A 57,671-nucleotide genomic window follows, 5' to 3' on the forward strand; every position below is an offset into this window, starting at 1 on the left:
TAGTCGGCGTGGCCGGGGCAGTCGACATGCGCATAGTGGCGCGCGTCGGTCTCGTATTCCACGTGCGCGGTCGAGATAGTGATGCCGCGGGCTTTCTCTTCCGGCGCGCCGTCAATCTGGTCATACGCCTTGAAGTCACCGAAATACTTGGTGATTGCTGCGGTCAGCGTCGTCTTGCCGTGGTCAACGTGCCCAATCGTGCCGATGTTGACGTGCGGTTTTGTACGCTCAAACTTTTCCTTTGCCATGATGGCCTCCTTAATTTGCGGGTGCCGGGCTGAAGCCCGGCCTACGGGTGTGCGGTAGGCCGGGCTTCAGCCCGGCCCACTGCTTTATGCGTATTTCGCCTGGATCTCGTCCGAGATGTTCTGCGGAACCGGATCGTAGTGGTCGAACTGCATGGTGAACTGGGCGCGGCCCGACGACATCGAACGCAGGGTGTTGATGTAGCCGAACATGTTCGCCAGCGGCACAAACGCATCGATCGCGATCGCGTTGCCGCGCGGTTCCTGACCCGATACCTGGCCCCGACGCGAGGTCAGGTCACCGATGATACCGCCGGTGTATTCTTCCGGGGTGATCACTTCGACCTTCATGATCGGTTCCAGCAGCTTCGCGCCAGCTTTGCGCATGCCCTCACGCATACACATACGGGCCGCGATTTCGAACGCCAGAACGCTCGAGTCAACGTCGTGGAACTTACCGTCCAGCAGGGCAACCTTGAAGTCGATCACCGGGAAGCCAGCCAGAGGGCCGCTGTCCATGACCGAGTTGATGCCTTTTTCAACACCGGGGATGTATTCCTTCGGAACGGCACCACCAACGATGCGGCTTTCGAACGAGTAACCTTCGCCTGCCTCGGTGGGCTGGATCTCCAGCTTGACTTCGGCGAACTGACCCGAACCACCCGACTGTTTCTTGTGGGTGTAGGTGTGTTCGACCGGCATCGAGATGGTTTCACGATAAGCCACCTGAGGCGCGCCGATGTTGGCCTCGACCTTGAACTCGCGCTTGAGACGGTCCACCAGGATGTCCAGGTGAAGTTCGCCCATGCCCTTCATGATGGTCTGACCCGATTCCAGGTCGGTTTCCACGCGGAAGGACGGGTCTTCGGCGGCCAGACGGGCCAGACCCTGAGACATCTTTTCCTGGTCGCCCTTGGTTTTGGGCTCGACCGCGATCTCGATCACCGGATCGGGGAAGGTCATGGTTTCCAGAACCACCGGATCCTTGGCATCGCAGAGGGTGTCACCGGTGGTGGTGTCTTTCAGACCCGCCAGCGCGATGATGTCGCCTGCAAACGCTTCTTCGATCTCTTCCCGGTTGTTGGAGTGCATCATCATCATACGACCGATGCGCTCTTTCTTGCCTTTGGTCGAGTTCAGGATCGAGTCGCCCTTGTTCATGGTGCCCGAGTAGATCCGGGTGAAGGTCAGCGAACCGACGAAGGGGTCGTTCATGATTTTGAACGCCAGACCCGAGAAGGCCATGCCGTCATCGGCACGACGTGCGATGTTACGAACTTCTTCCTCGTCGCCGGGTTTGAAGCCCATGTAATCGACAACGTCCAGCGGGCTGGGCAGATAGTCGATCACAGCGTTGAGCAGCGGCTGAACGCCTTTGTTCTTGAACGCAGAGCCACCCAGAACCGGAACGAAATGCAGCGCCAGCGTGCCTTTGCGCAGCAGTTTGCGCAGAGTCGGAACGTCGGGCTCTTCGCCTTCCAGATAGGCCATCATCGCGTCGTCGTCTTCTTCGACGGCCGCTTCGATCATCTTGCCGCGCCATTCGTCAGCCATGTCTTTCAGGCTGTCACGGATCGGAGCTTTGACCCAGCTTGCACCAAGGTCTTCACCCTGCCACAGCCACTCTTCCATGGTGACCAGATCAACCAGGCCTTCCAGCTCGGTTTCAGCACCGATCGGAATACCAACCGGAACAGCGCGTGCGCCGGTGCGGTCTTCGATCATGCGAACGCAGTTGAAGAAATCTGCGCCGATCTTGTCCATCTTGTTGACGAAAACCATGCGCGGAACCTTGTAGCGGTCAGCCTGACGCCACACGGTTTCGGTCTGGGGTTCAACACCGGCGTTTGCGTCGAGAACGCAGACGGCACCGTCGAGAACCGCCAGCGAGCGTTCAACTTCGATGGTGAAGTCAACGTGGCCGGGGGTGTCGATGATGTTCAGGCGGTGTTTAGGGGTATCGGCGGTCTGACCGTCTTCGGTGCGTTCCCAGAAAGTGGTGGTCGCAGCCGAAGTGATGGTGATGCCGCGTTCCTGCTCCTGCTCCATCCAGTCCATGGTGGCTGCACCATCGTGCACCTCACCGATGTTGTGGGATTTACCAGTGTAATACAGGATACGCTCCGAGCAGGTGGTCTTACCTGCGTCGATGTGCGCCATGATACCGAAGTTACGGTATAGTTCGAGCGGATATTCGCGTGCCATTTGGATAAGCCTCTGGGATTACCAACGGTAATGGCTGAAGGCTTTGTTCGCCTCGGCCATTTTGTGGGTGTCTTCGCGCTTCTTCACGGCGGTACCGCGGGACTGTACAGCGTCCAGCAGTTCACCGGCGAGGCGTTCTTCCATGGTGTTTTCGTTGCGGCCGCGCGCAGCGGTGATCAGCCAGCGGATGGCCAGTGCTTCGCGGCGCTCGGGGCGGACTTCGACCGGAACCTGATAGGTTGCACCACCAACCCGGCGCGAGCGAACCTCGACCGACGGTTTGATGTTGTCGAGTGCTTCGTGAAACACTTCGACGGGCGCGCGCTTGATCTTGTTCTCAACGCGGTCAAAGGCGTTGTAGACGATGCGCTCGGCGACCGACTTCTTGCCGTCGATCATCAGGTTGTTCATGAATTTGGTCAGAACCTTATCGCCAAACTTGGCGTCAGGCAGGACTTCGCGTTTTTCGGCGGCGTGACGACGTGACATATCAGCCTCTCCTTCTTACTTGGGACGCTTCGCGCCGTATTTCGAACGGCGTTGCTTACGGTCTTTGACGCCCTGAGTATCCAGAACACCGCGCAGGATGTGGTAACGCACACCGGGAAGGTCTTTCACACGGCCGCCACGGATCAGAACAACCGAGTGTTCCTGAAGGTTGTGGCTTTCACCGGGGATGTACGAGATGACCTCGAACCCGTTGGTCAGGCGCACCTTGGCAACCTTACGCATAGCCGAGTTCGGTTTCTTCGGTGTGGTGGTGTAAACACGTGTGCAGACGCCGCGTTTCTGCGGGCACTGCTCCAGGTGCATGGACTTCGAGCGTTTTACTTTGGGCTGCCGCGGTTTGCGGATCAGCTGTTGAATAGTTGGCATTCCGGTTTCTTCCCCGTTTTGCAACACACATGACATGCACGCGGGCTGCGTGCGGCTAACTTCGCTGCGCTTATGCGTCCACAAGCGCAAAACCCACGAGCGTTCCCATTCCGAGGTGAACGTCGCGGTTGTTTCTCAGAGGGCGCGAACTGCAAAATTGTCCGGGCCTTGACCAGCTCATTACTGGAATCGGCTATGGGGCGGCCCCCGGCACCGAGATGACGCGCGTAATAGGGGGAGTCGGCCCGAGTGTCAACAGCACGATACCGGTTGCCCGGCAATAGGCTGATCCGGGCCGTGCCGAAGTGGGTGCGCGGGCTTTACCGGGTTCATATAACCGCCCTGCACCGGAAGTACCAAGCCCGCAACAGGAGGCTGGGTTTCGCCTTCGGATAACCAGTGTTCAGAGCTTTGTCACGCAGGTTCACGCCGCTTCCCGACGCGCGCGTTCCCGGAACAGCGTAAACAGTCCGGCGGCCACAATCAGTGTCGCACCCAGCATGGTCAGACCGTCGGGCCATTCATCGAATACGGCCCAACCCAGCCCCAGGGCCCAGATCAGGCTGGAATAGCGAAACGGCGCGATGAACCCGACATCGCCCTGACGCATGACCATGACGCTGAACAGATAGCCCATCAGGACGAACACGGCCGCCGCCGCAACCAGAGAACCCGCAGCGCCGGAAACCGGAACCCATCCTTCGAACACCGATGCGATGGCCGCGGCCACCGTGATGGAAAGAGACGTCGCCAGTGTCACCACCATTGACGGAACCTGGGGCGACATGCGTCGCGTCACCAGATCGCGAACCGTGATCGAAGCCACTGCAATCAGCGCGTAGATGGAATACAGGCTGAAGCCGTCAGGTCCGGGCCTGACGATCAGAACCATGCCGCCAAAACCAATGGCAATCGCCAATATGCGCCGCCAGCCGACCTGTTCGGAAAAGACCAGTGCCGCGCCCAGCGTCACGGTCAGAGGCAGCGCCTGCAGAATGGCCGTCACATTGGCAAGCGGCATGTTCTTGAGCGCTGTCAGGAAAAAGAAGGTAGCCGACAGTTCGGCCAGACTGCGCAGCGCAACCAGCAACCGGTCGTGGTTTGAGAAATTGAGGTGCAGCGCCCCCAGATAGCGGGCAAGACCATAGACAAGGAAAACGGCCAGAACGCCCCGCATGGCCACCAGTTGGAACAATGGCAGATCCCGAAGCGCGACCTTGACCATAGTGTCGTTCAGGGTGAAGGCTGCCATGCTGCCCATCATCAGCAAGGCACCTTTGGTGTTTGGGTTCATGTCAGATTTGGCCCTGCGCAGAGTGATCGGGCCATTGGCCCAATCGGACGGCTGCCTGTCAACGCATCAAATCAGATCAGCGCAAGAATTGCGTTCCGACGCGTGCAGAGCGTGTCGAAACCACCCGCTGAGCCTGTTTCAAAGACCGGATACCCGACCGCCCCCGATCCCTTCCACAGCCACCCCGGCGCTGAGTGTGTGCGTTGCGATCAACCCGCCGGACATGTCCAGAACGCCAAGCTGGTTGCCGTTCTGAAGGGCGACATAAAGCTCGCGGCGTTTGGAATTGATGCCAAGGCCAAAGCGTTCGATCTGCACCGCTGCGCCGACCGAAGGATTGGTCGCCCGGATTGTCCTTAGGACCGTGCCGTTCAAATCCACCTCGGCGATCAGGCGATTGCGGATGAACAGCACATAAAGCGTGCCGGTCGTTTCATCAAAGGCCAGCCCACCAATCGGCCCCTGTGGCTGGCTGAGGGTGATGTTGCGCACAAATTGCCCGTCGCGGGTCAGTTCCGCGATCATCACCCCGTTCGGATGGTCGAGGAACAGATGCCCGTCGCTGCCCCGAATGGCCAGCCCGCATTCCTTTATAGGAAACTCGTCAGGTGTGATGCCACCGCATCCGGCCGGAACCCGCTGTGCCGCAAAGGTACGCAGGACACGGCCATTTCGGTCCAACTCCTGTAGTTGGGTGCCGGGAAGATTGCGCAGGAAGATCCGCCGTCGCGGCTCATCATAAGCCAGCCCGACGATCGAGCCGGATACCGGGATCAGGCGCGTCGTGCCGTTCGGGATCACGATCTCACGCGATGGCTGGCCCGGTGGCATCCCCACATAGGCATAATCCGTGCAGGCGGCCATCAGGCCCAGACCGAAAACCGAAAACACGCGCGACAGCTTTGTGACAGCTCTCATCATCCCCCCCGTTACCTGTTTGAATTCAAGGCAGATGGTAGCACAGTTTAGGCTAAATCAGAAAAACCCTGCTGTTATTGCGGGTCTCATACGACAAGCGCGATATTCCAGTGGTCTGGAACCGCCTTAAGCGTGGTGCGCGTTTCAGCCCTGCAAAAACGAAAGGCCCCGCGAAATCGCGGGGCCTTCCTTAACTTGTCAATCGGGCGATTACTCGCGGCTTTCGGGTGTTTCCACCAGAACATCCAGTTCATCCCCGACCAGATCGTCATCCATGATCGGCGCAGCCAGGGCAGCGGCCGCTTCGGCCTCTTCCCGGCGGGCTTCGATCACCACATTGTCGCGCGACTGCGCGATGTGGCGGACGGCCTGTGTGGCCCCACCGGTACCGGCGGGAATCAGGCGACCAACGATGACGTTCTCTTTCAGGCCAACCAGCTTGTCCTTTTTGCCCTGCACGGACGCTTCGGTCAGTACGCGGGTGGTTTCCTGGAACGACGCCGCCGAGATGAACGATCGCGTCTGCAACGAAGCTTTGGTGATCCCCAAGAGGATCGGCTCGCCCTGTGCCGGACGACCACCGCGGGCGATGGTCTTTTCGTTGGCTGCGTCGAACTCCTGCTTGTCGACATGTTCGCCTTTCAGCAGGGTGGTGTCGCCTGAATCCAGGATCTCCCACTTCTGCAGCATCTGGCGCACGATGACCTCGATGTGCTTGTCGTTGATTTTCACGCCTTGCAGACGATACACATCCTGCACTTCGTCGATCATGTAGTTCGCCAGCGCCTCGACACCCATGATGGACAGGATGTCATGCGGGGCCGGGTTACCGTCCATGATGTAGTCGCCCTTCTGTACGAAGTCGCCTTCGACAACAGGGATGTGCTTGCCCTTTGGTACCATGTATTCGATGGGTTCCAGAGACTCGTCAGCCGGTTCGATGCTGATGCGGCGCTTGTTCTTGTAGTCGCGGCCAAAGCGCACGTAACCATCGGCTTCTGCGATGATCGCGTGATCTTTCGGACGGCGGGCTTCGAACAGTTCGGCCACACGCGGCAGACCACCGGTGATGTCCTTGGTCTTGGCACCTTCACGCGGAATACGCGCAACAACGTCACCGGCTTCGATCTTCTGGCCATCTTCGACCGACAGGATCGCATCCACCGACATCGGATAGTGAACCGGGTTGCCCGCATCGTTGCGGACCGGTTCGCCATCGTCACCGACCAGAATGATCTCGGGCTTGAGGTCGCTGCCACGGGGGGCGGCGCGCCAGTCGATCACGATCTTCTGGGTCATGCCGGTTGCTTCGTCGGTCTCGTCACGGACGGCAAGGCCCGAAACCAGATCGACGTATTTGGTGGTACCGGCTTTCTCGGCGATGATCGGCAGGGTGTAGGGATCCCATTCGAACAGCTTGTCGCCGCGGGCCACCTTGGTGCCTTCCTTGACGAACAGCTTGGAGCCATAGCCCAGCTTGTGGCTGGCGCGCTCTTCGCCGTGATCGTCCTTGATCACCAGCTTCATGTTGCGGCCCATGACGAGGCTTTCGCCTGCGGCATTGACTAGGATCTGCGGGTTCTCGAAGGATACGACACCAGCCTGGCTGGCTTCCTGGAACGACTGCTGACCACCTTGCGCAACACCACCGATGTGGAAGGTCCGCATCGTCAGCTGTGTACCGGGTTCACCGATGGACTGGGCGGCGATGATGCCGACAGCTTCACCTGTGTTCACCATGGTACCACGAGCAAGGTCACGGCCGTAGCAGGTGGCACAGACGCCTTCCTCGGACTCGCAGGTCAGGGGCGAGCGGATGCGGGTCGACTGAACGCCCGCTTCGTCGATGGTGTCTGCCATCCGTTCGTCGATCAGCTGACCTGCGGCCACGATCACCTCGTCCGTGCCCGGACGCAGGATGTCATCGGCGGCCACACGGCCCAGAATACGCTCGGCCAGCGAGGCGACAACCTCACCATCGTTCACCGCAGCTTCGGCCGTGATCGCGCGTTCGGTGCCGCAGTCGATCTCGCGAACGATGCAGTCCTGCGCCACGTCCACCAGACGACGGGTCAGGTAACCCGAGTTCGCGGTTTTCAGAGCGGTATCCGACAGACCCTTACGGGCACCGTGGGTCGAGTTGAAGTATTCAAGAACGGTCAGACCTTCCTTGAAGTTCGAGATGATCGGTGTCTCGATGATGTCACCGTTCGGCTTGGCCATCAGGCCGCGCATACCGCCCAGCTGTTTCATCTGAGTGACCGAGCCCCGCGCACCGGAGTGGGCCATCATGTAGACCGAGTTCGGTTCCTGCTCGGCGCCATTCTCGTCACGCGCGGAAGCCGAGATGGTGTTCATCATCGCCTCGGTGACGCGGTCGTTACACTTCGACCAGGCATCGACAACCTTGTTGTACTTTTCGCCCTGAGTGATCAGGCCGTCCATGTACTGCTGTTCAAAGTCTTTCACCTGGTCGCGAGTGTCATCGACGATGCCCCACTTGTCGTTCGGGATGACCATGTCGTCCTTGCCGAACGAGATACCGGCCCTGAAGGCCTCCTTGAAGCCCATCGACATGATCTGGTCACAGAAAATAACCGACTCTTTCTGACCGCAGTAGCGGTAGACAGTGTCGATCACCTGCTGCACTTCTTTCTTCCGCAGCAGGCGGTTGACCAGATCGAACGGCGCCTTGTTGTTCATCGGCAGCAACGCACCCAGACGCAGACGGCCCGGAGTGGTCTCAAAGCGCTTCTGAACTTCGTTGCCTTCTTCGTCGATCTGCGTGATCCGCGCGGTGATTTTCGAGTGCAGATGCACCTCACCCGCGTCCAGCGCGTGCTGAACTTCTTCGATCGAGCCAAAGACCTTACCTTCGCCCGGCATGCCTTCACGTTCCAGGGTCACGTAGTAGAGACCCAAGATCATATCCTGCGACGGAACGATGATCGGCGCGCCGTTTGCAGGCGACAGAACGTTGTTTGTCGACATCATCAGAACGCGGGCTTCCAGCTGTGCCTCAAGGCTCAGCGGCACGTGAACGGCCATCTGGTCGCCGTCAAAGTCGGCGTTGAAGGCCGAACAGACCAGCGGGTGCAGCTGGATCGCCTTGCCTTCGATCAGGACCGGTTCGAACGCCTGAATGCCAAGACGGTGCAGCGTCGGCGCACGGTTCAGCATGACAGGGTGTTCGCGGATCACTTCGTCGAGGATATCCCACACTTCGGGACGTTCTTTCTCGACCAGTTTCTTCGCCTGTTTCACGGTCGAAGACAGACCTTTGGCTTCAAGGCGCGAGTAGATGAACGGCTTGAACAGTTCCAGCGCCATCTTCTTGGGCAGACCACACTGGTGCAGCTTGAGTTCCGGACCGGTCACGATGACCGAACGGCCCGAGAAGTCGACGCGTTTCCCCAGAAGGTTCTGACGGAAGCGACCCTGCTTACCCTTCAGCATGTCCGACAGCGATTTCAGCGGACGCTTGTTGGCGCCGGTGATCACGCGGCCACGACGGCCGTTGTCAAACAGAGCGTCCACGGATTCCTGCAGCATCCGCTTTTCGTTGCGGACGATGATGTCGGGCGCACGCAGTTCGATCAGACGCTTCAGACGGTTGTTCCGGTTGATGACGCGGCGATACAGATCGTTCAGATCCGAGGTCGCGAAACGGCCACCATCCAGCGGAACCAGCGGGCGCAGTTCCGGCGGGATGACCGGGATCACGGTCATGACCATCCATTCGGGACGGTTGCCCGACTCGAGGAAGGATTCAACAACCTTCAGACGCTTGATGATCTTCTTGGGCTTCAACTCGCCAGTTGCTTCGGCCAGATCAGCGCGCAGCTGCTCGGCTTCGGCTTCCAGATCGATCTGGGCCAGCATCTCACGGATGGCTTCGGCACCGATATTGGCGGTGAACGCGTCCATGCCATAGGCATCCTGCGCATCCATGTACTCTTCTTCGGTCAGCATCTGGCCGTAGGTCAGGTCAGTTAGACCGGGCTCAATGACAACATAGTTTTCAAAGTACAGAACGCGTTCCAGATCGCGCAGCGTCATGTCCAGCATCAGACCGATGCGGGACGGCAGCGATTTCAGGAACCAGATATGTGCGACGGGCGCGGCCAGTTCGATATGGCCCATGCGCTCGCGGCGGACTTTCTGCAGGGTGACTTCCACGCCGCATTTCTCGCAGACAACGCCGCGATACTTCATCCGCTTATATTTGCCGCACAGACATTCATAATCTTTGATCGGGCCAAAGATACGCGCGCAGAACAGGCCGTCACGTTCAGGCTTGAACGTCCGGTAGTTGATGGTTTCGGGTTTCTTGATCTCGCCATAGGACCAAGACAGAATCCGCTCGGGCGACGCCAACGAGACCTTGATCTCGTCAAACACCTTCGGGGGCGTCAGCGGGTTGAACGGGTTGTTGGTGATTTCCTGGTTCATCTCTTTACCTCAGAGTTAGAGGGTGCGGGGGTCACGCAGTGCCGGGCTGAAGCCCGGCCTACGCCGGATCAGATGGTAGGCCGGGCTTTAGCCCGGCATCCCTTCGTCACTCATCGACCTCCGCATCCAGGAGTTCCATATTCAGACCGAGGCCGCGGACTTCTTTCACCAGAACGTTGAACGATTCCGGTACGCCCGCTTCAAAGTTATCCTCGCCCTTGACGATCGACTCATAGACCTTGGTCCGGCCGGCGACGTCATCCGATTTCACAGTGAGCATCTCCTGCAGGGTATAGGCGGCGCCGTAAGCTTCCAGAGCCCAGACTTCCATCTCACCAAAGCGCTGACCACCGAACTGCGCCTTACCGCCCAGCGGCTGCTGGGTGACCAGGCTGTAGGGCCCGGTCGAACGCGCGTGGATCTTGTCGTCCACAAGGTGGTGCAGTTTCAGCAGGTACTTGATGCCCACGGTCACCGGACGTGCGAATTGCTCACCCGTACGACCGTCGAACAGAACCGACTGACCGCTTTCCGAGAAGCCCGCACGCACCAGCGCATCGTTGACGTCAGCCTCTTTGGCACCGTCAAAGACCGGGGTTGCAATCGGAACACCGCGGGTCACGTTGCCCGCTGCTTCGACCAGCGTTTCCTCGTCCATGCCGGTGATGCCTTCTTCGTAGACATCTTCGCCATAGGCCAGCTTCATCGCCTCGCGCACCGGGGTCAGGTCGCCGGAACGGCGGTACTCACCCAGAGCTTCATCGATGTTCAGACCCAGACCGCGTGCGGCCCAACCCATGTGGGTTTCAAGGATCTGACCAACGTTCATACGCGAAGGCACACCCAACGGGTTCAGACAGAAGTCAACCGGGGTCCCATCGGCCAGGAACGGCATGTCTTCCATCGGAACAACCTTGGAGATCACACCTTTGTTGCCGTGACGACCGGCCATCTTGTCGCCCGGCTGCAACTTGCGCTTCACTGCGATGAAGACTTTGACCATCTTCATCACACCCGGCGGCAGGTCGTCGCCACGGCGGACTTTCTCGACCTTGTCTTCAAAACGGGCGTCCAGAGCACGCTTTTGCACTTCGTACTGTTCGTTCAGGGCCTCGACGATCTGTGCGTCCTGCTCGTCTTCCAGTGCCAGCTGCCACCATTGACCACGGGTCAGGGTGTCCAGCAGATCCTCGGTGATCACCGACCCTGCCTTGACACCTTTCGGGCCTTTGACAGCGGTTTTACCCAGGATCAGACCTTGCAGACGCGCATAGATGTTGCGGTCAAGGATCGCCAGCTCGTCGTCCCGGTCACGGGCCAGACGTTCGACTTCCTCACGCTCGATCTGCAGCGCACGCTCGTCTTTCTCGACGCCGTGACGGTTGAAGACGCGGACCTCGACGACCGTACCGTAATCACCCGGCTTCACGCGCAACGAGGTGTCGCGCACGTCAGATGCTTTTTCACCAAAGATGGCGCGCAGCAGCTTTTCTTCCGGGGTCATCGGGCTTTCGCCCTTCGGAGTGATCTTGCCGACCAGAATATCGCCCGGCTCCACATCCGCGCCGATGTAAACGATGCCCGCTTCGTCGAGGTTGCGCAGCGCTTCTTCACCGACGTTCGGGATGTCGCGGGTGATCTCTTCCGGGCCCAGCTTGGTGTCACGGGCGGCGACTTCGAATTCCTCGATATGGACCGAGGTAAAGACGTCATCACGCGCGATACGTTCCGAGATCAGGATCGAGTCTTCGTAGTTGTAACCGTTCCACGGCATGAACGCGACGACCACGTTCTTACCAAGGGCCAGTTCACCCATATCGGTCGACGGACCGTCGGCAATGACCTCGCCCTTCTGGACGGTGTCACCCACCTTGATCAGCGGACGCTGGTTGATGCAGGTGTTCTGGTTCGACCGCTGGAATTTGCGCAGACGATAGATGTCAACGCCGGCGTCGCCCAGTTCCAGATCTTCGGTGGCGCGGATAACGATACGCTGGGCATCGACCTGGTCGATGATACCGGCGCGTTTCGCCTGAATCGCAGCGCCCGAGTCGATCGCAACCTTTTCCTCGATGCCCGTCCCGACCAGCGGTGCCTCGGCCCGCAGCAGCGGAACCGCCTGACGTTGCATGTTCGAGCCCATCAGAGCGCGGTTGGCGTCGTCATTTTCAAGGAACGGGATCAGCGATGCCGCGACCGAAACCAGCTGTTTTGGCGACACGTCGATCAGGTCCACATTCTCGCGCGGGGCAAGCGTGTAGTCACCGGCCTGACGGGTCGAAACCAGATCGTTGATGAACTTGCCGTTCTTATCCAGCGTCGCGTTCGCCTGCGCCACGGTGTGACGCATTTCCTCGGTCGCGGACATGTAGTGAACCTCATCGGTCACCTCGGCGTCCTTGACGACGCGGTAAGGTGTTTCGATGAAGCCATACTTGTTCACGCGGGCGAAAGTGGCCAGCGAGTTGATCAGACCAATGTTCGGGCCTTCCGGCGTTTCAATCGGGCACATCCGGCCATAGTGGGTCGGGTGCACGTCGCGTACCTCAAAGCCTGCACGCTCACGCGTCAGACCACCGGGGCCAAGCGCCGAGAGACGGCGTTTGTGGGTGACTTCCGACAGCGGGTTGGTCTGGTCCATGAACTGCGACAGCTGCGACGAGCCGAAGAATTCGCGCACAGCAGCAGCAGCGGGTTTCGCGTTGATCAGGTCCTGCGGCATGACAGTGTCGATCTCGACCGACGACATACGCTCTTTGATCGCGCGCTCCATACGCAGCAGACCGACGCGGTACTGGTTTTCCATCAGTTCGCCGACCGAACGCACACGACGGTTGCCGAGGTGGTCGATATCGTCCACGTCGCCTTTGCCGTCGCGCAGTTCAACCAGAGCCTTGACGCAGGCCACGATGTCTTCGCGGCGCAGGGTGCGCAGGGTATCCGGCGCGTCCAGAGCCAGGCGCATGTTCATCTTCACGCGACCAACGGCGGACAGGTCATACCGCTCACTGTCGAAGAACAAGGTGTCGAACAGGGCCGACGCCGCCTCGACGGTGGGCGGTTCACCCGGACGCATGACGCGGTAGATATCCATGAGCGCGCTTTCGCGGTTCATGTTCTTGTCCTGCGCCATGGTGTTGCGCATGTAGGGACCGACATTGACGTTGTCGATGTCGAGAACCGGAATATCGGTGATGCCCGCGTCGATCAGTTCCTTCGCGGTACCGCCGATCAGGTCGCCATCCTTGTCGTATTCCAGCGTCAGTTCGTCACCGGCTTCGACATAGATCGCGCCGTTTTCTTCGTTGATGATGTCCTTGGCGACAAACTTGCCAACGATGTGATCGAACGGAACCAGCAGTTCTGTGACGGTGCCCTCGTCGATCAGCTTCTTGACCGCGCGCGGAGTGACTTTCTTGCCTGCCTCGGCAATTACCTCACCTGATTTCGCGTCGATCAGGTCATAGGTCGGACGGGTGCCGCGAACACGCTCGGGGAAGAACGGCGTGACCCAGCCCTTCTTCTTGTCCAGCTTGTAGGACACGGTTTTGTAATACGCGTCCATGATCGCTTCCTGATCCAGACCCAGCGCATATAGCAGGGTTGTCACAGGCAGTTTACGGCGGCGGTCGATACGGGCGAACACGATATCCTTGGCATCAAACTCGAAGTCCAGCCAGCTGCCGCGATACGGGATGATGCGGCAGGCAAACAGCAGCTTGCCCGAGGAATGGGTTTTACCCTTGTCGTGGTCAAAGAACACACCGGGCGAGCGGTGCATCTGGGAAACGATCACGCGCTCGGTGCCGTTGACGACAAAGGTGCCGTTCGGGGTCATCAGGGGCATGTCGCCCATGAAGACATCCTGTTCCTTGATGTCTTTTACCGATTTCGCGCCAGTGTCCTCATCGACATCGAACACGATCAGGCGCAGGGTAACCTTCAGCGGTGCGCTGTAGGTCATGTCGCGCTGCATGCACTCTTCGACGTCGTATTTGGGTTTTTCCAGATCGTATTTCACGAACTCCAAAACAGAGGTTTCGTTGAAATCCTTGATCGGGAAAACCGACTGGAACACGCCTTTGATGCCTTCGCCGTCTGTGGGCTGATCTGCATCGCCGGAGCGCAGGAAAAGATCATAAGAAGATTTCTGTACCTCAATGAGGTTCGGCATCTCCAGCACTTCGCGGATTTTGCCGTAATATTTACGAAGACGTTTCTGGCCAAGGAACGTTTGAGCCATGTCAGATGTCACCTTTCGATGTTCTCAGCGGGCAAAGACACCGTCGGGCCCCGGCATCTTGCACAATCGAGACAACACGTCCGGATCAATTCGTGGCCACCGTCCCGAAGGCGGCCTCCCGATCCGAAAACCGTGTCTTAGAAAACGCCCCAGTCCGTGAGGCCCTTTCTAAGACAGGTTCGGCTGGACCCGGATTTCTCCGGATCCAGCCAAAATTTTCGGCGCATCAGCGATGCGCCTGAGACCAGGCTTAGGCCAGCTCGACTTCGGCGCCAGCTGCTTCCAGCTTGGCTTTGACGTCTTCGGCTTCGTCTTTCGACACGCCTTCTTTGATCTTGCCGCCAGCTTCGACCAGTTCCTTGGCTTCTTTCAGGCCCAGACCGGTGATGCCGCGAACTTCTTTGATCACGTTGATTTTCGAAGCGCCGGCGTTCTTCAGAACGACGTCGAATTCGGTTTTTTCTTCCTCAGCTGCGCCACCGGCGTCGCCACCAGCTGCTGCGACCATTACGGCGCCACCAGCTGCGGGCTCGATGCCGTATTCGTCTTTGAGGATGGTTTTCAGTTCTTGTGCTTCCAGCAGGGTCAGACCCACGATGCTTTCTGCGAGTGCTTTCAGATCAGCCATTTTATCAGCTCTTTCCGTTTACAATGTGTGTTCCAACGTCAGGGTAGGTACCCTACGCAGATCATTCAGTGCCAACCGCTTACGCAGCTTCCGCCTTCTCTTCGATGGTGGAAAGGATGCTTGCGATATTGCTTGCAGGTGCGCCAATCGCGCCGGCGATGTTCGAAGCAGGTGCGCCAATGCAGCCCACGATCGAAGCAATAAGCTCCTCGCGAGACGGCATTTTCGAAACGGCTTCAACGCCTTTGCGGTCCAGAGCGTTCTCGCCCATTGCACCGCCGAGGATTTCAAATTTCTTGTTATCCTTGGCGAAGTCCTCGGCCACCTTGGCTGCTGCCACGGGGTCCTCGGAATAGGTCAGAACGGTCATCCCTGTCAGCAGGTCGGCCATGCTTGCACACGGCTTACCCTCGAGGGCGATTTTGGCGAGCCTGTTCTTGGCAACACGCACGGAGCCACCCGCGTCACGGGCACGTGCGCGAAGGTCCTGCATCTCGGCAACTGTCAGACCGGCGTAGTGGGCAACCACTACGACGCCAGAGCTTTCGAAGATTTGGCCGAGTTCCTCGACCACTTTCTCTTTCTGGGCTCTATCCACAGTTCTCTCCAAGTTAGGGGTGAGATCTCACCCCGGCTCATATTTGCCGCGGCTTGCGCCCCGGCGTTCAGGTCCGTTGTTACGGGATTGGCCAAAACTCGCCCGAGGGTGGGACCCTCAGAATTCTTTGGTCTTACCCGTCTCAGGCAGGGAATTAAGGGGCCATATGGCACCACCCACCGTCTTGGACGAAACAAAATAAAGCGCACGACGAATCGCACGCTTTATTCCGCAGGTCTACTTAGGACAGATGGCCGGGGTTTCCAAGAGGTAAATTGGGATAAATCAAACGCTGCAAGGGACGACCAGAACCACAAGATCAAGTGCGGAGACGAGCAATTGAGTTGGTCGAATTACAGGGCTGAGCGCAAAATAGTTCGTGACATTGTTCCAAATTCAAGACTATAACCCGACAATTTTTCTCAGAAACAAGAAGAATCAAGACAAATGTGCAGAATTGCCGCCTATTGCGGACCAAGTATCCCGCTTGAAAACATCGTCATCCGGCCCCAGCATTCCTTGCTGGAGCAAAGCCAGCATGCCGCCGAGGCAAAACTTGCCGTCAATGGCGATGGCTTCGGTATGGCCTGGTACGCGGATCAGGATCGCCCTGGCCTGTACAGGGATGTCCTGCCCGCGTGGTCGGATGGCAATTTGGTCGATCTTTGCAGGATGATAAAATCCTCGCTGTTTCTGGCCCATGTCCGCGCGTCGACGTTCGGGGAAGTGTCGCGCGCGAACTGCCACCCTTTTACATTTGGCAAATGGTCCTTCATGCACAATGGTCAGATCGGCGAGTTCGGGCGTTTGCGCAGACGGCTTGAATCCTCTCTGCCGGACGAGCTTTACGCGGCGCGGCGCGGGTCGACGGATTCTGAGCTTCTGTTTCTGCTGCTGCTGGCCAACGGGCTGGATGATGCGCCGCAGGACGCTGTTGTCGCAACTTTGCGTCAGATCGATGCGCTTGGAGGTCATCGGACGCAACCGGATCGCATGGCCGTCGCCTTTTCGGATGGGCAGAACCTGTATGCCTTTCGGTATTCCAGCGATCAGCGCAGCCCGTCCCTGTATTTCGGGGAAGGTCTGGACCACGGCGGCAAGGTCATTGCGTCCGAGCCGCTGGACAAGGGCACAGGAAAATGGACGCCCATTGAAGACCGGAGCTTCTTCACCCTGACTGGCGATACAGCCAGCCACACCGCGTTGCCGTTCAGCTAAACGAAAACGGGCGGTCCGTTTGGACCGCCCGCAACATTGCTTTGACGAAGATCCGGCTTATTCGCCCGAAGCTTCTGCCACATCAACGGTCACGCCGGGGCCCATGGTCGAGCTCAGCGCGATTTTCTTCATATAGGTGCCTTTGGCACCCGACGGCTTGGCCCGGGCAACAGCCGAGACGAAGGCGCGAATGTTTTCGACCAGCTTGGCTTCGTCAAACGACGCTTTGCCAACACCGGCATGCACAACGCCGCCTTTTTCCGCCTTGAACTGAACTTCACCGCCTTTGGCTGCTTCCACGGCTGCTTTTACGTCCATGGTCACGGTGCCAACCTTGGGGTTCGGCATCAGGTTGCGGGGGCCCAGAACCTTACCCAGACGACCGACGATCGGCATCATGTCCGGGGTTGCAATGCAGCGATCGAATTCGATGGTGCCGCCCTGAATGGTTTCCATCAGGTCTTCTGCGCCAACGATATCCGCGCCTGCTTCTTTCGCTTCGTCAGCCTTCGCGCCACGTGCGAACACAGCAACGCGCATGTCTTTGCCTGTGCCGTTCGGCAGGCCGACAACTCCGCGCACCATCTGGTCTGCGTGACGGGTGTCAACGCCCAGGTTCATCGCGATTTCGATGGTCTCGTCGAATTTCGAAGTTGCATTGGCTTTGACCAGGGCAACAGCTTCGTCCACCGACAGGTTTTCCTTGCCAGCGACAGCTTCGCGCGCAGCGCGGGTACGTTTACCGAGTTTTGCCATCTTACTTCACCTCGATGCCCATGGAGCGGGCCGAGCCCAGGATGATCTGCATTGCGCCTTCGACGTCGTTGGCGTTCAGATCTTTCATTTTGGCTTCGGCGATTTCACGAACCTGCTTGCTGGTCACGGTTGCCACGGTCTCGCGACCTGGGTTTTCCGCGCCGCGGGGGCGGTTACGCTTACCGACCGGCTTAAGACCAGCCGCTTTTTTCAGGTAGTAAGACGCGGGCGGCGTCTTGATGTCCATGGTGAAGGACTTGTCCTGATAGTAGGTGATCACGGTCGGGCACGGCGCGCCGGGCTCCATATCTGCGGTTTTGGCGTTGAACGCCTTGCAGAATTCCATGATGTTGATGCCGCGCTGACCCAGCGCCGGACCAACTGGCGGCGACGGGTTCGCCTGACCTGCAGGAACCTGCAGTTTCATTGTACCAGCAAGCTTCTTGGCCATTTGGTTTTCCTTTCAACTAAGGTGAAACGCGTCTCACCCGGATTATGTTGCGTGGTCCGGCCCGGGATCGCGACCCCGGTAACCTCCCACGAGAGAATCTCGCCCGAAGACGATAGAGGCGGCGTTTACAGGGGATCAAAGGGGTTGGCAAGTGGCCCGCCTTTCAATTCGGGATCACCGAATCGAATTCCACGTCGATGAACACCGGCGTTGACGCGCCAGGGCGCTAAATTGCTCATCTTTCCGGTCAAACCCAGGAAAAACCAGCCGGCCTGCAACACAAGGTTTCGCGCCATATTAAGGGTTTAATTTGCTTGAAAAAACCGGATCGAACCCGGCATCCGGCCGACAGACTGCTATGGCTTCGTTCCTTGCGCCGCATAAATAACCGCGCCATGCTGTGGCTGTGCTATAATCGGGGAAAACATATTTGTTCGGAGGTTCGTCATGATTATTCGTTTATTAACTATGCTCGTCGCTGCACTGTCTTTTGCAGCAGCCGTTCCCCAGACAGCGCGGGCCGATGCGGGCGACTTCATCGGTGGTGCTGTCGTAGGTGGGGTCGTCGGATATGCAATCGGCAAGGACCAGCAGAAGAAAAAGTCGCGGTCAACAACCCGGACCTACAGGTCGACCATTCCATCGACCTCGCAAGGGGCACAAACGCAAACGGCGCTCAACTATTTCGGCTATAATGCCGGACGTGTAGATGGCCAGGTCGGGCACGGGACCCGGTCGGCAATCGAACGTTACCAGGCGTCCATGGGTTATCCTGTGAACGGCTATGATTTCCAGCCCTACCAGTATGACTTTCTGATGCAGGCCTATTACTGGGCGACTAGCGGCGGTCAGGCGACGACTCAGCTTTCGGGTCAACCGCTTTTGATGGCCTATCGGCAACAGGTGCAAACCGGCTCCGCCTTGGCTGCGGCACCTCAGGCCGCGGCGCCAGCCGTCCCGGTTATCACACCTCAGGAAGCCGACGACGTGACGGAGACCACCGAAGCATCAACGGCCAGCCTACCAAGCCTGTTTTCCGGTGGTGCCGGAGGTCCTTCGCTGGCCAACCGGTGCAGCGGGGTCATGCTGCAAACGTCGACCAATGGCGGCTACACGACCCTGTCGAACATGTCCGATCCTGACTTTGCGCTCAGTGAACAGTTCTGCCTTGCCCGCAGCTATGCGATGGCACAGGGTGAAGAACTGATGCAGGACATTCAGGGCCTTACACCCGATCAGGTCGCAGCCCAGTGCGCCGCCTATGGCGACATGTTGGCACCGCAAGTTGGCGCGCTGTCTATCAACTCGAAGTCAGAAGCTGAAACTCAGGTGCGCAAGCTTGCCTTGGATTCGGGTCTAAGCCCTGCTGATCTTGCCGCAACCAGCAAGGTCTGCCTTGCGATGGGATACCGTCAGGACAACATGGATACCGCAGTTGGGTCTGCGCTGATGCTGGTTGCCATGGGTGAACCCGCATACGGAGAACTGGTCGGGCACCACCTGCGCGAAGGTTTTGGTGTTCAAGCGCGCCGCGACCTTGCGATGCAGTGGTATGATGCAAGCCTTTCGGCGCTGGACGCCGGGTCGCAGGCGGTCTTCCTGCCGTCCCAGACCGACCGCCCGCAGCTTTTGCGCGCAGCCATGGTTCAGTCGCAGTAGAGTCACAAACAGTAAACGCTTTATCAAAATGCGCCGCGGAGCCTACAGTTTTGCGGCGTATTTTCGGATATGCGCGAAACTTGTTGATCTGATTAATGCACAGTTTGATCTGGGCCTCATCTAATCGGAATGATTCTCCTAAAGGCGTTGGAAGGGGACTGGCGAAGCGCTACACAACAGACGTTTTGCGCCCTGATTAGACCCGAGCGCCAGTAACGGAGCAAGAGTCAAAAAGTTTTCAAAGACATACATTGCTTAAGACGCACGGGCGGGTATCTTAGAGCAACTTGGTTGCAGAAGGGGCGGTCTGGGATGGCATCATCTCGACTAAACAAAGGGCTGCTGGTCAGCGTTCTTATCGCTATGTTGCCTGGATGCGGCAGCAAAGCCCAAGATCAAGGTGCGGTGCCCGAGGCATCTGCCCAAGCCGAAGCATCCCAAAACGCTTCTTCACGCAATGCGGCAGGAATTGATCCCGCCACCTATGCCGGTCGCTTTCAAGTCAAATTGACCAAAGAAGTACCTCTGCGCAATATTCCCGTTCCCTTCACCGTCTACGGCGGTCTAGAGGAATCCAGCCCAACCCGCCTGCGATTGCGAGCGTTCATGGATTTGCGCGGATTGCAGGAGAAGGCGCCTCAGATACTGACTGGCCCCTTGGAAGAAAGCTGTAAACGCCAGATTTACCTCGAGATCCGAGATGTCACTGCAATAGGTGAAACCGTTAAAGTAGAAGGCTCAGCCCGCGCCCAGTTTACGCGGTGTAAACGAAATGAAGAACCCGGCTTTCGGTATTTCGGGGCCACGGTGGATGCAACTGCTGTCGCCAAGGCAGAGGTTAAAGGCCAATGCCTTACGTTCAGTATCGAAAGCGCTGACCTCAGACCCCGTGGGTTTATCGGAGCTGTCACCAATCTTTTTGGGCTGACCAACCGTATTAACGAAGCTGTACTTGAAAAGGGCGGCGAGTTTTTAGCGGCCAATCCAGTTTGTCCGCCATTGCCAGAAGAGTTCTCTGTTCTTGATCCAAATTACGAATCTGGCGGAACGCGCGAAATCGCGCCAGGAGGATTAGGCGCTGCTGTTGTCGGTTCGGCCGATGTAAGCGCTGAGACGATAGTGAAGGTTCTTGCAGGACTGAAAGACCTTGGCGTGTTGGAGTTTGCTGAATGAGACTTTGGTTTATTCTTCCCGCCCTTATGGCAGCGGTTCTGACCGCTCGCGCACCCGACGCGCAACAGGTAGACTTTGTCATCGACGCGACACTACCTGTTCGCGATACCGAACTGCCGTATACACTTGATCTGAACCTGACCGCTGCGGCGCCCACTCGGATAGGAGTTGGTGCTCTTCTCGATCTGCGCGAAATCCAGAAGATTGTGCCAGAGAGGTTGGCTGACAATGCGATCGTCGACAATTGTGGCCTGCAAGTCCGACTAGATGATTTGAGCTTTAAAGCCGAAGACCAAGCAATTGATCTGGATGGTGATGTAACCGTCACGATCTTCGAATGCAGCCGCACCGGCGAACGGAACTTTCAACGCGGTGAAGAAAAAAGAGCGATCCTGGCCAGCTTGTCCACCGAAGCGACCGTCGAAGTGCGGGACAACTGCGCCTATTTCAAGCTTATTGATCTTACTCTTACGGCCCCCGAAGAACAGCGAGAGCAACTGCTGGAAGACGACACTTTAGACTCTGTGAAGGAGTTGATGTTGGCTGCGGTGGATCTTGCACTGAACGACACTCCGTTGTGCCCGGAACTCCCGGCAGAGCTTGCGTCACTTGACCCAGCTTACGACAAAGGCGGCCCGCGCGAGATCGGAGAAGGTGGTGTTGGCGTTTTCCTTGAAGGCTCTGTTGACGTCAGTCCTTCGACAATCCTCGACATTCTGACAGTGCTTCAAGAACAAGATCTTATTCCGGGTCGGCCGTAATAACGACTGGCCGTGTGGCTGGATCGCTATTTGGTGCTGATTGATAAACCGATCGTCAAAAAAAAACGCCGCGATGCTTTGACATCGCGGCGTTTCGAATTTCTCTGGAAGCGCGCTTAGCTTTGCTTGGTAACCTGCGTGAAGTCCAACTCGACCGGGGTTTCCCGGCCAAAGATCGAGACTGATACTTTCAGCTTCTGCGCCTCGTCGTCCACGCCTTCGACCATGCCGTCGAAATCCTCGAACGGTCCGTCGTTGACCTTGACCTTCTCGCCGATCTCGAAGGTGATCATCAGCTTGGGCGCTTCTTCGCCTTCCTGAACACGGTTGAGGATCTGGTTCACCTCGGCGTCGCGCATCGGCATCGGGCGGCCCTGTGGGCCCAGGAAGCCAGTGACGCGGTTGATCGAGTTGATCAGGTGATAGCCTTGATCCGACATTTCCATATGTACCAGCACGTAACCCGGCATAAAGCGGCGTTCGGTGGTTACCTTCTTGCCCCGACGCACTTCGATCACCTCTTCGGTGGGCACCAGAACTTCGTCGATATCGTTCTCAAGGCCCTGTTCAGCCACCGACGTGCGGATCTGCTCTGCGATCTTTTTTTCGAAATTCGAAAGAACGCTGACCGAGTACCACCGTTTCGCCATGAACCTGTCGTCCTTGTTTGTCTTCGGGGTATCACATCTTGCGGACACACCCGTCATTTAAATCCTATCACGTCATCCGGAATAAAAAGCGGCGCGTGACCCGAATCGCCACACGCCCATTCCGAATATGTGTCACCTACTCTGACATCGCGCGAGGTGCAAGGGGCAGTCGTAATTGCCCCCGCCTGAACCGGCTTAGCCGAAAGCGCCCAGAATCAGCTGAAGGCCGCCCCGGATACCCAGATCGACCAAAGCAAAAAACACAGCTGTCAGCGCCGCCATGATGAAGACCATGACCGTGGTCAACAGCACTTCGCGCCGGGTCGGCCAGACGACCTTGGAAACTTCGGCACGGACTTGCTGAATGAACTGGATCGGGTTGGTGGTGGCCATTTGGCGTGTTCTCTCTGCTTGCGGATGGGCCGGACATAGCCGGGCATTGCGGCAATTTCAAGGGCGCTTGGATGAACTCTATGCGTATAGGGCGATTGGTCAGGGTTTGGGTTTGTCGTCCCACTCGTCACTCAGGATGCGGCGCGCGTCGCCATCGGGGTCTTCGTACTGATTGGAACGAACGGTATAGATAAAGGCGACCAGACCAACGCCCCCCAGAAACAGGGAAATCGGGATCAGATAGGCAAGCACTTCCATCAGGGTTACCTCAGCCGCAATGCATTCAGCGATACGGTAATCGACGAGGTCGACATCGCCAAGGCCGCGATCAGCGGTGTCGCCAGTCCGATCACGGCCAGCGGAACGGCAATCACGTTGTAAACGGTTGCGATCTGGAAGTTCTCGCGGATGCGACGGGTGGCCTTGATGGCCGTATCACAGGCATCCGCAATGGGCAGAAGGTCATTGCCCAGAAGAACGATGTCGGAGGCAACCCGCGCCGCATCCAGCGCCGAGGCCGGAGAGATAGACACATGCGCCGCCGCCAAAGCAGCCGTGTCGTTCAGGCCATCCCCCACCATCAGAACTTTGCGGCCCTGATCCCTGAGGTCCTGAATGCGCTGTGCCTTGTCCTGCGGCAAAGCCTCGGCGACCCAATCCGTTATTCCCAGCTTCTCGGCCAATGCGCGCACGGCACCCTTCGAATCCCCTGAAATCAGCAGCACGTGCTTGCCCGACGCGCGCAACGCTTTTACCGCCTCGTCCGCGCCCGGACGCAGCGCGTCCGAGAAACGGAATGCTAGGGGCGCATCGTCGCCAATTGCAAGCCAGGCGGACGTTTCCGCGCCCTGCTGTGCGCCAACCCATGCGGCCCGGCCCAAACGAACAGGTTGACCGCGGTATTCCCCTTCGGTGCCGTATCCCGGCACTTCGGTTATGTCCCGAACATTTGCAGGTTTGATCCCGGCCTCTCGCGCGGCTTTGGCCAATGATACCGACAAGGGATGCGCAGAGGCCTCGGCCAGGGCCAGCGCAACCTCGACCTGTGCGCGGGTGTGATCGCCAAGATTGACCAGTTCCGGCGCACCCGAGGTCAGCGTGCCCGTCTTGTCGAACACCACGGTGTCGGTCTCGGACAACCGTTCGAGCGCGGTTGCGTGCTTGATCAGCATACCCTTGCGGAACAACCGGCCCGAGGCAGCGGTGGTCACTGCCGGAACAGCCAGACCCAAGGCGCAGGGACAGGTGATGATCAGAACCGCCGCGGCAATGTTCAGAGCGGTGCGCAAATCGCCCGAATAGATGTACCACCCCACAAAGCTGAGCGCCGAAAGGATGTGGACACCGGGCGCATAAAGCTTGGCGGCCTTGTCGGCCAGCGAGGTATAGCGGGACCGCCCCGATTCTGCGATGGCCACCAGATCCGCCATCCGGTGCAGCGACGTATCCTGACCCACTGCTGTGGCGCGCAGGGTCAGCGGACCTGTCAGGTTGACCTCGCCCGCGCTGACCAGCTGGCCGGCTTCGGCAAATACCGGCAAGGTTTCCCCCGTCAACAGCGAGCGGTCCAGTTCGGACTGACCAGACACGATCTGACCGTCCACCGGCATTCGGCCACCGGGGCGCACAAGGATCAGATCACCGACCTTCAGATCGGCCACCGCAACTTCGGCCTCCACCCCGTCCACGATGCGGATCGCGCGCGGCACTTCCAGAGCGGTAAGCTCTTCTGCGGCGGATCGGGCTGCGGCGCGGGTGCGGTAGTCCAGATACCGGCCCGCCAGCAGGAAGAATGTCAGGGTCAGCGCGGCATCGAAATAGGCGTGCTCTCCGCTCAGCGCGGTCTCCCACAGGGATGTGACCAGCGCCAGCAGGATCGCCAGCGTGATCGGCACATCCATGTTCAGCCGCCGCACCCGCAGGGCGCTCCAGGCGTTGGCAAAGAACGGTTGAGCCGAGAAGGCAATGGCAGGCAGCGCGATTGCAGCGGAAATCCAGTGGAACATGTCGCGCGTCGCGTCTGTTGCACCGGACCAAACCGACACCGACAACAGCATCACGTTCATGGATGCAAACCCGGCGACGGCCAGTCGCATCAGCAGGTCACGTCCCGCCTTGTCCGCCTGTGTTGCTGACAAAGCGCCGGGGTCAAGCTCGTGCGCTTCGAAACCTGCCCGTTCAAGCACCGGGATCAGATCGGCCGCGCGGGTATCCGGCGCGGCTTTGATCATCGCCCGTTTCAAAGTCAGGTTGACGCGCGCGTCTTCGACACCGGGATGGGCGTTCAGTTCACGTTCGACCGTCGCGATACAGGCCGAGCAGTGGATGCCCGGCAGCGACAAGGCGATCTGCACATCGTCCGGAATCGGGCGCGCGGGCTCTGCCGGGGTTGCCAGACACCCCGGACAGGCCGCCGTACCGGATGAAAGCTGCGCCGTCATCGGCTACCCTTTCACGTACAGCGGAACGCGCTGCGAAAACTCGGCACCACTGCCGTCACGCGCGACCAACCGGATGTTCCAGTTGCCCTTGCCCAGCGTGGCAGGCGTGGCATAGGCCGCGCCGTCAAAGGTGAAATCCGGTGCAAAATCGTCCCGCACATGGGTTGCGCGGCCAACCACCGCCTGCAATTCGCTGACCTGAACCGGTGCACCGGTCGCGTCCGTAATATGCAGGATCAGAAGGCCACCTTTGGTTTCTGCCCGAACCGTCCAGCCCAATGCCTGCTGCTCTTTCAGGCGATCGTTGAACTCCTGGCTGGCAACGTAGGAATTCTTTACCTCCAGCCCGGGAAACGTTTTCACCGCATTGTAAGCCAGCACGAGGTTCACCGCGATGATCACGCCAAAGGCACCGACAAACACCGCCAGAGCGTGCTTTCCTGTGAATTTACGTTCGGCCATGATCAGTTCCCCCGTCCGTTGAACGTGGTGTCTTTGTAAGCGCGTTCGCCGCTGCTGAGGTCTTCGACCCAGATCCGCACTGGTGTCGCTTCTGCTGCCGCCGGACCGCTGTCACGGGATGCCACGATATATACACGGGTCAATTGTGCCGTATCCGCCGGAACATTCACAGTGTGAAGATTGGTGCCTTCGATTTCCAGGCGCATCGCCGGATCACCGGCCAGTGACAGGGTGAACAGGCGGTCCTCGCCGTGCTTGTTGCGCAGCCTGACGTCATAGGTGTTTCGAATGGTGCCATCCGACAGGGTGACAAAGGTCGGGTTGCGCACGGGCGCTACGGTCAGATCGATGTCAGAGCGGATGAACAGGGCAAACAGCAGCGCAAACCCCACCAGTGACCACAACGAGGTGTACAGGATCGTACGGGGCCGGAAGATATGCTTCCAGATATTCTTGGGCGGCTGGCCTGCGCGTTCGCGCGGCTCGTCGCTGAGCGCCATATAGTCGATCAGCCCGCGTGGTTTGCCGATCTTGGCCATCATGTCATCACACGCGTCGATACACAGGGCACAGGTAATACATTCAAGCTGCTGACCATCGCGGATATCGATTCCGACAGGGCAGACATTCACGCAGGCCATGCAGTCGATACAATCCCCCAACTCGGAATCGGCTGTCCGCTTGCCTTTGCCGCGCGGCTCACCGCGCCATTCGCGGTATCCCACGACCAGCGTGTCTTCATCCATCATCGCGGCCTGAATGCGCGGCCAAGGGCACGCGTAGATACAAATCTGTTCGCGGGCGAACCCGCCGAAGAAGAAGGTCGTGCCAGTCAGAACCAGCATCGTCGTGTAAGCGATGGGATGCGCGTTACCCGTCACAAGATCGCGGAGCAGCGTCGGCGCATCCGCAAAATAAAACACCCAGGCGCCGCCGGTGGCCAGACCGATCAGGAACCAGGTCACCCATTTCGTCACCCGGAGCCGTGCCTTGCGGAAATCCAGCTTTTCCTGACGATGCAGGCGCAAACGGGCGTTCCTGTCGCCTTCGATCCAGCGCTCGACCAGAATGAAAAGGTCTGTCCAGACCGTTTGCGGGCAGGCATACCCGCACCAGACCCGCCCCAGCGCAGATGTGAACAGGAACAGACCCAGCCCCGCCATGATCAGCAGGCCCGCCACGAAATAGAACTCGTGCGGCCAGATTTCGATCCAGAAGAAATAGAAGCGTCGGTTTGCCAAATCCAGCAGGACGGCCTGATCCGGCAGGCTGGGGCCGCGATCCCATCTGATCCAGGGCGTTACATAGTAAATGCCCAGTGTCACGATGAGGATGATCCATTTCAGGTTCCGGAATGGCCCGGAAACGCGTCTTGGAAAGATCGGTTCTCGTGCGGCGTATAGGCTGGGGGTGGGGTTGGAATCGCTCACAGGCTGGCTCCGGTACTGGCTCTTCTGAGTGTGTGTTCTTCCAGATCACGCGCATAGCAACTTTGACATGGGTCAAAACGCGCATCGTACAGACACCTTTTATCACATTTCCCGAGCCTGACGCCTCAACCACGTCACAAATGTCCTGACTGCGGGTCTAAGTGCCGAATTTGGCGTCACAATATGGTAACCGCGCGTATCCGGCTCTGCATAAAGCTCAACGATGCGACCGGCCTTGATGTCCGGCTCGACGAAATGTCGCACTGTGACAGTGACCCCCTGCCCGGCCCGCAGACCGTCCAGTACCAGGTTTCCCGGCAACTCGGTGCGCCCCGCACCGCGTTCGGGACCAGCACCATGTTCGGCCAGCCAGGTCGTCGCCTCGGTGGTGCCGATTTCTTCAAGCCAGGGCAGCTGGGCCAGTTCGGTCGGGGTCCAAGACGTCTTTTCCCCCAGCAGTTTCGGGGCAGCGACGATGACCACGGGCGACTGCAACAGCATTTCTGATTGCACACCGGTCCAACCGCCGGGGCCGTACCGAATGGCAATGTCGATCCCACCCGGCCGCAGTTCGACAAGTTCCGCAGTGGGGTCGAGGATCAGGTTCACCTCGGGGTGGGTTTCGCGAAAAGCCGGTAGACGCGGCATCAGCCAAGAGGCCGCAAAAGAGGATGTCAGCGACACGTGGACCGGGCGATCCTGACCAGACCGCGCCAAATCTCCCACTGCCGCCTCGATCGCGCCAAACCCCAGTTGCAGGGCTCGGGCCAGGTGTTCGCCATCGGCGGTCAGGGTCAGGGCCTTGCCCGTTCGATCCAGCAAGGCAGCACCCAGATGTTTCTCAAGTACACGCAACTGCTGGCTAATTGCCGCATGGCTTACGTTTAACGCAGCCCCAGCTTCGACGACGTTGCGCTTTTCAGCAAATGCCGCAAACGCCCTCAGCGCGGCCAACGGGGGAAGCGACAACCAGTTCATATGTAACCCTGACTTACACTATGGAATGGTATTTGAGTCGCATTCAGCACCTCAAAGGTCAATCTTTATTGCAGAGATACCCTTGCAGAGGAGACCAACCATGCTGACCGTTTTTGCCAGATCTTTCATGACCGCAACCCGGATCAATGCGCCGCATATTCGCGATGCGCCAAAGCCGGGTCCCCGAAAACGCCGTTGGCTGCCGGAAGGTCATTGGTGGATGAAAAACCCGCGCGAGGTGGATCCGAAAAACTTTTGACCCAGGGAACAGTAAACCTGAATCTGGACCACAGGTTTAAGTGGCCTTATTGTGGGAAAAAAGCACCGGCTGTTCAGGAAACGCGCGAACAGATGGAACAGCCGGTGCCCCAGCCATCGGGCGGCGAACCGCCCGAAGGTGTTCTTTAGATCTTACTGACCGCCGCCCAACTGGTGGACATAGGCAGATACGGCGCGAATCTGCGCCTCGGTCAGGCGGGTATCCCAGTTCGGCATGACACCAAAGCGGCTGTAAGTTACGGTTTCCGTCAGCGCTTCTTCGCTGCCACCGTAAAGCCAGATCGCGTCAGTCAAATTCGGCGCACCCTGGAAGATATCGCCTGTGCCATCCTCGCCGTGGCAGGCCGCACAGTTGTCTTCGAAGACAACTTTACCTGCCTGCGCCGCCGCATCGTCGGTCTGGGCATTGCTCAGCGACATGACGTACTGAACCACCTGCGTGATTTCGTCGTGTTCGAGGATTTCGCCAAATGCCGGCATCTCGGAATAGCGCGCATCGTCGCTTTCTTCGTTCCGCACACCGTAGCTGACGGTGTAGACGATATCGTCCAGCGTTCCGCCCCACAGCCAGGCATCATCCAGCAGATTCGGGAAACCCGGCGCACCCTGCGCACCCGAACCATGGCATTGTGCGCACCAGGTCCGGAACACCGCACCGCCCGAGTTCACGGCATATTGCTGAAGCTCTGCATCCTTGGCGATGTCTTCCAGCGAAGTTTCCACCAGCTTGGCGTTCCAAGGCGCGTTTGCCTCTTCGAAGGCAACCATGTCCTGCTGTACGTTTTCACGGGTTGACCATCCCAGCACACCGGCTGTCGCGCCATGGACCAGGGGCCAGGCCGGAAACATGATCGTGTAGATCACGCCCCAGAAGATGGTGGCGTAGAAAGTCCATAGCCACCAGCGCGGCATGGGATTGTCGAATTCCTCGATCCCGTCCCAGCTGTGCCCGGTTGTGTTCGGATCGCCCGGCTGTTTATCAGGTGTCTTGCTCATTGCCGCGCCTCCTTGGGTGTGGCGGGTTTGTCTTGATGCCGGAAGGGGATGTTGGCGGTGTCCTTGTATTCCTTGCTGGCACCGGGGCGGAAAACCCAGATCACGATGCCAACGAAGAAGGCAAACAACACAAGCAGCATCCAGCTATCCGCGAACTGTCGAAGCAGTGTGTATTCTTCCATCACACCCTCCTGTTAACGGCTTGCATCCGGGGTAAAGGTCGAGAAATCGACCAGCGTACCCAGCATCTGCAGATAGGCGATCAGCGCATCGGCTTCGGTCAGTTCAGGCTGACCATCGAAGTTGCGCACGTTGACCTTGTCACCGTACCGCTCCAGCAGACCGTCGTAGTCACTGTCAGGATCGGCCTGCGCGCTGAAATCGGCAACCGCGTTTTCCAGCATCTCCTCGGTATATGGGGTGCCGACAACCGCATTGGTCGCCATGATGTCACCGATATACTTGCCGTCGATCTTGCGATGTTCGAGGAAGCCGTATTTCGGCATCACCGATTCAGGCACCACAGACTGAGGGTCGCGCAGGTGGTCCATTTGCCACTGATCAGAATAGCGGCCACCGACACGCGCCAGATCAGGTCCGGTACGCTTTGATCCCCACTGGAACGGGTGGTCATACATCGATTCAGCCGCCAGCGAGTAGTGACCGTAACGCTCGACCTCGTCCCGCATCGGGCGGATCATCTGGCTGTGGCAGACATAGCAGCCTTCGCGGATGTAGATCTCACGCCCTGCCATTTCGAGAGGGGTGTAAGGGCGCATGCCCTCCACCTTCTCGATGGTGTTCTCAAGATAGAACAGCGGGGTGATCTGCACCAGGCCACCGATGGTCACGACCAGAAAGCTGAAGATCAGCAGGAGGGTCGCGTTGGTCTCGAGGATCTTATGTTTGTCGAGAATTGCCATTGCTCCGGCCCTCCCTCTATTCAGCCGGGACCGCGACGGTCAGGCTGGCCTCTTTGGCCGGCGCTTTCCGCACAGTCATCCACAGGTTGTAGCACATGATCAGCGCACCAGCGACGAACATCACGCCACCCAGCGCACGCACCACGTACATCGGGAACTTGGCGGCCACGGTGTCAGCGAACGAGTTCACCAGGAAGCCGTTGGCATCCACTTCACGCCACATCAGGCCTTCCATGATACCGGTGACCCACATCGACGCGGCGTAAAGCACGATGCCGATCGTGGCGAGCCAGAAGTGCCAGCTGACCATTTGCAGAGAGTACAGACGCTCGCGTTTCCAGAGGACAGGCACCAGGAAGTACAGTGCACCAAAGGTGATCATGCCGTTCCAGCCCAGCGCGCCAGAATGCACGTGACCAATGGTCCAGTCGGTGTAGTGGCTGAGACTGTTCACAGCACGGATCGACATCATCGGACCTTCAAAGGTGGACATGCCGTAGAAGCCGACCGAGATGACCATCATGCGGATGATCGGATCGGTGCGCAGCTTGTCCCAAGCCCCCGACAGGGTCATCAGACCGTTGATCATACCACCCCAGGACGGCATCCACAGGATCACCGAGAACACCATGCCCAGCGTCGACGCCCAGTCAGGCAGCGCGGTATAATGCAGATGGTGTGGACCGGCCCAGATATACAGGAAGATCAGCGCCCAGAAGTGGATGATCGACAGCTTGTAGGAAAACACCGGACGTTCGGCCTGTTTCGGGATGAAATAGTACATCATGCCCAGGAAACCCGCGGTCAGGAAGAAGCCCACAGCGTTGTGGCCATACCACCACTGGATCATGGCATCCTGCACGCCTGACCAGACGATGACCGATTTCGAACCCCAGATGCTGACCGGGATGGTCATGTTGTTGACCAGATGCAGCATGGCGACGGTGACGATAAAGGCCAGATAGAACCAGTTGGCCACATAGATGTGGGGTTCTTTCCGCTTGATGATGGTACCCAAGTAGACAGCCAGATAGGCGACCCAGACAATGGTCAGCCACAGATCGACATACCATTCAGGTTCGGCATATTCCTTGGACTGCGTTCCGCCCAGCACATAGCCGGTTGCGGCCAGCACGATGAACAGCTGATAGCCCCAGAACACGAACCACGCGAGGTTACCGCCCCAAAGCCGCGCCGCGCTGGTACGCTGAACCACGTAGAACGAGGTTGCGATCAATGCGTTGCCGCCAAAGGCAAAAATGACCGCCGAGGTGTGCAACGGACGCAGACGACCAAAGTTCAGATAACCCTGCGCCCATTCGAAGTTCAGCACCGGAAACGCCAGCTGAAACGCGATAAAGGTCCCTGCAAGGAACCCGATCACGCCCCAAAAGGCGGTTGCGATCACGCCATAGCGGATCACGCCATCCATGTATTCGCCCGAGCGGTCGATCTGAATATCTGGCTCGTCAGTGTTTCGAAGCGTCCAGATGAACAGGCCACCGGCGATGAGCATCACCAGCAGCGCATGTACCTGATACGCCAAATCGCGTGCATAATTGGTTCCGATCGCTGCAAACAGCGCGATCAGACCAAGCACGATCAGCTTGATGTAATTCGACATATTGCGTCCCTTTGCCATGCTCCGCGCGTTTTTGATTCTTGTGACGCGCGAAGCCCATTTGACTGGCTGCCGTTCTGAAGCACGGCCACCCTCATTGCTTTGATCTGTATCAAGACAGCCCAGCGTTTTCTATGACACGCATGGTAGTAGAAAAGGGCTAACAGGTCACATGAGACCAATTGCCCGAAACATGAGGTCAAAATGGCGTATAAATCTCTTCTCACAGTCATGACCGAAACGCAGACTGCACAGGCTGCTCTGGCGCAGATTGTGGCCCTGGCCGAGTCTCAGGATGCCCATGCCGAAGTCCTGTGTCTGGGTGTCGATCGCAGTCAGACAGGTTATTATTATGCGGGTGCCAATGCGTTGATCGTTCAGGAAACGCTGAACCGGGCCAATGCCGAGGCACAGGATTTGCTGAACTTTGCCAATGATTATCTCGGCAAATCCGGCGTACGCTGGTCCTCCGAACACGGCGTTGCACAGATTGCTGATATCGGGCGCCACGTCGCGCACCGGGCCCGGTTTTCCGACCTTGTGATCCTGCCACATCCTTATGGTGAAGGTCGCGGGGCCGAGGCCGAACCCATTATCGAAGCGGCCATGTTCGAAGGACATTGCCCGGTTCTTGTAGTTCCCGACAACGGCGCGCCCTTGAAAACGCCGGGCAACATCATGATCGCCTGGAACGAAAGCGTCGAGGCCATGTGCGCCATCCGGCGGGCCCTGCCCTTCCTCAAACAGGCCGAGATCGTCCGTATTGTGGTCATCGACCCGCCACAGCATGGGCCGGACCGGTCAGACCCGGGTGGGATGCTGTCCCAGATGTTGGCCCGTCATGGTGTCAAATGCGAGATCGATGTGCTCAGCAAGACCATGACCCGCGTCTCGGATATCCTTAATCGCCACGCGACGGATACCGAATCGGACATGATCGTGATGGGCGCTTATGGTCATTCCCGCTTTCGCGAAGCCATTCTGGGCGGGGCGACCCGGAACATGCTGGAACAATCCTCGGTTCCGGTGTTCCTGGCGCACTGACCCAATCAAGTTAAAAAGCCGCCTCGATTGGCGGCTTTTTTCACCCCCGGCGGATGAGGCCGATCAGGAACAACAGGATCACGGCGCCAATTGTCGCGAAAAGGATCGACGACAGCAGGCCCCCTCCAACGGAAAAACCAAGCGCCGGAAAGATCATGCCCGACAGGAACGCGCCTACGATGCCGACGATGATGTTGCCGATCAGGCCGAACCCACGGCCTTCCATGATCTTTCCCGAAAGCCATCCGGCGATTGCGCCAATGAACAGCATTGCCAACAGACTGCTGAACCCCATGCCACACTCCTATGTTAGTACGTGAACCGACCGGATGGTCGCGGTAAGCGAATTCTGCCGAACAAAAGACTGGTCAGACCAGAAACCCGCCATCAGAATCGTCGCCTGCTTCTTCCATGAGCCGCCCAAGATCGGGGATGGTCACGTGACGTTTGCCTTCCAATAAGATCAAACCGTCCTTTTTCAGAGCTGAAATCTGGCGGCTGACCGTCTCAAGCGTAAGTCCCAGATAATCCGCCATGGCTTCTCGGGTCAGAGGCAGATCGAACACGATCTGTCCCGACAGGCCCTTTTGACCAATCGACGCATCCCTCCGGGCAATGATCGAAATCAGGCTGGCAATCTTTTCGCGCGCTGTCTTGCGACCCAGAACCAGCATCCATTCGCGGGCGGCATCAAGCTCGTCCAATGTCATCTGTAGCAAGCGATGCGCGATGTGTGGCGTTTCGTCCATCAGCTCTTCGAATGGTTTCTTGCGGAAACAGCACATCACGACATCCGTTGTCGCCTGTACATCATAAGGTGCAACGTCGCGCCCCGGGCGACCGACGAAATCGCTGGGCAGAAGCAGACCGACCATCTGGGTGCGACCGTCTTCCATGGTTTGCGTCAGCGATGCGATTCCCGATACGACCGAGCCGACGAAATTCATCTGGTCACCCGACCAGATGATGGTCTGACCCGCCTCGAAACTGCGGTAATATTTAATGGCATCAAGCGCTTCCAGCTCGTCCGCATCACAGCGGGCGCAGACCGCGCGATGTCGTATCGGGCAGTCTGCGCAATTTGAATGATCGAACTGTGCTTTTATTGTCATCTGCGTTTCCACTTGATCTCCGTCAAAGCACCTAAGTCGCCTGCCCCTTAAGGGTATCGTCATGATAGTGAAACCACAATTGGCAAAGCTTGGACTTTTTGACGCGAAAGTTCCGCGTTACACAAGCTATCCCACAGCGCCCCATTTCAACAATGACGTTGGGGCGGACATGTTTGGCGACTGGATTTCGGGAATCAAACCCGGCAGCGCCATATCCCTTTATATCCACGTCCCGTTCTGCCGCAGGCTGTGCTGGTTCTGCGCCTGCAGGACGCAAGGCACACAAACCGACAATCCGGTGATTGCCTATGTGGATGTTCTGAAAGCCGAGCTGGACTTGCTGGCGGCGCGCCTGCCCGCGGGTGTGGTGCTGTCGCGCCTGCACTGGGGCGGCGGTACACCAACGTTGCTGAACGACCAGCTGATGCGTGGTCTGGCACAGCACATTCTGGGGATCGTCCCCATGGGGCCGGATGCCGAATTCTCGGTTGAAATCGATCCGAACGAGATTGACGAGGCGCGTCTGGATGCGCTGGCAGAGGCAGGCATGAACCGCGCCTCGATCGGGGTGCAGGATTTCGACGATGAAATCCAGAAAACTATTGGCCGCATTCAAAGCTACGATACCACGCGCGATGCAATCGACATGATCCGCGCACGTGGCATTACCAGCCTGAACGCGGACATCCTTTACGGGCTGCCACACCAGACAAAGGCTCGGATGACGGAAAGCGTGCAGAAGCTTCTGTCGCTCAGCCCCGATCGCGTGGCGCTTTATGGGTATGCCCATGTTCCGTGGATGGCCAAACGGCAGCAGCTGATCCCGTCGGACGCACTGCCAACGCCCGAACAACGGCTGGAACTGTTCGACACCGCCCGCCGCCTGTTCCTGTGGGACAACTACGCCGAGATCGGCATCGACCATTTTGCCACGCAGGATGACGGGCTGACCCATGCCCTGCGCGCGGGTCGTCTGAAGCGGAACTTTCAGGGTTATACCGACGACCTGGCCGATGTTCTGATCGGTGTCGGGGCCAGCTCGATCTCGCGCTTTCCACAAGGCTATGCGCAGAATGCCCCGGCTACGTCTGCTCATACCAAGGCCATTCGCAACGGGCAGTTTTCGACATCCCGCGGGCACCTGTTCAAAGGTCAGGATATTCTGCGCGCCCGTCTGATCGAAGCGCTGATGTGCGATTTCCGGATCGATTCGGCTGAAATCCTGCGCGATCACGATATCTCGGTCGCAGCGCTGAACGACATGTATCGCGCTGCCAACGCCTCATTCGACGGGCTGCTGCAAATCAGCGACGAGGGGCTGTTTATCCCCCCCGAGGCGCGCGCGCTGACCCGGATGGTTGCCCGCAGCTTTGACGCATACGACCTCAGCAAAGCCGGGCACAGCTCGGCGATCTGACCTCTCTTTTTGCGGGCAACATTCAGCCCGTAAAGCACAAAACACATCGGGGGCTTGACGCACGCCTGCGGTTTTTCCCACACTCAAGCTGTGGGGTGATGTTTCGCCCTGCGGCCTGAGGCGGGCAAATTACAGACAGTCCTAGCTGACGCGACTGCGTCGGATGGCCCTTTTCGTGCAGCCATTCTGCAACCTGAAAGAGGGACAACACTCATGCGCGTATTCACCGTCCTCGGGCCCAGCCAGTCGGGCAAATCTACCCTGGTCGAGGCCATCAGCCGCCTCGACGGGCGCCCGACCACATTCGATGTTTCCGGAACCGTGCACTTGCACGGTTTTTCTTACCTGGACGAGCCCTGGTGCGCGATCGATGTGGATGGGGGTGGCGATTCCCTCGCTTATGTCGGCCCTGCCATGGCAATCTCGGATGCTGCCGTTATCGTGGTACCACCCGATCCAAATGCCGCCGTGCTGTGCGCGCCCTATCTTCGGCTGGTGGAAGAGGCGGGCATTCCCTGTTTTCTTTTCATCAACCGCATGGATAACCCCAATGGCCGCATCCGCGACATCATCGCGGCGCTGCAAACCTATTGCACGCACCACATCGCCCTGCGTCAGGTTCCGATCCGCGAGGGCGACACGATCATCGGCGCGGTCGATCTGATCTCGGAACGGGCGTGGAAGTATCAGGAGGGCCAGCCGTCGGCCCTGATTGAGCTACCCAAATCTGTCGAGGATCGAGAGCAGGAAGCGCGGACCGAGTTGCTTGAGACGCTTTCCGATTTCGATGATCACCTGCTGGAACAATTGATTGAAGACAAACAGCCCCCAAGCGATGAGGTTTATGAACTGGCCGCGCAAGTTCTGCAGAATCATCAGTTGATCCCCGCTTGTCTGGGCGCCGCAAGCCACGGCAACGGGCTGACGCGCCTGATGAAAGCGCTGCGTCATGAGGCCCCCGAGTTTGATATTGCTGCCGGACGGGACGAGGCCGCCGAAAGCGCCCGTGCCATCGCGGGCTTTGCGGATGTCAAAAAGCATATCGGAAAGATCATCGTTCTGCGCGGCCTTGGGGACGGGGTAAAAGCGCATGAGGCGTTGGGCGGTGAAACGGTCGGCAACCTGACAACTCTGGACGCCAAGACCCAGATCGCCACGCTGGAGGCTGGGCAGATCGGGCTGGCGGTCAAATCCGATCACCTCAACCCCGGATACATTTATGACAGTTCTTCTGCGACGGAACTGCCGGAATGGGCGTCGTCTCATCCGGTTGCGCATCGTCAGGTCGTCTCGCCCGCGCATGAGCGGGACGATGTGCGCCTGTCAAACGCCCTGAGCCGTCTGGCCGAAATCGATCCGGGCCTGCACCTGCAACAGGATGAGATGAGCGGTCATTCGATTCTGGGCTCGCAGGGTCCGCAGCACATGCGCCGCGTGACCGCCAAGCTGGCCGAGGATTTCGGGATCGAGATCGAGGCGGAACAGGTGGAAACCGCCTATCGCGAAACCATCCGCGCAACGGTTGAGCATCGCCATCGCCATCGCAAACAGTCCGGCGGTGCCGGGCAATTTGCAGATGTGGTGATTTCGGTCGCGCCTTTGCCGCGCGGATCGGGGTTCCAGTTCGATGAAGTGGTCAAGGGCGGTGCTGTTCCCAAGAACTACATCCCGTCGGTGGAACACGGGGCCAAGGACGCATTGGAACAAGGCCCCGAGGGCTTTCCCGTGGTTGATGTCAAAGTGATCCTGAGCGATGGCAAACACCACAATGTGGACAGTTCGGATTATGCCTTCCGGACCGCAGGTAAAAACGCGGTGCGCGAGGCGTTGCCGCAGGCCAAACCTGTCGTCCTGCAACCGATCCTGAGCGCCGAGATACACCTGCCCTCGGCTTTTGTGGGCGATCTCGTACCAACGATCAGCACCCTTCAGGGGCAGGTTCTGGGATTTGAGGGCAACCCGAATGCGACGGGCTGGGAGATATTCAACGCCCAGTTGCCCGCCGTTGCCGAGGACGAACTGCACCGCACGCTGGCCAGCGCCACGCGCGGGACCGGGTGGGTCAAGCTGAGCTTTGATCACTACGAGGAACTGCGCGGGCCTGTGCCCCAGTCATCTGCACGGGAAAAAGCCAGCGCCTGACGCGCGACACCGGGCGGGCTGTTCTCAGCCCGCCGCTGCGATCAATTCGCGGGTATACTCGGTCTGGGCATTTTCGAACAAATCCTCGGCCGCGCCCATTTCGACCACATCGCCGTTTCGCATGACGATCACGTTGTGCGACATGGCCCGGACCACTTTCAGGTCATGGCTGATGAACAGATAGGCCAGCCCGTATTTCTGTTGCAGATTGCGCAGCAGATCGACGATCTGAACCTGAACGGTCATATCCAGCGCGCTGGTCGGCTCGTCCAGAACCAGAAGTTTGGGCCGCAGAACCATCGCGCGGGCAATGGCGATGCGCTGACGCTGACCGCCGGAAAACTCGTGCGGGTATCGATCCATCGTCGCCGGATCAAGCCCCACTTCGGTCATCACCTCGGCCACAAGTTCACGCGGTGCGCGGTCCGGGTCGACGTTGTGAATGGCCAGACCTTCTGCAATGATCTGCTGGCAGGTCATTCGTGGGCTGAGGCTGCCAAACGGGTCCTGAAACACGATCTGCATGTCCTTGCGCAACCGCCGCAGTTCCCGCGTGGACCATTTGCGCACGTCCTGATCGCGAAAGGTGATGCCACCCTCGGACGCGATCAGCCGCATCATGGCCAGCGCAAGCGTGGTCTTGCCCGACCCGCTTTCTCCAACAATCCCCAACGTCTCACCCGCGCGCACGCAGAGGGTCGCGTCGTTCACCGCTTTCACATATCCAACCGTACGCTTCAGAAACCCGCGCTGGATTGGGAACCAGACCTTCAGGTGATCGGTGCGCGCGACCTCTTCCGCATCCGTGGCAACGGGTGCAGGCTGACCCGACGGCTCTGCCGCCAGAAGTTTGCGGGTATAGGGGTGCTGCGGGTTTTCGAAAATCTCGGTCGTCACGCCGGTTTCGACAATTTCGCCGTCTTTCATCACACAGACCCGGTCAGCAATGCGGCGCACGATGCCCAGATCATGGGTGATAAACAGCATCCCCATGTTCTCCGATTTCTGCAATTCAGCCAGCAGTTCGAGGATCTGCGCCTGAATGGTCACATCCAGTGCCGTTGTCGGCTCATCCGCGATCAGGATGTCCGGTTTGTTGGCAAGGGCCATGGCGATCATCACCCGCTGCCGCTGACCGCCTGACAACTGATGCGGATAGCTGTCCAGCCGGTCTTGAGGATCGCGGATACCGACCTTGGTCAGCAATTCGACAATCCTGTCCCGTGCCACATCGCCAGCCACACCCTGATGCAGGGCCAGCGATTCAGCCATCTGTTTCTGGATCGTGTGCAACGGGTTCAGCGAGGTCATCGGCTCCTGAAAGATAAAGCTGATGTCATTGCCCCGCACATCCATCAGATGCTGTTCCGAGGCGCCGATCATCTCTTGCCCGTCATAGGTGACCGAGCCTTCGACCAACGCGCTGTCGCCAAGCAAAGATACGGTGCTGAGCGCGGTAACCGATTTGCCCGATCCGGATTCGCCCACCAGCGCGACGGTTTCCCCGCGGTCCACAGTGAAGGACACGCCTTTGACGGCCGCGTTGACCTGCCCATCCTGACGGAACGAGACCTTGAGGTTTTTCACATCCAGCAAGCTCATGAGAAGGTCTTTCTGGGATCGAATGCATCCCGCACGCCTTCAAAGATGAAGACCAGCAGCGACAGCATGATGGCAAAGGTGAAGAAGGCGGTGAAGGCCAGCCATGGGGCCTGAAGGTTCTGCTTGGCCTGCAAGGTCAGCTCTCCCAGCGAGGGGGCCGAGGACGGCAGGCCAAAGCCCAGATAATCCAGCGAAGCCAGCCCGCCGATGGTTCCGGTGACGATGAACGGCATGAAGGTCAGCGTGGCCACCATCGCATTGGGCAGCATGTGGCGGAACATGATCGTCATGTTGCCAACACCCAGCGCCCGCGCCGCGCGGACATATTCAAGGTTCCGCGCCCGCAGGAACTCGGCGCGCACCACTCCGACCAGCCCGGTCCAGCTGAACAGGATCATCAGTGCGACCAGCAACCAGAAACTTCGCCCTAGCACCGCAAACATGATGATGATCACGTAAAGCGAAGGGGTTGCCGACCAGATCTCGATGATCCGCTGAAAGATCAGGTCCAGCCAGCCACCAAAGAACCCTTGGATGGCACCCGCGAAAATCCCGATCAAGCTAGCCGCACCCGTCACCAGCAGCGTGAACAGGATCGACAAACGAAAGCCGTAAATCACGCGGGCCAGCACGTCGCGCTTGGTATCATCGGTACCCAGCAGGTTCTGGCCGTTGGGCGGCAGGGGCGCAGCACCGGGGCGGTCCACCGAGGTATTGAAGGAATAGGGGATCAACGGCCAGAGCGACCAGCCGGGTTCAAAACCCTCAGCCTGGAACGTTCCGGCGTCGATCTGTTCGATGATGCCTTCGGGATCATCGAAACAGTCTTCCAATCCACCGCTGTCGATCAGGCACTGAACCTCGGGGTCGCGATAAATCGCTTCGGTTTGGAAATCTCCGCCAAATTCGGTTTCGGCGTAGAAGTTGAAAACCGGCGTAAAGTACTCTCCCCGATATTTCACGAGGATGGGTTTGTCGTTGGCGATGAATTCGGCAAACAACGACAGGCCGAACAACACAGCGAAGATGATCAGCGACCAGAAGGCCCGTCTGTTGCGGCGGAAGTTGCTCCAGCGGCGTTGGTTCAGCGGGGACAAAGCCATTTACCCCTCCCGCTTTTCGAAATCAATGCGCGGGTCGACCAGCACATACATCAGGTCGCTGATAATGCCGACGACCAGCCCCATCAGACCGAAGATGAACAGCGTGCCGAAGATCACCGGGTAATCGCGCGCAACGGCAGCTTCGAACCCCAAACGGCCCAGTCCATCCAGCGAGAAAATCGTCTCGATAATGATCGACCCGCCAAAAAACACCCCGATGAACACGGCCGGGAACCCTGCAATCACAATCAGCATCGCGTTGCGGAAGACATGACCGTATAGAACCTTGCGTTCACTCAGCCCTTTGGCGCGGGCTGTCATGACATACTGTTTCTTGATCTCATCCAGAAACGAGTTCTTGGTCAGCAGGGTCAGTGTCGCAAAAGCCGAGATTGTCAATGCAATCGTCGGCAACGCTATGTGCCAGAAATAATCCGTGATCTTGCCAAAGAAACTCAGGCTGTCCCAATTGTCCGACGTCAGGCCACGCAGCGGGAAGATTTGCCAGTATGACCCGCCAGCAAAAAGCACCAGCAGCAGGATCGCAAACAGAAAGCCCGGAATGGCATAGGCCACAATAATCGCCCCGCTTGTCCAGGTATCGAATTGCGATCCATCCTTGACCGCCTTTCGAATACCCAGCGGGATTGAGACCAGATAGGCAATCAGGGTCGACCACAGCCCCAGCGAGATCGAGACCGGCATCTTTTCAAGCACCAGGTCGATCACGCTGATCGAGCGGAAATAACTCTCGCCGAAATCAAACGTCAGATAGTTGCCCATCATGATCAGGAACCGTTCAAGCGGGGGCTTGTCGAAGCCGAATTCTTTTTCCAGCTCAGCAATAAACTCGGGCGGAAGGCCGCGCGCACCGACATATTTGTCGTCGAAGACACCGCCCGCCGGTTCGGAACCCGCTCCGGCGTCGCCCCCACCGGCGAACCCGGCGAATACGTCACCCTGACCTTCGATTTGCGCGATGATCTGTTCGACCGGCCCGCCAGGTACGAACTGGACCAGCGTGAAGTTGACGATCATGATACCCAGAAGGGTCGGAATGATCAGCAATAAGCGTCTTAGTATATAGGCGCCCATGTTATCGCAGCGCGCCTTTCGCTTTCAACGCAGCCTGTTTTTCCGGATTGATCCACCACAGATCAAGATAACCCAGTGAATAGGGCGGCAGGTTTTCCGGGTATTCGTACATATCGTAATATGCTGTCCAGTATTCTGCGATGTACCCCACGGGGATTACGAAAAACTCGTACCGCAAGGCGCGATCCAAAGCCATCAACGCCGTGTCCTGATCCGCCTGATTGTCCGTTTCAAAGGACGCCTCGATGATCGCGTCGACCAAGGGACTGGCCAGACCTGCCGGGTTGAACAGACTAAAGGCCGCTTCTTCCGATCCGTACATCTGGCTCAGACCGCCCCCGGTAGACAAGAACGACCCGTAGCGCGTGGAATAGACCATGTCATAATCTCGCTCGCGGCTGCGCAAAGTGTATTGCGCCGGATCAACTTTCTCGGTCGAGGCATCCACCCCGATGGATTGCAGGTTCTGGACATAGGTTTCGATCATCGTTGCGGTCGAGGTCGGCAGGTTTGAAGGATATGGAATATTAACCTTCAAAGTCTGCCCTTCGGCATTGCGACGAATATTGCCTTCGCCGACGGACCAGCCTGCCTCATCCAATATTCTGGCAGCTTTGCGCAAGTTTTTTCGGTCATTCAGGCGTGCAGGGTTTGATTCGTGCGCCACAACAGCGGGTTCCGTCAGGACATCTTCTGGAACAACGTCGCCCAACGCCTGCAGGAACGCCAGCTCTGCCCCTTCGGGCAGGCCTTGCGCCTCGATCGGGGTTCCTTGCGTGAAAGAATTCCGCGGCGTGTTCAGGCCGAACAACAATGACTCGTTCGTCCATTCGAAATTGAAGGCCAGAGCCAGGGCCTTGCGGACATTCTTGTCGGCAAATTGCGGTTTTCCAAGATTGAAGACAAAGCCCGAAGGTGTCGGCGGGCTGCCATCCGCGATCTCATCCCGAATAACTGTGCCTTCATCCAGCTTAGGGAAGTCATACCCGGTCGCCCAAAGCTTGGGGTCACTTTCGATCCGGAATGTGTATTCACCCGCCTTAAAACCCTCGAACGCTGCCGTCTGATCGGCGAAATACTCGACCCGGATTGTATCAAAGTTGTTGCGGCCGACATTAAAAGGCAGGTCCTTGCCCCAATAATCGTCCCGGCGTTTGTAAACGATGCGGCGATTGATGTCGTAGCTGTCGAGCTTGTAGGGGCCAGAGCCTACCGCCACTTCCAGCCGCGGTTCATCCAGCCGCCGTGTCTCATCCGCCTCGAACCACGCCTTTGAGAAAATTGGCGTTGAGCCGACAGTTTCAATCAGGCTGCGGCGGGTGACTTCGGGATTGAAGGTAAATTTGACGGTATGGTCATCCAACGCCTCGGCCCCTGTCACCATGCGGCCAACGGCCTGCGCGTAAGAAGGCAGGCCCTGTTCGATGAACAAACGGTGGCTGTAGACAACATCTTCCGCCGTGACAGGCGTGTCATCCCAAAAAGTTGCTTCGGGGCGCAAATGGAAAATGACGTAGTTGCGTCCTTCATCAAATTCCAGGCTTTCTGCCACTACGCCGTAATACTGCCCGACACTGTCTTCGGCACTTTCAAACAGACGGTCATATTGCAATGTGGTCAGCGCACCGGCACGCCCCTTTCGCGAATAGGGGTTGAGGGAATCGAACGTTCCAGAGGCTGCCAGCGAAAGCTCGCCACCCTTGGGGGCGTCGGGATTCACATAATTCAGATGCGCATAATCCGCCGGGTAATCCAGATTTCCGAAATACGAATACCCGTGACTGCGGGTGACGCCTTCATCCAGCGCCTGTGCTGCATGCGGAGCAATCAGAGCGGCACAGAGCCCCAAAATGCCAACCCATGGCCTTACCTCAAGATCACGTGCAGCAGGCATCAGGGATATCATATTGCTCATCCTCTCGGTCATTGTCACCGTCAATGTCGTAACCGCTAGCTAAAGTGCCAGCACGTGCAGATTCAAGTTTAGAATGCGTGAGCGCTTTGTGAAGGTTTCTTCAGACAAAAAAGCCGCTGCGTTGCGGCAGCGGCTTTGAATAGTTCTGATCGGTCAGGCAATCAGTTGCCGATTGTCTGCAGATAGGCAATCACGTCGGCGCGATCCTGCGGCTTTTTCAGACCGGCAAAGCTCATCGATGTGCCCGAGATATAGCTGCCGGGCTTGGTCAGGAAGGCATCCAGCGCTTCGGGTGTCCAGTTGCCGCCATGCGCCTGCATACCGGCCGAGTAACCGGTGAAGCCGTTGGCCGAGGCGACGGGGCGATTAACCACACCGTACAGGTAAGGGCCAGTGCCGTTTGCGCCGTCTTCCAGCTTGTGGCACGCGGTGCATTTGCGGAACACTTTTGCGCCGCTCTCGACGTCTGCGGCGGCCAGCAGGTCCTCAAAGACCACTTCTTCACCGTCGGCGCTTTCGCCCGAGCTTTCGGTTTCGATAATGTAGGCGGCCTCAGCCGAGCCATGGCCACCGGAAGAATAGAGGACATCCGCCCCCCACTTGGCCAGAAGCAGCACCAGGAATGTGCCGAACAGGCCTGCGGCGGCCTTGGTTACTGTCATCGTGTCGAACATTGATCGCGTGTCCATTTCAGCTGTCTGCGCAGGTGTCTAAGGCTTCCACTTGCGAGAGGCAAGGTATAGACACCGCGACGAAACGACCAAATCGCGAACTTGTTGCATGGAATCGACCAAATGACCAATCGCATTGCTTTTCAGGGGGAACCCGGCGCCTACAGTCACGAGGCTTGCCGCAACGCTCGGCCAGATATGGAAGCCCTGCCCTGCCGCACTTTCGAGGATGTGATCGAATCGGTCCGCTCAGGCGATGCGGATCTGGCAATGCTTCCGGTCGAGAACACGACCTATGGGCGGGTGGCCGATATTCACCGGCTGTTACCCCACAGCGGGCTGCATATCATCGATGAGGCCTTTGTCCGGGTTCACATCAACCTTCTTGCCGTGCCGGGTGCAAAACTGGAAGACATAACCGAGGCGCATTCGCATCTGGTGCTGCTGCCGCAATGTGCAGGTTTCCTTAAGGAACACGGCATCCGCGGCCGCGTCAGCCCCGATAACGCCCGCGCCGCCCGCGAAGTGGCCGAGGAAGGCAATCCGCATTCAGCCGCGCTGGCCAGCGAGTTGGCCGGTGAGATCTATAACCTGAACGTGCTGGCCCGCCATATCGAGGATAATGACGACAATACGACCCGCTTTCTTGTCATGTCGCGCGAAACGGATTTGTCCCGCCGGGGCGATCATGGGATGATCACCAGCTTTGTGTTTCAGGTCCGCAACATCCCTGCCGCGCTTTACAAAGCGATGGGTGGGTTTGCCACCAATGGGATCAACATGACCAAGCTGGAAAGCTATATGGTCGACGGCTCCTTCACCGCGACGCAGTTTTACGCGGATATTGTCGGGCATCCCGAAGACCGCAACGTGCAGCTGGCCATGGACGAGCTTGAGCATTTCACGACCAATGTCGAAGTTCTGGGCGTCTATCCGGCAGCACATCCGCGCGGCTGACGCGTCACGCGAAAAGCGGGCTGAATTCCGATTGGCGCAGGTCATTGCGCCATGCTTGAAGAATTGCCTGCACGTTGGCTTCGATGCCGTCCGTCGAATCAATCTCAATATCGTAAACTCTGCCAGCGTGGATCATGGATTGGTCACGTTGGGCGCTTCCCACCGGACGGTTGCCGCGCAATCGTTCGCGCGCGTTCAACTCGGGAACCGGGCAATGGACAGCTACGAAAAGAACATCGAACGGACGGAAGAGGTCGCGCAAGTCTTTGGCCCACCCCGGCGTATCCAGAATATGTTCCAAAATTAGATTGTTGCCCGAGGCCGCATAAGCAGCCAGCGACTGATGAAACCCATCAAAGACAGCCGATCTGTCGTCGGTCCAATCGAACTCGTCACGGCGATAGCGTTCAAGCGGCAGAACACCAGAATCGCGCAGGTGATCGATCGAAATATGCCAGAACGGCTTCTCTGTCTTCAGCTGCAATGCCTGTGCGATCGTCGATTTTCCACTGCTTGATGCGCCGTGCAGAAAAATAATGTGCGACATCCGAGGTTTCATTCCCAAGCCTTGCCCCAATCAGCCCGGCAGACGCCGTTCACGCCCCATGCAGGTGCCTCTGCTCCAACTCGCGTGCGAATTCGCTGAGACGCACCTGAAACTGCTTGCGAAATCTGGATTGCCCCAGTTTCATGGATTGCAACAGCAACCGTGCCGGCAGGGACTTGGCGGCGAGTGACATTTCAACGCTCAGGCGAGTCCGGCGCGGGGACAGGGCCAGAAAATCCACGGTCGTGAACCCGGTAATGCCCTTGCTGGCAGCGTCAAATCGCATTTGCGAAGGCCTGTTGAAATCCGTCATCACCACCGACATCTGACGCGGCTTTCCGCGCAGTTTGAACTCCGTATTCCATTCGGTTCCGGCCGTCACCGCCGCGCCACCGCCCAAACGGCGCACATCGATGCCACGGCGCATTGCCATACGCTCGAATCGTTCAAAATCCGACACCATGTCGAATACCGATTGGATGGGGGCCTCGATATCTTCTCGCGCTGAAAACTGCATAATGACCTTTGCTGTTTTATTGCTGAGCCAATGTTTCCTCAGTCCAGAGTATCTGCAAGCCAGTTCTGAAGCAGAAAATGAGCGATAGCCCCCTTGCGAGCCGGCAACAACCGGGGATGATCACCGGCAAAGGCCTGCATCATTTCGGGTTTGCTGACCCACATCGCCTCTTCTATTTCGACCGGGTCGATCACGATGTCGCGTGACAGCGCCTCACCTGCACATCCAAACATTAATGACGCCGGAAATGGCCAGGGCTGACTGGACAGGTACGAAACCGCACCCACCGGCACGCCCGCCTCTTCCATCACTTCGCGGCGCACTGCTGCCTCAAGTGTTTCGCCGGGCTCAACAAATCCCGCCAGCAAGGAGAACATCCCATCAGGCCAACCCGGAGACCGGCCCATCAGCACGCTGTCACCATGCGTGATCAACATGATCACAACCGGATCGGTGCGCGGAAAGTGCTGCCCGCCACAGGACGGGCAACTGCGCTGCCATCCCCCCTGCGACACCTCGCTGGCGGCACCACATCGGGCACAGTAGCGATGCGTTTCATGCCAGCCGATTATTGCCTTTGACGTTGCCGCCAGTTCCGCGTCGCGCGCCGACAGCCGTGTCATGATCCGGCGCAGTTCGGCAAACACGTGGCCTTGCGGTAAATCCGGGTGTTGTTGTTCGGACTTGTCCACGAAGGCGCCCAGACTGGTCAGATCCAGCCCCTCGGCTGTCCATGCGGAAATATCAACGGCAAACACGGGGGCGCTGTCAGCGCTCAGACCCAAAAACACCGGGGATTCAATGACGCCGCCGGGACCATTGCTAATCAGCGGGTGCGTCATCGGGATCATGGCAAGCTGGTCCAGCCCCGCACCCTGTACCAACAGTTTTCCACGCCACAGCAAGACACATCGCGCGGCCGGGTTGTGCATCGCCTCGGCCAGCTTGTTCGCATCTCCGCGATTCTGCGCCGCCCGATCAAGGCCCGACCCCCCGAAGGTTACCTGCTCTGCGTTTTTCATTGGATTTCCTTTTGGTCTTGCGCACAGGGCTGCCACGTCTCGGCCTGTGTTGCAATGGCTATTCAGGGGCAGAAAATCCACCACCCTGCCGCTGAAAAGCCGCATGGTGGCCTCGGAAAAATCATCTAGAGTGAATTTTGATGGATTTAATCGATACACACATTCAATAGCAGAATACTCAAAGTGAAGATCCCCTTCTCGACGCAGGTACAGCCCATTGGTGACAGTGGGAAAATTCGCATTCTGGCCACAACCGACCTGCATATGAACCTGACCGGTTTTGACTATTACACCGACACGCCAGACCAGACGATTGGATTGACGCGCACCGCCAGCCTGATCCGCGCTGCCCGACAAGAGGCCGAACGCGCGCTGGTGCTGATGTTTGACAACGGGGATTCGTTGCAGGGAACCCCAATGGGCGATTGGGCAGCAAAAAGTGGCACCGCCCATCCGATGATGAAGGCGTTCGAAGCCCTAGATTATGACGCGATCGGGCTGGGTAACCATGATCTCGGGTTCGGGCTGCCGTCATTGGGCAACATCCTGACGCAAGCCCCCTGTCCGGTCGTTTGCAGTAACCTGTATCGCACGCGCGGACCTCAGCCCTGGCAGCGGCATATCGTTCTGAACCGCACTGTGTCTTTGAACGGTAAAGACATTCCTGTTCGCATCGGCATCTTCTCGGTTCTTCCGCCGCAAACGGCCTGTTGGGAGGCACATAATCTGGATGACGATATCGTCGTCGAGGATATCCTGCTTGCGGCAAAGTCCCTGACGCAGACTTTGCGCGACGAGGGGTGTGATATCATCGTGGCGCTTGCCCATTCCGGCCTTGGGGGCAGCGAACCGGTGGCGGGGATGGAAAACGCCGTGCTACCCTTAGCCGCGATCAAAGGCATCGATGCCATTGTGGCCGGGCACACTCACCTGACACTTCCAGGAGAGGGTCACGCCAATACCCCGATGGTCGATCACCTGACGGGGCTGGTACATGGGACACCCGTTGTCATGCCGGGATCAGCGGGCTCTTACCTGGGGGTTATCGATTTGGCCGTGACCGCCGGGCCGGACGGCAAAGTGCAAATCCGGGATAGCCGCGTCGAACTGCGTCCGGTTATCAGCAACGGCACAGCCGTCGGGGAAGACAGTGAAATTGCGGTCCTGTGTGAGGTGGCGCATCGTATGACCCGTCAATCCGTTGCGGCACCGGTGGCACATATCCCGGATACATTGCACAGCTATTTCAGTTGCTGTGCGCCGGATCGCGGGCTGACCCTTGTAGCTGCAGCACAAGCCGCCGCACTGCGCCCGCTTTTGCAGGGAACCAACCTGGCGGATCTGCCGGTTTTGTCGGTTGTTTCGCCTGCCAAATCCGGCGGGCGCTCAGGCCCGCGCCATTACACCGAGGTACCCGCCGGAGAGATATGTCTACGCCATGTCGCGGACCTGCACGTGTTTCCAAACGAGCTGCGTGCAATCCGGATCAGCGGTGCGCATCTGCTGGACTGGTTGGAGATGTCAGCCAGCGTATTCAACCAGTTAAAGTCTGGTTCCGAACCCGAACTGATCAACCCTGAACGGGCCGGGTACAATTTCGACATCGTGTTTGGACTGTCTTATCAGATCGATCCCACACAGCCGCCGCGATACGATGCGCAGGGGAAAATGATCCATACCTACCACAGGCGGATCAGCGATCTGAAATATGCAGGCCATCCCGTTCGACCGGAGCAGATGTTCGTTATGGCGCTGAACAATTACCGCGCCAGCGGAGGCGGGCATTTTCCGCATGCGACAACGACTGAGCAGATCAGCCTGCCACCGCTGAGCATCAAGGACCTAGTGCGGGATTACCTGTCACAGCACCTTCCGCCTGATCCGACCGTCTCGCAGCCCTACCCGTTCTCGCTGATGCCGCAGCGGGGCGTGACGACAATTCTTCGAACAGGTCCGGACGCCCTGAAATATCTGGATGAGTTACGCAGGTTCGATCCCGTGCTGCTGGGCTCGGATGGCAGGGGATTTGAACGAATCCGCCTGACGCTCTGACGGGTTGTCTTTTCCCGATGCCTTCCCTATATCCGGAGTCGAGAGGTTGGCGCGGGCGAGCGCCTCGCCAACCTGGTCAGGTCCGGAAGGAAGCAGCCACAACGAGCCCCGCTTGGGTCGATGTCCAACCTCTCACTTCGTGAACCATAGCCGCAGGAGGGCTTTATGATTGTATTGAAAACCCTTCGGGCAGACTGGTTCTGATTCACCGGAATCACCTGACTGCCTGAACACACGACCTGCGGATGCGCGATTGCTATCCGTTGGCATTGTTGTTTCTGAAAACAGGCAGATAAATGTCTTATACGCTTTCGGACCTGGGATGGTCCTCTCACTTTGCCGCGCAACACGCAGCTTTTCCTTCTGACACGCCCTTTCGTATCGCATCGGTACATCGGGACCGTCTGATCGGGCTGAGCCCGGATGGTGAAATCCCTTTGCTGACACTGGATAATCCGACCGGTTCATATGCCGTCGGAGATTGGGTCCTTGCAGACGCCGAAAACCGCGTGCGCCACCTTCTGGACCGGCGCAGCCTGCTGCAACGCAGAGCTGCCGGTACAGGTGCCGCAACCCAACTGATTGCGGCCAATGTCGATGTTTTGTACATCGTCAGCTCGTGCAATGCGGACTTCAACCTTCCCCGACTGGAACGTTATCTGGTTCTTGCGCACCAGGCCGGATGTTATCCGGTTGTTGTCCTGACGAAAGCTGACCAGTCGGATGATCCCGGAAGTTTCTCGGGACAAGTGGAATCTCTGGACCCGTTTTTGACGGTTTTGACGATCAACGCTCGGGATCCGGCAGATGTCGAAAAGGTTCTGGCATGGTGTCCCAAAGGCCAGACCGGCGCGCTGGTCGGGTCGTCGGGCGTGGGTAAAACGACGCTCAGCAACACCATGACAGATCAAAACCTCGCCACGTCTGGAATTCGCGAAGACGACGCACGGGGCAGGCATACGACAACGGTGCGCGCGTTGCACCGGATGAGTAACGGTGGATGGCTGATCGACACGCCCGGAATGCGCGCATTGCGCCTGCTGGACGCCCAGGACGGGATCGACGACGTATTCTCGGACATCACAGAGCTTGGCCAAAGCTGCCGCTTTTCGGATTGTCAGCACGAGACCGAGCCCGGCTGTGCCGTGCAGAACGCAATCGACGAAGGCGTGCTTGATCCGGCGCGGCTGGACCGCTGGCGCAAGCTGCGGCGTGAAGATCAGCGAAACTCGGAAACCGTTGCGCAATCGCGGGCGCGGGACAGGGCGTTTGGCAAGATGGTGCGCGGTGTCATGCAGGACAAGAAACTTCGCAAACGACCATAGCTGCAAGGTGTTATGGAAAACCTGCGTCGCGTCTGATCAGGCGATCAGGCGCGGCCAGACCGCTGCATTGCGCCGGGCAAATGCTCCAATGTGACCAACCTCCGGCAGTCCGAATTCGGCAGGCTTCAGAAGGTGGCGTCTGGCCTCGGGGCCGTACAGATCGGCAAGGCGCCAAACTGCCTCGGGCGGAGCCATCTGGTCATCTTCGAACGTGAACAGATCCACAGGTGTTCCAGAACTGCCCCAATGCGCATCAGGCAAATTCTGCCCGATCTCGGGAACGTAGCTAAGAGGAGCTGTACACCATTTGCGCCATTGCCAGTAGACCGAGGCGGGCAGGTCCGAACCAAACCCGATTGCTTTGCCGGGCAGATACCCAAGCGCCCGTACCATCAGCGGTGCATGGCCATACCAGAACAGCCCTGCCAACCCCCGATAGGGCCATGGGTGATCTTTCAAAGTCACCAGCCCCGAACACACACCGATCATGCGGTCGATCTGGTCGATATCCGGCTGCACCGGCCCCAGCATCGCACCGACCGAATGGCCGATGGTCCACTGCTGCGCCTTTGGAAACCGGCTGCGCATCTCGGCCCGCGCCGCAGGCATATCGATCAACGCCCAATCCGCCATAGTTGCAGTTGCGTCTTTCAGGCGGCCGACCAAAGAAAGCCCGTAGTCCCGATAGTCATAGGTCAGGCAAGCTATCCCCCGCTCGGCGGCCAGCCATCGCGCGAAGTGTTGATAATAGTCACGCGGCACACCCGTGGCACTGTTCAGCACGACAACGGTTTCCGGCTCACCTGCTGGCCGGTGCAACCGCGCCGACAAGGTCACAGACCCGGACGGAAAGCGGAAATCTTCGATCAACACCGTCTGTTCCGAATCCAACATGGTCCCCGGCTTTCGCTGAAACAATCGGTTTGCCTGCCTTCGATGCCGATGACACTAGGCCGGAACATAATCCGCATCCAGCATGACCAAACGTCCGGCCAAAGATCGGCTTGACTCGGAACGCGATCAGGCGCTAGCGGTTGTGTGATGGTTTCCGGCCCCCACAAGAGGTCGGGATGAAAAGGGAACACGGTGCGGTTTGTCTGGTCATACAGACATCAACCTAGTCCGCGACTGCCCCCGCAACTGTAAGCGGTAAGCAATGCCGAAATACCACTGGCCCATGGGCTGGGAAGGTCGGCAGAGCAATGACCCGCAAGTCAGGAGACCTGCCATCGGAACTGAAACCGAAACTCGGGCGGGGTGTCCGGGCAGGTCCTGACAGCGAGATGCTGTCCCACCTGCCCCAATATCCAGCCCACCACGCGCGGAGGGCGCAGGATGATCTGGAAGACAAAATCACACGAATACAGCGCAACTGTGTGCCAGCGGACGGGCAATACCTGCCCGGCTTTGGCGCGACTGGCCCGCTCGATTTCCGAAGCCATGGCGCAGGCGGTTTCGGCCACCAGAGAGGATTTCGAATTTGAAGGCAACAGCGCGCTGTCACATTGCGCAGAAGGGTGCATGGCAACGATCCGAGCGCGATCCGACAGCGTTCGCGTTTTCTGCGGGGCGCACCCTGATACAGCAATTCGGGGCCTGGATGCCTATGCCGATTTGATCTTCGGACCTGAATTCAGCACGCTGCCCGCGGGCATTGTCGCGAACCCGCCTTGCGCCATGATCGAGGTTTCAACGATCCGACCCCCGAAATCCGGTTACGCACCCCAGCAGCTTTCAGCTTGATCCCACTTCCACCTGTGCCGGCGTGATCCGGGACGCCCAGGCCAGCTGCGCATCGGTTTCGACAGCGCACGGGCGTACGGCCCGCAGGCGGTCCAGTGCGTCGCTGGCGCGTTCACCGCATTCAACCATCAGTCGCAGAACAATCATCCCGGACCTGCCGCACCCCCCACGGCAGTGCACAAGGACCCGGCCACCACCCGACAGTGCATGTCGGGCCGTGGCGCTGACCTCTGGCCAGGCCTTCTGAACCGCTTGCGTTGGCGCTCCAAAATCTTCGATCGGCAGGTGAACCCACCGGCTGGCCCGGCTTTGGATGTCACTGCCAAAGTGCTGCGCGCCATCCTGAAGCATTTCGACATCCGTCGTCATTGAAATCACAAGGCCCGGTTTCCACGCCGCAATCGTATCCAGATCGGTGGCGTAATCCCCGCCACGACCGGGCATTGAAGTAAGGGCAAGCGTCCCGCCTCCGACCTGCAGAGCAAAGATGACCAACTGCGACATGAAGTGCGTCCTCCCCCAAGGTACTCTTTAAGAAATGAGTCATTAAATCCGCTGGTCCAGTTTAGTTGGAAACCAGCCCGTTCCTGAAACAAAAAATCATCGCGCCCCGCAGTGGACGCGGGCTGCCGCCGCCACTACGCTGTGCCGAAGCACCGAATCCGAGCGAGAAGACATGACAGACACGCCCAGCCCCGCCTATCAGGTTCTCGCCCGCAAATACCGCCCGGAAACCTTTGCCGACCTGGTAGGTCAGGATGCCATGGTGCGCACCCTGAAAAACGCTTTCGAGGCCGACCGGATTGCGCAGGCTTTTGTCATGACCGGCATTCGCGGGACGGGTAAAACGACCACGGCGCGGATCATCGCCAAGGGCATGAACTGCATCGGACCCGACGGAACCGGTGGCCCCACAACCGAACCCTGCGGTCAGTGCGAACATTGTGTCGCCATCATGGAAGGCCGCCATGTCGATGTGATGGAAATGGATGCCGCCAGCCGTACCGGCGTCAACGATATCCGCGAGATCATCGACAGTGTACGCTATCGCGCCGCCAGTGCGCGCTACAAGATCTACATCATCGACGAGGTTCACATGCTCTCGACCAGCGCATTCAACGCGCTGCTCAAGACGTTGGAAGAACCGCCCGCGCATGTGAAGTTCATCTTCGCGACCACCGAGATTCGCAAAGTGCCGGTCACGGTTCTGTCGCGGTGTCAGCGGTTTGACCTGCGCCGGATCGAGCCCGAAGACATGATCGGTCTGCTGCGCAAGATCGCCGGGGCCGAGGGCGCGCAGATCGCCGACGACGCACTGGCGCTGATCACCCGCGCTGCAGAAGGGTCGGCCCGCGACGCGACCTCACTGCTCGATCAGGCAATTTCACACGGGGCCGGTGAGACGACGGCAGATCAGGTCCGTGCGATGCTGGGTCTGGCGGATCGAGGTCGTGTTCTGGACCTGATGGACATGATCCTGCGCGGTGACGCGGCAGGGGCGCTTACTGAACTGAGCGGGCAATATGCGGAAGGCGCGGACCCTCTGGCCGTTCTGCGCGATCTGGCCGAAATCACGCATTGGGTGTCCGTCGTAAAGATCACACCTGACGCGGCCGAAGACCCGACGGTTTCCCCCGACGAACGCACACGGGGCCAGCACATGGCCGAGGCTTTGCCGATGCGGGTTCTGACCCGGATGTGGCAGATGCTGCTGAAGGCGCTGGAAGAAGTCTCTGCGGCGCCCAACGCGATGATGGCCGCCGAGATGGCTGTTATCCGACTGACGCATGTCGCTGATTTGCCCAGCCCCGAAGAGCTGATCAAACGGCTGCAAGACACCCCGCCTCCGCCTCCCGGCGGGCCGGGCGGAGGCATGTCAATATCCCGACAGGCCCCGGTGGCAACGCAATCCAACGGGGCCCCGCCTGCCTATACATCGCCCCCGCGCGGAGCGGGTGGCGCACCGGTTGCCGCACTGTCGCAGGATGCACAGACGGCCCTGGCCCGCTATCCAACCTTCGGGCATGTGGTGGAACTGATCCGCACAAACCGCGATGTGAAACTGCTTGTCGAGGTGGAAAGCGGCGTGCGCCTTGTGTCGTACCAGCCCGGCCGGATCGAATTCACCCCGACGCCTCAGGCACCGTCGGATCTGGCGTCGCGATTGGGCTCTGCCCTGCAACGATGGACCGGCAATCGGTGGGCCGTCTCCATTGTCTCGGACGGAGATGCGGCGACCATTGCGGAAGTGCGGGACCGGGCCGAACTTGCCCTGAAAGCCGAGGCCGAAGAACACCCGCTGGTTCAGGCCGTGCTGACGCAATTCCCCAAGGCAAAGATCATTCGGATCGAAACACCGGAGCAGCGCGCCGCCAAGGTTGTGACCGAGGCCCTTCCCGAAGTCGAAGATGAATGGGACCCCTTCGAAGAGGATTAGCCCCTCAGCCCGCAGGTCCACGTTTCAAGAAACCAGCATACTCACGCCCCTCCACCATGCGACTGAGGGAGGGAATGCAGGCGAATAAAAGATCGGTCCGCGACGCTCTGATCTGGACAGGCGGGAGACCTCTTGTGCCGCCTGCCTGCGGTCCGTATTTAGAACCAAACAGAAACACAGGAGACGACTGATGCTGAAAGGACTCGGCGGGCTTGGCGGTCTGGGCGACATGGCCAAGATGATGAAATCCGCACAAGACCTGCAAACCAAGATGACCGAAATGCAGGAAGAACTGAACAACATGATGGTTGTCGGCGAATCCGGTGCAGGACTGGTCAAGGCAACAGCTACAGCCAAGGGTGAACTCAAGGGGCTGGACATTGATCCGTCGATTTTCAACGGCGACGACAAGGAAGTGGTTGAAGACCTGATCCTGGCCGCCATCAAGGACGCTCAGGCCAAAGCTGCCGAACGTTCACAGGAGGAGATGGGCAAGCTGACCGAAAGCATGGGCCTGCCCAAAGACATCAAGCTACCGTTCTGAGCTTCATCTTTTCCCAAATACTCCCGCCGGAGGCTCCCTCCGGCGCAAAGCAGGGCAGGCCATGGGCACGAACAGCGAAATCGATAATCTGATCGACCTGATGGCCAAACTGCCGGGGTTGGGCCCGCGCTCGGCCCGCCGCGCGGTGCTGCACCTGATCCGCAAACGCGCTCTGCTGCTGACGCCCCTGTCAGACGCCATGCAGCAAGTGGCCGTCACCGCCCGCGAATGCCTGAATTGCGGCAACGTAGGCACCACCGATATCTGTGACATCTGCAATAGTGAGGCCCGAGCGACCGGAGAGCTGTGCGTGGTCGAAGACGTCGCCGACCTCTGGGCAATGGAGCGGTCAAGGGTCTTCAAGGGCCGCTATCACGTGCTGGGTGGCACGCTGTCTGCACTGGACGGCATCGGCCCGGACGAGCTGCGCATTCCCCGCCTGAGGGATCGGGTTCTGGCCGAAGGGATCACCGAAGTGATCCTTGCCCTGAACGCCACCGTCGACGGTCAGACCACCGCCCACTACATCGCGGACCAGCTGGAAGGTCAGGTGCGCCTGACCTCACTTGCGCAAGGCGTACCCATCGGTGGAGAGTTGGATTATCTGGATGACGGAACGATCACGGCGGCGCTCCGGGCGCGCAAGGAAATTTAGGTCAGCATCTATTAATCAACGTTCTTAAAAAGAGGCAGCAAGAACGCCATCTCAAACGGTACTCAATTCTGGTACACATCTTGAACAATTATCCGGATCTTTTTGTGCTGCGACATGGCGAAACCGAATGGAACACACTGGGGAAGTTCCAAGGGCGCAAGAATTCGCCGTTGACAGAAATTGGCAAGTCTCAGGCGCGGAAACAAAATGAGATACTCAGGCGAATACCGAATGCACCTTTGCGCGTTTTCGTCAGCCCGCAAGAGAGAGCAATGCATACCGCCCGCTTGGCAACGACGCCTCATCATGAGTTGATACATGATGAACGGCTTATGGAAATCGCGTTTGGGCAATGGGAAGGCGCAACGCGTGATTTCATCCGAGAGCAAATCGATTGTTCCTATGAAAGCTATCATTGGTTCTTCCGCAGCCCGGGTGGGGAAAGCTTTGATGACATCTGCGGTAGAGTAGACTCATTTCTGAAGGAACAAGATGAACCTGCGATCATAGTAACCCACGGCGTCACGTCCTTGGTGCTAAGAGGGCTTTGGTTGGGTCTCGATCTGGACAAGTTGCTACAGCTACCCCGAACTCAGGGTTGCGTGTTTCATCTTTCAAACGGAGTTGAAACCATAGTGACCTGAACAAATTGCTTGGGTTCGAAACTCATGTTGTACTCATCATCGTTGTCAGAACAGTCGCGGTGACAAAAAAGCGACTTTGGATGACCATGGAACTACTCTAAGGATAGGTAAACTCAGCGATTATTTTGGAGCCGCCCATGACCCGCCTTCTCGCCATTACCTTCGCCGCCTTCACCGCAACCGCTGCCCTGTCGCAGGAACTCGTCGACAAAGGCTTTGTCGAAGGCTGGAACATCATGATGGACCCGGCGCTTGGGAACGGGTGTCTGATCCAGACGGTATATCAGGACCTCTCGGTCGTGCGGCTGGGCTATGACGCACTGGGTAATCGCGGGTACTTCGCCGTTTACAACAAGGCCTGGGGCAATATTGAACAAGGCAAAAGCTATCCCATCCGGTTCGAACTGGACGGCAAGAGCTTTGATGCCACCGCTATCGGGTTCAATGAACGCAAAGTGCCGGGTGCGACGGTGTTTTTCACCGACCGGAATTTCGTCACCGCGATTGCCCAGAACAAGACGATGACAGTTTACAATCCCGCAGGCGAGGTGGTGATGGCGATTGATCTGAAAGGCACCGCCAAGGCGCTGGACTATGCACGGGACTGCCAGAACAAAAAGCTTTAACGAATCGGATCGAACAGCGCGTCCTTGGCTGTGCAGTCGCGGATCACATCGCGGCCGCATGGCACCGGATCAAGGTCGCGCGACAGGCACAGGCGGACCTCTTCAATATAGCCCTGTTTGCAGGTGACCGTGATCATATTGCGCTCAAGCCCCGGATTGGCCTTCAAAAACGCATCCTCGACTACCGAAGCCGGCAGTTTGACGGAAGCGTCCAGTTTGCGGAACACCTGAGGGCGTTCGACCGCATCATAGGCACGCCGGGACAGGGCGAAATAGTCGGGCGCAGATAGCCCCGAACAGGTGCCGTGTTTCTTCCACTGATGCCATGCAAGGCCCGCACTGCCCTGAATATCTTCCATTTCCCGCGTCATGCGGCGTGTCGGCGGTGCCTCGGGCGAGCGGCAGAAGGATGGCCAGCCCTGATGAAATTGCGGCCAGAGCCCGTGCAGGATCCATCCGTGGTCGTGCCGGTCGTCGCATTGGTCTGACCCGCGTGCGTCCCCTTCGCGGGCGCACCAATTGGGCGACCAGCTAAGCGACAGGACGTAATAGTCGAACTCACCTGCTTTTTCACCTTCGGCCAGCGCTGCCATCGCGCTGAAGACCCACAATACGACCCAGCGCATTCGCCTCTTCCCTTCTTGCTGCGTGGCGACTATATACGGGCCAAGTTCCCCGACAACGGAAACCTGCCCCAAGACCAAGGGGCCGCCGAATTCCGGCGACGGGAAAGATGTATGTATAGGAGACGGGCTGATGGCAAAACCGCTTATGGCCAAGGCAACCGCCGTATGGCTGGTGGACAACACCACGATCAGCTTCAAGCAGATCGCGGATTTCGTAGGGATGCA

General features: G+C 58.5%; 54 protein-coding genes, 1 other RNA gene and 1 riboswitch (1 of these 56 running past the window's edge). Of the genes, 19 read left to right on the top strand and 36 right to left on the bottom strand.

Going from position 1 to position 57,671, the window contains the following annotated elements; genetic code table 11:
* From I9188_RS18425 to rplJ, 10 genes are all read right to left on the bottom strand, one after another.
* On the bottom strand, positions 1–248 hold a 248-nt coding region (locus tag I9188_RS18425), incomplete at its 3' end, for a GTP-binding protein (protein WP_245223756.1).
* A gap of 84 nt (positions 249–332) precedes the next feature.
* Complete coding sequence (gene fusA / locus I9188_RS18430; protein ID WP_209507797.1) at positions 333–2,450, bottom strand: elongation factor G; 2,118 nt, start codon at positions 2,448–2,450, stop codon at positions 333–335.
* Positions 2,451–2,468: 18 nt separating this feature from the next.
* Positions 2,469–2,939, bottom strand: a complete 471-nt coding sequence (gene rpsG, locus I9188_RS18435; RefSeq protein ID WP_039529242.1) for a 30S ribosomal protein S7 — start codon at positions 2,937–2,939, stop codon at positions 2,469–2,471.
* Positions 2,940–2,954: 15 nt separating this feature from the next.
* On the bottom strand, positions 2,955–3,326 hold the full coding sequence (gene rpsL, locus I9188_RS18440) for a 30S ribosomal protein S12 (protein ID WP_005621086.1): 372 nt from the start codon (positions 3,324–3,326) through the stop codon (positions 2,955–2,957).
* A gap of 424 nt (positions 3,327–3,750) precedes the next feature.
* A complete protein-coding gene (locus I9188_RS18445) occupies positions 3,751–4,620 on the bottom strand; it encodes a DMT family transporter (RefSeq protein ID WP_209507795.1) in 870 nt (289 codons plus the stop codon).
* Positions 4,621–4,758: 138 nt separating this feature from the next.
* Entirely contained in the window at positions 4,759–5,538 is a 780-nt protein-coding gene (locus I9188_RS18450) for a hypothetical protein (RefSeq protein ID WP_209507793.1), read from the bottom strand.
* Positions 5,539–5,748: 210 nt separating this feature from the next.
* On the bottom strand, positions 5,749–9,990 hold the full coding sequence (gene rpoC, locus I9188_RS18455; RefSeq protein ID WP_209507791.1) for a DNA-directed RNA polymerase subunit beta': 4,242 nt from the start codon (positions 9,988–9,990) through the stop codon (positions 5,749–5,751).
* Between the two features lie 106 nt (positions 9,991–10,096).
* Positions 10,097–14,233: a DNA-directed RNA polymerase subunit beta gene (gene rpoB, locus I9188_RS18460; RefSeq protein WP_209507789.1), complete on the bottom strand. Its 4,137-nt coding sequence runs from the start codon at positions 14,231–14,233 to the stop codon at positions 10,097–10,099.
* A 250-nt stretch (positions 14,234–14,483) separates the two neighbouring features.
* Entirely contained in the window at positions 14,484–14,861 is a 378-nt protein-coding gene (gene rplL / locus I9188_RS18465; RefSeq protein ID WP_209507787.1) for a 50S ribosomal protein L7/L12, read from the bottom strand.
* A gap of 79 nt (positions 14,862–14,940) precedes the next feature.
* Positions 14,941–15,459 (bottom strand): 50S ribosomal protein L10, encoded by a 519-nt coding sequence (rplJ, locus tag I9188_RS18470; protein WP_209507785.1) that lies wholly within the window; start codon positions 15,457–15,459, stop codon positions 14,941–14,943.
* 447 nt (positions 15,460–15,906) lie between these two features.
* Between rplJ and I9188_RS18475 the strand changes: the two genes are divergently transcribed.
* Complete coding sequence (locus I9188_RS18475; protein WP_209507783.1) at positions 15,907–16,677, top strand: class II glutamine amidotransferase; 771 nt, start codon at positions 15,907–15,909, stop codon at positions 16,675–16,677.
* Positions 16,678–16,734: 57 nt separating this feature from the next.
* On the opposite strand, the gene rplA is transcribed toward I9188_RS18475, so the two are convergent.
* Both rplA and rplK read right to left on the bottom strand, forming a co-directional pair.
* A complete protein-coding gene (rplA, locus tag I9188_RS18480; RefSeq protein WP_209507781.1) occupies positions 16,735–17,433 on the bottom strand; it encodes a 50S ribosomal protein L1 in 699 nt (232 codons plus the stop codon).
* A 1-nt stretch (position 17,434) separates the two neighbouring features.
* The gene (gene rplK, locus I9188_RS18485) at positions 17,435–17,884 is read right to left on the bottom strand and encodes a 50S ribosomal protein L11 (protein ID WP_010440985.1); all 450 of its coding nucleotides are present in this window, start codon (positions 17,882–17,884) and stop codon (positions 17,435–17,437) included.
* A 447-nt stretch (positions 17,885–18,331) separates the two neighbouring features.
* Between rplK and I9188_RS18490 the strand changes: the two genes are divergently transcribed.
* From I9188_RS18490 to I9188_RS18500, 3 genes are all read left to right on the top strand, one after another.
* Positions 18,332–19,543 (top strand): peptidoglycan-binding domain-containing protein, encoded by a 1,212-nt coding sequence (locus I9188_RS18490; RefSeq protein ID WP_209507779.1) that lies wholly within the window; start codon positions 18,332–18,334, stop codon positions 19,541–19,543.
* 312 nt (positions 19,544–19,855) lie between these two features.
* The gene (locus I9188_RS18495; protein ID WP_209507777.1) at positions 19,856–20,716 is read left to right on the top strand and encodes a hypothetical protein; all 861 of its coding nucleotides are present in this window, start codon (positions 19,856–19,858) and stop codon (positions 20,714–20,716) included.
* Positions 20,713–21,477: a hypothetical protein gene (locus tag I9188_RS18500; RefSeq protein ID WP_209507775.1), complete on the top strand. Its 765-nt coding sequence runs from the start codon at positions 20,713–20,715 to the stop codon at positions 21,475–21,477. The genes I9188_RS18495 and I9188_RS18500 overlap by 4 nt, the downstream gene beginning before the upstream one ends.
* Positions 21,478–21,593: 116 nt before the next feature.
* On the opposite strand, the gene nusG is transcribed toward I9188_RS18500, so the two are convergent.
* The 7 genes from nusG to I9188_RS18535 form a co-directional block, all read right to left on the bottom strand.
* A complete protein-coding gene (nusG, locus tag I9188_RS18505) occupies positions 21,594–22,127 on the bottom strand; it encodes a transcription termination/antitermination protein NusG (protein ID WP_209507773.1) in 534 nt (177 codons plus the stop codon).
* Positions 22,128–22,322: 195 nt separating this feature from the next.
* Positions 22,323–22,520, bottom strand: a complete 198-nt coding sequence (secE, locus tag I9188_RS18510; protein WP_170427365.1) for a preprotein translocase subunit SecE — start codon at positions 22,518–22,520, stop codon at positions 22,323–22,325.
* A gap of 99 nt (positions 22,521–22,619) precedes the next feature.
* Positions 22,620–22,778: a cbb3-type cytochrome oxidase assembly protein CcoS gene (gene ccoS / locus I9188_RS18515; RefSeq protein ID WP_209507770.1), complete on the bottom strand. Its 159-nt coding sequence runs from the start codon at positions 22,776–22,778 to the stop codon at positions 22,620–22,622.
* Positions 22,779–22,783: 5 nt separating this feature from the next.
* Positions 22,784–24,961: a heavy metal translocating P-type ATPase gene (locus tag I9188_RS18520; RefSeq protein WP_209507768.1), complete on the bottom strand. Its 2,178-nt coding sequence runs from the start codon at positions 24,959–24,961 to the stop codon at positions 22,784–22,786.
* Positions 24,962–24,964: 3 nt separating this feature from the next.
* Complete coding sequence (locus I9188_RS18525; protein ID WP_209507766.1) at positions 24,965–25,423, bottom strand: FixH family protein; 459 nt, start codon at positions 25,421–25,423, stop codon at positions 24,965–24,967.
* 2 nt (positions 25,424–25,425) lie between these two features.
* Positions 25,426–26,853: a cytochrome c oxidase accessory protein CcoG gene (ccoG, locus tag I9188_RS18530; RefSeq protein ID WP_209507764.1), complete on the bottom strand. Its 1,428-nt coding sequence runs from the start codon at positions 26,851–26,853 to the stop codon at positions 25,426–25,428.
* Between the two features lie 102 nt (positions 26,854–26,955).
* Positions 26,956–27,831 carry a LysR family transcriptional regulator gene (locus I9188_RS18535; RefSeq protein ID WP_209507762.1) on the bottom strand — a complete coding sequence of 292 codons (876 nt, stop codon included), beginning with the start codon at positions 27,829–27,831 and terminating at the stop codon, positions 26,956–26,958.
* A 100-nt stretch (positions 27,832–27,931) separates the two neighbouring features.
* Here I9188_RS18535 and I9188_RS18540 point away from each other — a divergent pair, with 100 nt between their 5' ends.
* Positions 27,932–28,090 (top strand): hypothetical protein, encoded by a 159-nt coding sequence (locus I9188_RS18540; RefSeq protein WP_209507760.1) that lies wholly within the window; start codon positions 27,932–27,934, stop codon positions 28,088–28,090.
* 152 nt (positions 28,091–28,242) lie between these two features.
* Here the strand turns inward: I9188_RS18540 and ccoP are convergent, their stop codons facing one another.
* Genes ccoP through ccoN form a run of 4 tightly spaced genes read right to left on the bottom strand, consistent with a single transcriptional unit; the run spans position 28,243 to position 31,653 of the window.
* A complete protein-coding gene (gene ccoP, locus I9188_RS18545; RefSeq protein ID WP_209507758.1) occupies positions 28,243–29,106 on the bottom strand; it encodes a cytochrome-c oxidase, cbb3-type subunit III in 864 nt (287 codons plus the stop codon).
* On the bottom strand, positions 29,103–29,288 hold the full coding sequence (locus I9188_RS18550; protein ID WP_209507756.1) for a cbb3-type cytochrome c oxidase subunit 3: 186 nt from the start codon (positions 29,286–29,288) through the stop codon (positions 29,103–29,105). The genes ccoP and I9188_RS18550 overlap by 4 nt, the downstream gene beginning before the upstream one ends.
* A 12-nt stretch (positions 29,289–29,300) precedes the next feature.
* Positions 29,301–30,029 (bottom strand): cytochrome-c oxidase, cbb3-type subunit II, encoded by a 729-nt coding sequence (gene ccoO / locus I9188_RS18555; RefSeq protein ID WP_209507754.1) that lies wholly within the window; start codon positions 30,027–30,029, stop codon positions 29,301–29,303.
* Between the two features lie 16 nt (positions 30,030–30,045).
* Positions 30,046–31,653 carry a cytochrome-c oxidase, cbb3-type subunit I gene (gene ccoN / locus I9188_RS18560; RefSeq protein ID WP_209507752.1) on the bottom strand — a complete coding sequence of 536 codons (1,608 nt, stop codon included), beginning with the start codon at positions 31,651–31,653 and terminating at the stop codon, positions 30,046–30,048.
* A gap of 201 nt (positions 31,654–31,854) precedes the next feature.
* Between ccoN and I9188_RS18565 the strand changes: the two genes are divergently transcribed.
* A complete protein-coding gene (locus I9188_RS18565) occupies positions 31,855–32,694 on the top strand; it encodes a universal stress protein (RefSeq protein ID WP_209507749.1) in 840 nt (279 codons plus the stop codon).
* A 40-nt stretch (positions 32,695–32,734) separates the two neighbouring features.
* On the opposite strand, the gene I9188_RS18570 is transcribed toward I9188_RS18565, so the two are convergent.
* Together I9188_RS18570 and I9188_RS18575 are read right to left on the bottom strand one after the other, a co-directional pair.
* Entirely contained in the window at positions 32,735–32,989 is a 255-nt protein-coding gene (locus I9188_RS18570) for a GlsB/YeaQ/YmgE family stress response membrane protein (RefSeq protein ID WP_209507747.1), read from the bottom strand.
* Between the two features lie 73 nt (positions 32,990–33,062).
* Entirely contained in the window at positions 33,063–33,806 is a 744-nt protein-coding gene (locus I9188_RS18575; protein ID WP_209507745.1) for a transcriptional regulator FnrL, read from the bottom strand.
* Between the two features lie 61 nt (positions 33,807–33,867).
* On the opposite strand from I9188_RS18575, the gene hemN reads away from it, so the two are divergent.
* Both hemN and I9188_RS18585 read left to right on the top strand, forming a co-directional pair.
* Entirely contained in the window at positions 33,868–35,223 is a 1,356-nt protein-coding gene (gene hemN / locus I9188_RS18580) for an oxygen-independent coproporphyrinogen III oxidase (RefSeq protein WP_209507743.1), read from the top strand.
* A 213-nt stretch (positions 35,224–35,436) separates the two neighbouring features.
* A complete protein-coding gene (locus tag I9188_RS18585) occupies positions 35,437–37,365 on the top strand; it encodes an elongation factor G (RefSeq protein ID WP_209507741.1) in 1,929 nt (642 codons plus the stop codon).
* 24 nt (positions 37,366–37,389) lie between these two features.
* Here I9188_RS18585 and I9188_RS18590 read toward each other — a convergent pair whose 3' ends face one another.
* From I9188_RS18590 to I9188_RS18610, 5 genes are all read right to left on the bottom strand, one after another.
* A complete protein-coding gene (locus I9188_RS18590) occupies positions 37,390–38,967 on the bottom strand; it encodes an ABC transporter ATP-binding protein (RefSeq protein ID WP_209507739.1) in 1,578 nt (525 codons plus the stop codon).
* Positions 38,964–40,070, bottom strand: coding sequence for an ABC transporter permease (locus I9188_RS18595; protein WP_209507737.1), 1,107 nt, complete (start codon positions 40,068–40,070; stop codon positions 38,964–38,966). Before I9188_RS18595 ends, I9188_RS18590 begins: the two co-directional genes overlap by 4 nt.
* The gene (locus tag I9188_RS18600) at positions 40,071–41,165 is read right to left on the bottom strand and encodes a microcin C ABC transporter permease YejB (protein WP_209507735.1); all 1,095 of its coding nucleotides are present in this window, start codon (positions 41,163–41,165) and stop codon (positions 40,071–40,073) included.
* Between the two features lies 1 nt (position 41,166).
* A complete protein-coding gene (locus tag I9188_RS18605; RefSeq protein ID WP_209507733.1) occupies positions 41,167–43,071 on the bottom strand; it encodes an extracellular solute-binding protein in 1,905 nt (634 codons plus the stop codon).
* A gap of 170 nt (positions 43,072–43,241) precedes the next feature.
* A complete protein-coding gene (locus tag I9188_RS18610; RefSeq protein ID WP_209507801.1) occupies positions 43,242–43,754 on the bottom strand; it encodes a cytochrome c family protein in 513 nt (170 codons plus the stop codon).
* 120 nt (positions 43,755–43,874) lie between these two features.
* On the opposite strand from I9188_RS18610, the gene I9188_RS18615 reads away from it, so the two are divergent.
* The gene (locus I9188_RS18615; RefSeq protein ID WP_209507731.1) at positions 43,875–44,708 is read left to right on the top strand and encodes a prephenate dehydratase; all 834 of its coding nucleotides are present in this window, start codon (positions 43,875–43,877) and stop codon (positions 44,706–44,708) included.
* Positions 44,709–44,712: 4 nt separating this feature from the next.
* Here the strand turns inward: I9188_RS18615 and I9188_RS18620 are convergent, their stop codons facing one another.
* The 3 genes from I9188_RS18620 to nudC are packed head-to-tail and all read right to left on the bottom strand — an operon-like array spanning position 44,713 to position 46,794.
* The gene (locus I9188_RS18620) at positions 44,713–45,255 is read right to left on the bottom strand and encodes an AAA family ATPase (protein ID WP_209507729.1); all 543 of its coding nucleotides are present in this window, start codon (positions 45,253–45,255) and stop codon (positions 44,713–44,715) included.
* A gap of 49 nt (positions 45,256–45,304) precedes the next feature.
* Positions 45,305–45,772 (bottom strand): SRPBCC family protein, encoded by a 468-nt coding sequence (locus I9188_RS18625; RefSeq protein WP_209507727.1) that lies wholly within the window; start codon positions 45,770–45,772, stop codon positions 45,305–45,307.
* Between the two features lie 38 nt (positions 45,773–45,810).
* Entirely contained in the window at positions 45,811–46,794 is a 984-nt protein-coding gene (gene nudC / locus I9188_RS18630; protein ID WP_209507725.1) for an NAD(+) diphosphatase, read from the bottom strand.
* 183 nt (positions 46,795–46,977) lie between these two features.
* On the opposite strand from nudC, the gene I9188_RS18635 reads away from it, so the two are divergent.
* From I9188_RS18635 to rsgA, 3 genes are all read left to right on the top strand, one after another.
* A complete protein-coding gene (locus I9188_RS18635; protein WP_348540353.1) occupies positions 46,978–48,846 on the top strand; it encodes a bifunctional 2',3'-cyclic-nucleotide 2'-phosphodiesterase/3'-nucleotidase in 1,869 nt (622 codons plus the stop codon).
* 39 nt (positions 48,847–48,885) lie between these two features.
* An RNA gene (gene ffs, locus I9188_RS18640) (signal recognition particle sRNA small type) lies at positions 48,886–48,984 on the top strand.
* Positions 48,985–49,142: 158 nt separating this feature from the next.
* A complete protein-coding gene (rsgA, locus tag I9188_RS18645; protein ID WP_209507723.1) occupies positions 49,143–50,171 on the top strand; it encodes a ribosome small subunit-dependent GTPase A in 1,029 nt (342 codons plus the stop codon).
* 36 nt (positions 50,172–50,207) lie between these two features.
* Here rsgA and I9188_RS18650 read toward each other — a convergent pair whose 3' ends face one another.
* Positions 50,208–51,065, bottom strand: coding sequence for a hypothetical protein (locus tag I9188_RS18650; protein WP_209599704.1), 858 nt, complete (start codon positions 51,063–51,065; stop codon positions 50,208–50,210).
* 131 nt (positions 51,066–51,196) lie between these two features.
* Positions 51,197–51,417, top strand: a riboswitch (cobalamin riboswitch).
* A gap of 89 nt (positions 51,418–51,506) precedes the next feature.
* Between I9188_RS18650 and I9188_RS18655 the strand changes: the two genes are divergently transcribed.
* A complete protein-coding gene (locus I9188_RS18655; RefSeq protein WP_209507719.1) occupies positions 51,507–51,914 on the top strand; it encodes a hypothetical protein in 408 nt (135 codons plus the stop codon).
* Here I9188_RS18655 and I9188_RS18660 read toward each other — a convergent pair.
* Positions 51,906–52,418: a dual specificity protein phosphatase family protein gene (locus I9188_RS18660; RefSeq protein ID WP_209507716.1), complete on the bottom strand. Its 513-nt coding sequence runs from the start codon at positions 52,416–52,418 to the stop codon at positions 51,906–51,908. The genes I9188_RS18655 and I9188_RS18660 overlap by 9 nt on opposite strands.
* A gap of 139 nt (positions 52,419–52,557) precedes the next feature.
* Between I9188_RS18660 and I9188_RS18665 the strand changes: the two genes are divergently transcribed.
* From I9188_RS18665 to I9188_RS18685, 5 genes are all read left to right on the top strand, one after another.
* Positions 52,558–54,351, top strand: a complete 1,794-nt coding sequence (locus tag I9188_RS18665; RefSeq protein WP_280922444.1) for a DNA polymerase III subunit gamma/tau — start codon at positions 52,558–52,560, stop codon at positions 54,349–54,351.
* A 190-nt stretch (positions 54,352–54,541) separates the two neighbouring features.
* The gene (locus I9188_RS18670; RefSeq protein ID WP_209507712.1) at positions 54,542–54,895 is read left to right on the top strand and encodes a YbaB/EbfC family nucleoid-associated protein; all 354 of its coding nucleotides are present in this window, start codon (positions 54,542–54,544) and stop codon (positions 54,893–54,895) included.
* A gap of 61 nt (positions 54,896–54,956) precedes the next feature.
* On the top strand, positions 54,957–55,550 hold the full coding sequence (recR, locus tag I9188_RS18675; RefSeq protein ID WP_209507710.1) for a recombination mediator RecR: 594 nt from the start codon (positions 54,957–54,959) through the stop codon (positions 55,548–55,550).
* A 104-nt stretch (positions 55,551–55,654) separates the two neighbouring features.
* On the top strand, positions 55,655–56,194 hold the full coding sequence (locus I9188_RS18680) for a histidine phosphatase family protein (protein WP_348540354.1): 540 nt from the start codon (positions 55,655–55,657) through the stop codon (positions 56,192–56,194).
* 137 nt (positions 56,195–56,331) lie between these two features.
* Complete coding sequence (locus I9188_RS18685; RefSeq protein ID WP_209507706.1) at positions 56,332–56,820, top strand: hypothetical protein; 489 nt, start codon at positions 56,332–56,334, stop codon at positions 56,818–56,820.
* Here I9188_RS18685 and I9188_RS18690 read toward each other — a convergent pair.
* Positions 56,817–57,446 carry a ribonuclease T2 gene (locus I9188_RS18690; RefSeq protein WP_209507704.1) on the bottom strand — a complete coding sequence of 210 codons (630 nt, stop codon included), beginning with the start codon at positions 57,444–57,446 and terminating at the stop codon, positions 56,817–56,819. The two genes, I9188_RS18685 and I9188_RS18690, sit on opposite strands and share 4 nt — an antisense overlap.
* Before the next feature lie 130 nt (positions 57,447–57,576).
* Between I9188_RS18690 and I9188_RS18695 the strand changes: the two genes are divergently transcribed.
* A protein-coding gene (locus I9188_RS18695) for a cell cycle transcriptional regulator TrcR (protein ID WP_209507702.1) crosses the window boundary here: on the top strand, positions 57,577–57,671 show its beginning. Its footprint extends 667 nt past the window's final position; 95 of the gene's 762 nt are visible here — the first part of the coding sequence; it begins with the start codon at positions 57,577–57,579; the stop codon falls past the right edge of the window.

This window comes from Ruegeria sp. HKCCSA071, from assembly GCF_017872555.1.
Lineage (GTDB): Bacteria > Pseudomonadota > Alphaproteobacteria > Rhodobacterales > Rhodobacteraceae > Ruegeria.

Coding starts and splice junctions, on each gene's coding strand:
- fusA (WP_209507797.1), bottom strand. CDS start 2,450: ATGGCACGCGAATATCCGCTCGAACTATACCGTAACTTCGGTATCATG.
- rpsG (WP_039529242.1), bottom strand. CDS start 2,939: ATGTCACGTCGTCACGCCGCCGAAAAACGCGAAGTCCTGCCTGACGCC.
- rpsL (WP_005621086.1), bottom strand. CDS start 3,326: ATGCCAACTATTCAACAGCTGATCCGCAAACCGCGGCAGCCCAAAGTA.
- I9188_RS18445 (WP_209507795.1), bottom strand. CDS start 4,620: ATGAACCCAAACACCAAAGGTGCCTTGCTGATGATGGGCAGCATGGCA.
- I9188_RS18450 (WP_209507793.1), bottom strand. CDS start 5,538: ATGAGAGCTGTCACAAAGCTGTCGCGCGTGTTTTCGGTTTTCGGTCTG.
- rpoC (WP_209507791.1), bottom strand. CDS start 9,990: ATGAACCAGGAAATCACCAACAACCCGTTCAACCCGCTGACGCCCCCG.
- rpoB (WP_209507789.1), bottom strand. CDS start 14,233: ATGGCTCAAACGTTCCTTGGCCAGAAACGTCTTCGTAAATATTACGGC.
- rplL (WP_209507787.1), bottom strand. CDS start 14,861: ATGGCTGATCTGAAAGCACTCGCAGAAAGCATCGTGGGTCTGACCCTG.
- I9188_RS18475 (WP_209507783.1), top strand. CDS start 15,907: ATGTGCAGAATTGCCGCCTATTGCGGACCAAGTATCCCGCTTGAAAAC.
- rplA (WP_209507781.1), bottom strand. CDS start 17,433: ATGGCAAAACTCGGTAAACGTACCCGCGCTGCGCGCGAAGCTGTCGCT.
- rplK (WP_010440985.1), bottom strand. CDS start 17,884: ATGGCCAAGAAGCTTGCTGGTACAATGAAACTGCAGGTTCCTGCAGGT.
- I9188_RS18490 (WP_209507779.1), top strand. CDS start 18,332: ATGATTATTCGTTTATTAACTATGCTCGTCGCTGCACTGTCTTTTGCA.
- I9188_RS18495 (WP_209507777.1), top strand. CDS start 19,856: ATGGCATCATCTCGACTAAACAAAGGGCTGCTGGTCAGCGTTCTTATC.
- I9188_RS18500 (WP_209507775.1), top strand. CDS start 20,713: ATGAGACTTTGGTTTATTCTTCCCGCCCTTATGGCAGCGGTTCTGACC.
- nusG (WP_209507773.1), bottom strand. CDS start 22,127: ATGGCGAAACGGTGGTACTCGGTCAGCGTTCTTTCGAATTTCGAAAAA.
- secE (WP_170427365.1), bottom strand. CDS start 22,520: ATGGCCACCACCAACCCGATCCAGTTCATTCAGCAAGTCCGTGCCGAA.
- ccoS (WP_209507770.1), bottom strand. CDS start 22,778: ATGGAAGTGCTTGCCTATCTGATCCCGATTTCCCTGTTTCTGGGGGGC.
- I9188_RS18520 (WP_209507768.1), bottom strand. CDS start 24,961: ATGACGGCGCAGCTTTCATCCGGTACGGCGGCCTGTCCGGGGTGTCTG.
- I9188_RS18525 (WP_209507766.1), bottom strand. CDS start 25,423: ATGGCCGAACGTAAATTCACAGGAAAGCACGCTCTGGCGGTGTTTGTC.
- I9188_RS18535 (WP_209507762.1), bottom strand. CDS start 27,831: ATGAACTGGTTGTCGCTTCCCCCGTTGGCCGCGCTGAGGGCGTTTGCG.
- I9188_RS18540 (WP_209507760.1), top strand. CDS start 27,932: ATGCTGACCGTTTTTGCCAGATCTTTCATGACCGCAACCCGGATCAAT.
- ccoP (WP_209507758.1), bottom strand. CDS start 29,106: ATGAGCAAGACACCTGATAAACAGCCGGGCGATCCGAACACAACCGGG.
- I9188_RS18550 (WP_209507756.1), bottom strand. CDS start 29,288: ATGGAAGAATACACACTGCTTCGACAGTTCGCGGATAGCTGGATGCTG.
- ccoO (WP_209507754.1), bottom strand. CDS start 30,029: ATGGCAATTCTCGACAAACATAAGATCCTCGAGACCAACGCGACCCTC.
- ccoN (WP_209507752.1), bottom strand. CDS start 31,653: ATGTCGAATTACATCAAGCTGATCGTGCTTGGTCTGATCGCGCTGTTT.
- I9188_RS18565 (WP_209507749.1), top strand. CDS start 31,855: ATGGCGTATAAATCTCTTCTCACAGTCATGACCGAAACGCAGACTGCA.
- I9188_RS18570 (WP_209507747.1), bottom strand. CDS start 32,989: ATGGGGTTCAGCAGTCTGTTGGCAATGCTGTTCATTGGCGCAATCGCC.
- I9188_RS18575 (WP_209507745.1), bottom strand. CDS start 33,806: ATGACAATAAAAGCACAGTTCGATCATTCAAATTGCGCAGACTGCCCG.
- hemN (WP_209507743.1), top strand. CDS start 33,868: ATGATAGTGAAACCACAATTGGCAAAGCTTGGACTTTTTGACGCGAAA.
- I9188_RS18585 (WP_209507741.1), top strand. CDS start 35,437: ATGCGCGTATTCACCGTCCTCGGGCCCAGCCAGTCGGGCAAATCTACC.
- I9188_RS18590 (WP_209507739.1), bottom strand. CDS start 38,967: ATGAGCTTGCTGGATGTGAAAAACCTCAAGGTCTCGTTCCGTCAGGAT.
- I9188_RS18595 (WP_209507737.1), bottom strand. CDS start 40,070: ATGGCTTTGTCCCCGCTGAACCAACGCCGCTGGAGCAACTTCCGCCGC.
- I9188_RS18600 (WP_209507735.1), bottom strand. CDS start 41,165: ATGGGCGCCTATATACTAAGACGCTTATTGCTGATCATTCCGACCCTT.
- I9188_RS18605 (WP_209507733.1), bottom strand. CDS start 43,071: ATGATATCCCTGATGCCTGCTGCACGTGATCTTGAGGTAAGGCCATGG.
- I9188_RS18610 (WP_209507801.1), bottom strand. CDS start 43,754: ATGTTCGACACGATGACAGTAACCAAGGCCGCCGCAGGCCTGTTCGGC.
- I9188_RS18615 (WP_209507731.1), top strand. CDS start 43,875: ATGACCAATCGCATTGCTTTTCAGGGGGAACCCGGCGCCTACAGTCAC.
- I9188_RS18620 (WP_209507729.1), bottom strand. CDS start 45,255: ATGTCGCACATTATTTTTCTGCACGGCGCATCAAGCAGTGGAAAATCG.
- I9188_RS18625 (WP_209507727.1), bottom strand. CDS start 45,772: ATGCAGTTTTCAGCGCGAGAAGATATCGAGGCCCCCATCCAATCGGTA.
- nudC (WP_209507725.1), bottom strand. CDS start 46,794: ATGAAAAACGCAGAGCAGGTAACCTTCGGGGGGTCGGGCCTTGATCGG.
- rsgA (WP_209507723.1), top strand. CDS start 49,143: ATGTCTTATACGCTTTCGGACCTGGGATGGTCCTCTCACTTTGCCGCG.
- I9188_RS18650 (WP_209599704.1), bottom strand. CDS start 51,065: ATGTTGGATTCGGAACAGACGGTGTTGATCGAAGATTTCCGCTTTCCG.
- I9188_RS18655 (WP_209507719.1), top strand. CDS start 51,507: ATGATCTGGAAGACAAAATCACACGAATACAGCGCAACTGTGTGCCAG.
- I9188_RS18660 (WP_209507716.1), bottom strand. CDS start 52,418: ATGTCGCAGTTGGTCATCTTTGCTCTGCAGGTCGGAGGCGGGACGCTT.
- I9188_RS18670 (WP_209507712.1), top strand. CDS start 54,542: ATGCTGAAAGGACTCGGCGGGCTTGGCGGTCTGGGCGACATGGCCAAG.
- recR (WP_209507710.1), top strand. CDS start 54,957: ATGGGCACGAACAGCGAAATCGATAATCTGATCGACCTGATGGCCAAA.
- I9188_RS18685 (WP_209507706.1), top strand. CDS start 56,332: ATGACCCGCCTTCTCGCCATTACCTTCGCCGCCTTCACCGCAACCGCT.
- I9188_RS18690 (WP_209507704.1), bottom strand. CDS start 57,446: ATGCGCTGGGTCGTATTGTGGGTCTTCAGCGCGATGGCAGCGCTGGCC.